The organism is Streptomyces sp. NPDC057743, from assembly GCF_042798755.1.
Classification (GTDB): domain Bacteria; phylum Actinomycetota; class Actinomycetes; order Streptomycetales; family Streptomycetaceae; genus Streptomyces.
In genome coordinates this window covers 114415-169742 of sequence record NZ_JBHVJX010000003.1, presented here as the reverse complement: position 1 = coordinate 169742, position 55328 = coordinate 114415, and the positions used below count along the sequence as shown (strand labels likewise).

Genomic DNA, 55328 nt, shown 5'->3' with positions numbered 1-55328 from the left:
TGACTGCTCGTCTCCCTCGGATCTCTCGTATCTCTCGGATCTCTCGGATCACGCTCGATGGGACGGCTCTTGCCTGGTCCCGTCAGCCCAGCAACGCCGCGGTGTTGTCGCGCAGTTCGCGCAGGTGTTGTCTGGTGAGTTCTTCGGCGGTGGTGGGATTCTGGTCCCGCACCGCTTCGAAGATCGCCCGGTGTTGGTTGCGGTCGCGGGGGCGGTCCTGGATGAGTTGCCGCAGGGATCGCTGTTCTCGGCTTCGTACCGCGAGCAGTGAGTCGACCACTTCGAACAGCAGGGGATTTCCGGAGCAACTGGCCAGCTCGCGGTGGAAGTTTCGCGGGCCGGTCCGAGGTACGCGCGGCCGCGTGGCGATCTCCACGGCGGTCTCCAGCCGCGCCAACTGCTCGTCGGTGCGGTGCTGGGCGGCGAGCGCGGCGATGCCGGGTTCGATCGCCAGCCGTGCCTCGACGAGTTGGAGGATCTGCTCGTCGCGGAGGGGCATGGAGTTCGGATTGCGCATCAACGTCCGGTGCAGGCCGGGGCCGACGAAGATGCCGGAGCCGTGCCGGAGTTGGACGGCGTCGGTTGCCTGGAGCCCGCGGAGAGCTTCCCGGATGGTCGGCGGTGTCACGCCGAACTGGTCGGCCAGGGTCCGCACGGTCGGCAGGCTGTCGCCCGGAGCGAGCCCCCGCTCCGCGATCAGGTCGAGCAAACCGCCCGCCAGACGCTCGGAGAGGCCGCCGGACGGCCGCGACCGATCCTCGCCGTTCACCACGCCAGATGGCATAAATCGGCCTCCTGCCAACGCAATTGACCAATTGACCATATCAATTTCGGCGATGGCGAGAACGGTGTTCGGGCAGGAGGAGCTGAGGCCGGAGGAGCTGAGGCCGGAGAAGTTGAGGCCGGACGGTGGTTGCCCGGTCGCGTGCACTGGCTGGGGATTCCTGACGCCTCCTCGCGCGTGCACCGGCCGGCAGCGCGCTGACGAGCCGGACGCCCGGCGAAGGCCATCCACCCACTCAGAGGACGTACCGGATCGACCGACCCTAGGGCTGGCGGGTCGACGGGGCGGAGCCGCGGACCTGGAGGCCGTTGAGGAGTTCCTGGGTGGCTGCCGCGACGGCGTCGACAGCGCGGTCGAACACCTCGCGGTTGTGGGCCGCCGGGGCGCGGAATCCGGAGACCTTGCGGACGTACTGCAAGGCCGCGGCGCGGATGTCCTCGTCGCTGACTTCCGGCGTAACGGGCGGGCGGAGCGTCTTAATGCTGCGGCACATGCGTTCAGTGTGCTCTCTGTGGCCGGCCCCTGGGTAGGGAAGATCAGACGAGGCCGGTGACCCGCATGGTGATGTTGAGACGGCCGGCGGTGATACCGGTGGCGGGGTCACCAGACCCCGGATACACCTTGGGCACCCCGTGGTACACGAACCGCGACGGCCCGCCGAAGACGAACAGATCTCCCGACACCAACTCGATGTCGGTGTAGGGCTTGGTGCGGGTCTCCGTGTTGCCGAACCGGAAGACGCAGGTGTCGCCGATGCTGAGGGAGACCACCGGCGCGCCGGAGCGCTCTTCCTTGTCCTGGTGCATGCCCAACTTGGCCGCACCGTCATAGAAGTTGATCAACGCGGTGTCCGGGGTGTACTCGTTGCCGGCCGAGGGGTCCTGATACGCGTCGACCAGCGCCCGCCGGCCCAACGCGACCATCCAGTCCGGGAATTCGGCGACCTGGGCGCCGTTCACGTCGTCGGCGGTGCGGCTGTACGCATACGGTTGCCAGTGCCACCCGATGCACACCGTCTGCACCGACATCACGCCGCCTCGCGGGAGTTTGGTGTGCCGGATGGGTACCGGACCGCGCGCCCAGCCGCGGCAGGCGGTGACCAGTTCACGCTGCTCCGCGAGCGAGAGCCAACCGGGGACGTGGACCGCCCCGGGAGCCAACTCCCGACGGGCACGCTCTTCGGACCCGGCCGGCGTTCCGGACCGACGGAGTCCACCGGGGCTGCTCGGCCCGGCGGGTCCACGGAGTTGCCCGACATCCTCAAAGCCGGGGAGTGGGGTGGTCATGACGGTGGTGACCTGCCTTGACGTGGGTGGGGAGGTGGAGGGCGGCCTGCCTGCGGTCTCAGGGCGACGGGCTGTTCACCCATCCACTTTCAGGTATCCGCGTGTGTCCGCTTCCAGGTATCCGCTTTCAGGTATCCGCGTGCGTTCCAGGTATCCGCATGCATGCGTTATCCGTACCTTCAGCGTGCCACGGGGCGGATGGGACGGGTGCCGCCGGGCGGGGCGGGCTGCTGTGGAGCGGCGCCCGCGGGCCCCGGGCGCCGTCCGGCGCTGGTCCGTGAACATGCGACGACGTGGCGTGCCTATCGCTCAGACGTGGCGTGTCTATGGCTCGTATGACCCATGGGGCGCGCCGGCTCCCATTCTCCGGCCGACGGTCGGCGGCCGACGGCGGGAAGGTCCGCGGCGGACGCGACGGTCAGATGAGGGTGGGCTGGAGGGCGCCTTCGTGGGTGAGCAGCGCGGTCTTGCGCTCCACGCCGGCCGCGTAACCCCGCATGGTGCCGTCGGCGCCGACCACCCGGTGGCAGGGACGTACGAGCAGCAGCGGATTCGCCCCGATCGCGGTCCCCAGTGCGCGGACGTCGGCGCGTGGCACGCCGAGGGCTTCGGCGAGACGACCGTAGGTGGTCGTGGTCCCGTACGGGATGTCGTCGAGGGCCCGCCAGATGCGCTCCTGGAAGTCCGTACCGGTGGTGTGGAACTCCAGCTCGAACTTGGTGAGTCGGCCGGCGAAGTAGGCCCGGAGCTGCCGAATGACCTCGGCGAACGGGGCCGCGTCGCGCCGCCAGTGCGATGCCACGGTCGGGGCCGTGCGCTGCTCGGGCATGGAGAGCGAGGTGAGGGCGATGCCGCCGGGCGCGGTGGGGGAGTCGATGCCGACGAGCAGCAGCTCGCCGACAGGGCTGTCGAGGGTCGTGTAGGAGGTCGGGGTGGGGGCAACGGGCGTGCTGGTGGCGGTGTCGTGAGTGTTCATGGTGCGTCCTCGGGCGTGCTGTTACCTGGGCTTTCTTTGAGTCTGCCGGTTTTCCGACGCGAAGACTGGCGGAAATCGGACGTGGTGATCCGACGGTGAGGAGAGAAGGACGTTGAGGCGGGTGGTCACCTACGCGGGGCGTGCGCGACGCGAGTAATGAGGAACGGCGGGCGCCAGAAGCCCGGACCGTTGCGCGGAGTGCGGGAGGCATACGGTGCGAGAGGCATGCACAGAGACGAACCGGAAGCCAGTAGCTGAGTTGAAGCCAGCAGCTGAGTTGGAGCCGGACCATCCAAGCGGCTACGGATGCGGCTCCGAGGGTGGCCCTGGCGCGGCCCGCTGGAGGTGAGCGGCGCCAGGGCCCTCGCACGTGCCTCGTATCCGTGTGGGCGTTCGGCTAGGCGGCCTCGACGACCTCCGTGACCTCAGCGCGCACCGCTAGCGTCCAGATCTCCAGCAGCACCGCGTACTCCGCCATGTCCTGTGCCGTCCAGGCCAGACCGTGCCGGGCGCGCACAAAACGCCGGATCGAGTCATTGGCCTCGGACGCAGGAACGGGCGCAGCCGTATGGGCAGAAGGAGTTGGGGACATGTGAGACATGCTAGGGGCAGCCACTGACAGCGCATTCCCGCGCGGTTCAGCCATGGGGCCCCCGAGTCCGCTCCATTGATCGCCCTGACTCCACCTCAACTCGCTGACCAGTAAGGACCGTCAGCACCTCGCCCTCCCCTCGCTGCCTGCATGTGTCCATTCCCACACGCTCCGCGCTCGCCCCACCCTGTCCGCCGGCTCGCGAACCGTCAACAGGGCGTCATGCGATCCGGCCTACGGAAGGCCGTGGTCTCTCTGCCCGGTGCTAACGGACCCGCGGGGCAGGGCGGATGAGCGCCCCCGCTGCGGCCAGCGGACGCGTGGGTCGTTCTCGGCTGGATTTCTCGGGCGCGGCCACGACGCCGGCGGTCGTGGCGCGTTCCCCGGATCGGGTGGTGTTTGCGGGATGTGTGTGGAGCGGGGTTGCGGCTTTGCAGGGGGAGACGCGAGCGGACAGAGGGGCGTTGACGGTCGCTGTCGGGCTGGTCAGGGCGTGCGGGCGCGCGGATGTGGTGTTCGCGTAGGCGGGCGTCGCACGGTCGCTTGACGGTGCGACGGCGCGGCGGTGTCAGTGGTCGCCCGTACGGTAGCCCTCGTAACTATCCGAGCTGCTGGCGCTTCTCGGACCCGCCCCGCTCTCGTGGCAACGCCCGGGAGCGGGGCACTTTGCCGTTTCCGGTCCGGTCCGGTCAGCTTCCGCTCGGGGGCGTGAGGCGTCGGGTGTCGGCCCCGAAGGCCAGGTGTGTGGTCCGGGTGGCGAGGAGCCATATGCCGTCGACCTTGCGGAAGGTGTCCTCGTAGTGGCCCACGTTGGTGGGGAGTTGGGGAGGGACCATACCGTCGACGAAGCCGTCCACCCGGTAAGTGGTGAGGTAGGAGGTGGCGGTCGCCGTCGCGGGAGAAGTGACGGAGACCAGGATGTTCGTCATCAGGCGGCGGGACAGCCGGTCCCCGGGGCGGGATCCGAAGTACTCGCGCAGCGCCTCGCGGCCGGCAACCCGGCGATCGGCATGGGGCCATTCCCAGACGCCGTCGTCGGTGAACAGTTCGGCGACGGAGCCCGGGTCGCCAAGGTCGAGACGGTGGACGAAGTCGATGATCAGGCGTTCGCAGGCTCGCTCGGCGAGCAGCCGGTCCATCGGATCGATCGATCTATTAGGCATGGGAAGTCCTCTTCGGGTGGTCCGCGGTGGGAAGTCCTGAGGTAGGCGCAGCGCGATGGGGGCGCTTGCGGAGTTGATGAGGGAGCCGTTGACGAGTGGGTTACCGGCTCTGCTGGGGCGGGATGGAGCCCAGTTGGGCGGCCAAGGACGACGGTGCGGGGGCTTGGTGGTTGGTGCGGGGGCCGGCTCCGGTGCTGCATACCGCCTGGGCGAGATGGTCGTTCATGGCGGTGTCGATGGGGCTCGGTATCGGCTGACCGGTGCCGTCGAGCTTCTGGTAGCGGGTGAGGTTGAAGCCGAGGGAGACCTGGCGGCGGCCGTCCGTGCTGTGGAGGGACCAGGTCATGGCGCCCAGTACCAGGCCGTTGTGGCCCCAGAGCTCTCCGCAGGAGGGCGAGGTCATGCGGAGCAGGCCGAGGCCGTACCGTGCGGTGGAGCCCTCGATCGGCACGGTCGTCTTCATCTGGCGCAGCTGCGCCGGGGGCAGCAACTCGCCGCCCAGAAGGGCGCGGTAGAAGCGGTTGAGGTCGGGCATCGTCGAGACGAGGGAGCCGGCGGTCGAGGCCCAGGACATGTTGTAGACGCTGAAGTCACGCGGCGGATTGAAGCCTCCGTAGAGGGCCTCGTACATCTTCGCGTGCGGCCCGGAGAGGGTGGGGGACTTGGGGAAATAGGTGTGCCGCAGGCCGGCTTTGCGGATGACGTGCTCGGTGATGTAACTCTCGGGGGATTGGCCGGTGACCTTGCGCAGCATGAGGCCGGCGAGGACGTAGTTGGTGTTGGAGTAGTGGTGGGCCTCGCCGGGCTTGCCCAAGGCCGGTGCCGCGACGCCCAGGCGGGCCAGCTCCTCCGGAGGGAACGTGTGGAAGCGGTAGCCCTCCAGGCTGTCCGCGGTCGTGAAGATGCTCCCGGCGTAATCACCGATTCCGCTGGTGTGGTTGAGCAACATCCGGACCGTTATCGCGCGGCCCCGCTCGCCCGTGACGAGGTCGGGCAGATAGCGGTCGATGGGCGCGTCGAGGTCGATGTGGCCCTTGCCGACCTCCTGGAGCACGGCGACCGCAGTGAAGGTCTTGGTGATGCTGCCGATGCGGTGCTCCATCTGCGGAGTGGTGGGGCGCTTGGCATCGACGTCGGCGACCCCGGCCGCGCCGTGCCAGTCATCGGAGCCGTCCCGCACGGCCGAGTACGCGCCGTACATCCCCGCGTCGTGGAAAGCCTGGAGGGATCTCTGGAGGGCGAGGCGGTCCAGTGTGGCGTGCGCGGCAGGGACCGGCGCCGTTGGCGGTGCGGTCAGGGCGCCTGTGCTGGTGGTCGACGAAGGGGCGGGGGAGGTGGTGGTGGAGGCCGAGGCGGCAGTGGGAACGGCGAGGAGGCAAAGCGCGGCGGTTGTCGCGGTAAGGGCCAGTCGGGGGCGCCAGGGGGCGCGGCGGTCAATTGTCATGGAATCTCCTGGAGTTGGGGCTGAGGGCTACTCAGATGTTGGCGTGCGGAGTCGAGTTCATCAGTGAGCGGTCATCGGCGTGGATCACCATCGGTCTTCATCGGCGTTTCGTTGTATTGATTCTCGCGGCAGGACAGGCACGAGACATCAACCTACGGGTCTACCTTGATCGAGAATTTCGGCGGTAAGAGTCGGAGCGTGGTGTGACTGGCGGCGAGACCACGGACATTTGCTTGAATGGTTAACGAGATGCCTCTGATGTGAGGCAGGTGGCGGTGAGGCGTGGCGGGTCGACTTGGGCGACGATGGAAGGGCCGGGGTTGCGGTGTCGTGCAGCAGTGGCGGGGCGGCACGGCGAGCGCGGCGGCAGCACCCGCAGAGCAGTATCGGGAGGCCCCGATGGATTACCCGGAACGCTATGAGCTGGTATTTCAGGCCCCCGCGGTCGAGGACGACGTCGTGATCGTCCGGCGGACCGACCAGGCGGGAGCGGGCGGGTATCCGGTCTACGAGGACGAATCGGGGATCGTGCGCGCGGAGATCAGCGATCGGGGTGAGGTCCGCATGCTGGCCAGCGGAGGACACCAGGCGCCCCGGACGCCCGTGCTGGCACGGGCGCTGAGCCTGTAGGGGCTGCCGAGCCCGTAGGACTGCGTCGGCGGCGCCGCGTCGGCGGGAGTGCCACGCGTCGCCAATGAGGCCGACGAGGAGCTACCCGGACCTCACCGCAGCTATCCGGACGTCACACGCTGCGCAGATGCCGGCGACGGGGCGGCGGTGACTGGCGCTGAGGATCGGTGTCTGCGTCATGGGCGGGCGGCGTGGCGGCTGCTGCGGGTGCAGGCCCGGAGTCGGGGACGGCCCGCAGGACGGGGGTGGTCGTGGCCTCGACCTCGGTGGTGTCTCCGCGTAGAACGGCCAGGGCGCGTTCGAGGGTTTCTCCGGTGACCTGTATCCGGATGCGCGCCAAGCGTTCTAACTCGGTATGAGACACCACGTCAGCGTACCTGTCTTCGCGCCAAACCCGAGGCGACAGTCCCGGAACCGAACGAACTGAACGCTCCTACGGAACGGTCGAGTTGGCGGATGGTTTCGTGCGGGGCGCGAGCGGTCACGAGGCGGACAGCGCGCGGGTCAGCGCCGCCTCGGCGTGCAGCCGGGTCGTCGGGAAAACGGGCACCGGACTGTCCTGCGGGCGGATGAGGAGCTCGATCTCGGTGCAACCGAGGACGATGCCTTCGGCACCGACGGCGACCAGTTCCTCGATGACGGTGACGAAGGCGGCCCGGGACTCCTCCCTGACGATGCCCAGGCACAACTCCTCGTAGATCACGCGGTGGACGGTCTCGCGCCCGGCGGCCTCCGGGACCAGCACCTCAAGGCCGTGGTCCGCCAGGCGACCGCGGTAGAAGTCCTGCTCCATGGTGAACGCGGTACCCAGCAGTCCGACGCGGCGAAGTCCCCTGCCGCGCACGGCTTCCGCGGTGGTGTCGGCGAGATGCAGGAGGGGGACGCCGACGGCCGACGACACCTGGTCGGCGACCTTGTGCATGGTGTTGGTGCAGATCAGCAGCAACTCGGCCCCCGCCGCCTCCAGAGCCTTGGCGGCCTCGGCCAGGACGGCGCCTGCCTCGTCCCAGCGCCCCTCGACCTGGAGGCGTTCGATCTCCGCGAAGTCCACTGAATACAGCACGCACTTGGCCGAGTGCAGCCCGCCCAGCCGCTCCCGCGTCAGCCCGTTCAGCAGGCGGTAGTACTCAGCCGAGGACTCCCAACTCATGCCGCCAATCAGCCCGATGGTCTTCATGGACACACTGTCGCACACGGCGGTGACAGTGCCCGCGCCGACCGGTCGGCCGACCGGCCGGCGGGCGTGTTGTGCCGCGGTGTGACGCCGACGCATGGCCGGACGGGTCACGCGTCCCAGAGGATCGGAAGGTGGTGCATTCCGCGCATGAGGAGGCCGGGGCGCCAGGTTGGGGTGGCCGCGGTGGTGTCCAGGGCGAGGTCGGGGCAGCGGTCCAGAAGAGAGCGCAGGGCGATCCGACCCTCCAGACGGGCCAACGGTGCGCCGAGGCAGAAGTGGATGCCGTGGCCGAAGGCGACGTGACCGCGCGGGTCACGGGTGATGTCGAAGTCGTCGGCGGCGTCGAACCGTTCGGGATCCCGGGAGGCCGAGGCGAGCGAGACCAGCACGGGGGAGCCGGCGGGAATCACGGTGCCACCGACCTCCACAGGCTCGGCCGCGAATCGCCAAGTGGCGGTCTCCACCGGCCCGTCGTAGCGCAGCATCTCCTCCACGGCGTTGTCCAGCAGGCCACCGTCGGCCCGTAGGGCGGCCAGTTGGGCGGGGTGTTCCAGTAGGGCCCGGACGCCGTTGGAGATCAGGTTGACCGTGGTCTCGTGGCCGGCGACGAGCAGCAGGAACGCCGTACCGATCAGCTCTGTGTGGGAGAGTCGGTCGCCGTCCTCGTCGCTGGTCTGGATCAGGGCGCTGAGCAACCCGTCCACGGGCGCGTGGCGTTGGCGCTCAATCAGCGCGGTGAGGTACTCGGACATCGCCAGGACGGCGTTCTGTACCGCTTCCTGACCGGTCGGCGAGACGATCTCCTGCGACCAGGTGCGGAAGGCGTCGCGGTCCATGGACGGCACGCCCAGCAGCTCGCAGATGACGGTCATCGGCAGCGGGAAGGCCAGCGCCTCGATGAGGTCGGCACGGCGGTCCGGTGCGGTCAGCATCGCGTCGAGGAGCGCGTCCGTGATGTGCTGCACACGGGGGCGGAGCGCCTCGACCCGGCGGGAAGTGAACTCCTTCGCCACCAGTTTCCGCAGGCGGGTGTGGTGCGGTGGATCCGCGTCCAGCATGTTGGTGAACAGGGGAACGTCGTTGCCGACCACGCGTTGCAGGTTGGCACTGCTCCAGTCCTTGCCCAGGCGCGGATCGGCGAGCGCGGAGCGGACCGCCTCATGGCCGACGATCAGCCATGCCTCCTGGCCGTGCGGCGTACGCACCCGGTGTACGGCCCCCTGGGCGCGCAGCTTGGCGTAGTACGGATACGGGTCGGCGACGAAGTCCTCGCCGTAGGCGGCCAGATCGAGCAACGGGAGCGTCTCGGGAGGCTGTGTGGGGCCGGCGGACGGGGGTCGCGACGAGGCGGGTATCTCGGGGTCCTCAGGGCCCGAGGAGGTCCGAGGGGTCTGTGTGGCCTGCGGGGATTGCGGATATTCCGGCATCTGCCGTCCCGCCTCTCTCGACTCGCGACATGTTTCGATGCTCCACAAAGCTCGGCACAGCGCTGCGTCTTGGACGCCGGCTGCACACTGCTCACCGTACGCAGACCGGGCGCGCGCCTCGTCGTTCCAGCGGAGGAGCCGCGGGGAGTGACGTCCTCCATCCGCAGTGCAGCGGGGTACTCGGCGTGGTGGACATCCCGTAGGCCCAGGGGCGGTCGAGGCCGCCCAACGGGGCACGCGTCGATCACCAGGGGACGGACGGACCGGCTCCCGCACCGCCCACGACCCGCCCGCCGCACAGCTACGTTCCGTGCGCATCACGCACGCCCCGCGCACGCCCGAGCGGGCTCACCCCCCCCGCCCCCGCCTCCCCAAGAATCCGCTGGCTGTCACCGCCCGCCCGATGCCATGCTGTGCGACGTGAACGGTCCCGAGATCGACCTCAGTTTCGCCCCTGAACTGCACCTCTTCGTCGGTGCGGAGCGCAGCGCGGGCCGTACGCCCCTGGTCACCGACGGCGCCTCGACGCTGGGCCATGTCGTCGAGTCGCTGGGCGTCCCGCTCACCGAGGTCGGCCGACTGGTCGTGGACGGCGTCGAGGCGCCCGTCTCCCACGTTCCGCAGCAGGGCGAGCGCATCGAGGTCCACGCCGTCGAGCGGCCACAGCGCATCCCCGGCGCGCCGCTGCGGTTCCTCCTCGACGTGCACCTCGGCACCCTGGCCCGCCGGCTGCGGCTGCTGGGCGTCGACGCGGCCTACACCAACGAGGACCCGGGCGACGCGGCACTGGCCGCGCTCTCCGCGAAGGAGCGACGGGTGCTGCTCTCCCGGGACCGCGGACTGCTCCAACGGCGCGAGCTGTGGGCAGGGGCCTACATCTACAGCGACCGCCCGGACGACCAACTCCGCGACGTGCTCGGCCGGTTCGCGCCCACCCTGGATCCCTGGACGCGCTGCACCGCCTGCAACGGCCGCCTGTCCGCCGCCGACAAGGACTCCGTCCAGGAGCAGCTCCAACACGGCACGCAGCGCACCTACGACGTCTTCGCGCAGTGCACCTCGTGCGGACGGGTCTACTGGCGCGGAGCCCATCACGCCCGCCTGGAGGCGATCGTCCAGGAGGCGCTGCGGGCCGGCACCGCCTGAACGGCGCGACGGCCTCCCACCTGAGGCCGAGAGCCTCCCAGTCACTGCCGGCGATGCCCCACCAGGCTTCCCGGCCGCTCCGGCCGACCAATGCCCGATCGTCGCTGCCTTCGAACAAGCCTGCCAGAAAGGCGCGTTGGGAAGCCCCCGGCCGATCATCCCACTCCCCGGCGGCCGCCGGAAGACGATCCAGCGAAAACCCCCGGCCGGCGTCGATGGGGATCGGGGGCGACCCTGGATCTTCGATGGTCAACCGCTGGCACGTGCTCTCCGCCGCCCCATCGCGTGCCCGACCGGCCCCGGACTCCACGCACGCAGCACACCAATTGCGCACGCAGGACACGAACTGACGTCACGTCATGAGAGCGCGCCAGGTAGTCGGCAGCAGCTGTCTGTTCTTCACGTCATTGCCAGGCACCCAGAACTCCGGCCGCTGACCCGTGCCGATTCCAACGATGCCTGCCTGACGTGCCTTGGCGCGGACTGTCTGTTGGCCTCGTCCCGGTTGCCGATGCCCCGTCAGTCCCCGGGCCCGTGGCATCGGGACCGGCGCGTGCCGAGGCCACCCTCGTCGGCCCCTTTAGCCGCTCCCTAGCCCACCTTGATGACGACACGCCGGAGCCGCGCACCGTCCAACGGGTGAATACCTCGCCCCCCGCCACCCGAAGAGCCGACGTTGTCCCCCGAATGCGACGTTCTCCGGTGGTGCCGAGTCGGATTCGGACTGACGGTGATCACGTCGCTACTGCGATCCGATGTGCAGACGAAGTGTCAGCCTTCGCAGTCGCGCCGAAAGGAACATGTCTCCATGCGCACTGCCCGCACCCTGTTCGCTTCCGCCGCCATCACGGCGGCACTCACCATCTCCGCCCCCGCTGCGAGCGCCATGGGCCTGGTCGAGGACTTCACCTCGGGCAGCGCCACCTCGGTCAGCGGCAACGACCACGACAACGACCACGGCAGAGGCGGCCGTGACCACGGCCGCGGCGACCGTGACCGTGACCACGGCCGAGGTGACCGCGACCGTGACCACGGTCGGGGTGACCGTGACGACAATGGCCGCGGTGACCGCGACGACCACGGCCGCGACAACGACAACGACCACGACCACGGCTGGGGCCACCACCGCAAGCCGCACGGCGGCGTGCACACCGGTGGCGGTGCCCTGGCCATGCGCGTGATCGGTGACTGGGGCAGCGGCTACGGCGACGACCACGGTCGTGGCGACCGTGACCGTGACCATGGCCGAGGTGACCGCGACCGTGACCACGGTCGGGGTGACCGTGACGACAATGGCCGCGGTGACCGCGACGACCACGGTCGTGGCGACCGTGACGACCACGGCCGCGGTGACCACGACCACGGCCGCGGCGACCACGACCACTGGGGCCGTCGTCCGCACGGCGGCGTCCACACCGGTGGTGGCGGGATGGCGATGTCCGGCAGCGGTCTGGCCGCCGGCTCCGTCCTGATGCTCGGTGGTCTGGGCGCCGGTGCCTACATGCTGCGTCGCCGCAACACGTCGGGCACCGCGGCCTGATAGAAGGCTGCCCCCTCCGGAGGTCGATGTGCAGTCGCGGCCACCGTCCTCGTCGGACGGTGGCCGCGGCGATTGCCGGGCCGCCGCACCAGCGCCGCGCGGCGCACAACGACGACCCGCGTGCCGTGCGACGGCGCCGCACGCGCCCTCCCCGCACCTCGCTCCGGCCGTTTCACGAAAGGGCCCCTCATGACCGCCCAGCAGTCGTCCCAGCCGAATCCGAACCCCGACCCGCCCGAGGAAGCCGCCGCCCCCCGCACAGTGGGACGCGGCCTGATCTGGGCCGCGGGAGCTTTTCTGCTGGGTTCCTTCCTCGTCTACAACTCCGTGGACGACTCGGCGGATGCCACACCGCAGTCCCGTCCCGCGGTCGCCGCCTCCGCGCACCACCGGGCCGCCGCGCCCCACTCCGACCTGGCACTGTCCCGCTCCGCCCCGAAGCGGCTGACGATCCCGGAGCTCGGTGTGGACGCGCCCTTCACCCGGCTCACCCTCGGCCCCACCGGGCAGCTCAACCCGCCCCCGGCCAACGACAAGAACCTCGTCGGCTGGTACCAGGACGGTGCCGCGCCGGGGGAGCGCGGCGCCGCGATCGTCGCCGGGCACGTGGACACCAAGACCGGCCCGGCGGTCTTCCTGCAACTGGAAATCCTCAAGCCCGGAGCCACCGTCGAGATCACCCGGGAAGACGGGATCGTCGCCACGTTCAAGATCGACTCCGTGGAGACCTTCAGCAAGGCGAACTTCCCCAACGACCGGGTCTACGCCGACACCCCGGACGCCCAGCTCCGCCTGATCACCTGCGGCGGCTCGTACGACCGCAAGGCCAAGGACTACGTGGCCAACGTGGTGGCCTTCGCCCACCTCGCCTCGTCGAAGCGCGCCTAGGCCGACGCGCCGCCGGTCCGCGTCCGGGCCGGTTGCCGGAGCCCGGGTCGGCCGACCGCCGGCCCGGGCTCCCGGCTGCCGGGCACTTCGGAAAGAACCACGCGGAGCGCGGCGTTCGACACGCGGTCCGGCGGGGCTGCCCCCGCCGCGGAACGCACGGAGAAAGAATGCCGAATATGAGGCACGGAATTCAGCTCCGGGACGGGATGAAATGAGCGCCGAACGCGACAAACCGACCGGTCGCCGCCCGGTCCGGAAAAAGTCCGGTGGTGGCAGCGCCGACACCGACCGGCTTTTGCGCATTCTGCTGCGCCGCCGCAAACGACCGCTGAGCGTCGCGGACGTGACGGTGACCGACCGGCCGGCGGTGCGCCGGGCGGTTTCGGCGGCCGCGCTCGGCAATACGATGGAGTGGTTCGACTTCGGCGTCTACGCCTATCTGGCGGGCACCCTGGGAAAGGTGTTCTTCCCGGCCAGTTCGCCGGGTGCGCAGGTCGTCGCGTCGTTCGCGACCTTCGCCGCGGCGTTCGTCGTACGGCCCCTGGGCGGCTTGGTGTTCGGGCCGCTCGGCGACCGCATCGGCCGCCAACGGGTGCTGGCCGCGACCATGATCATGATGGCGGTCAGTACCTTCGCCGTCGGATTCCTGCCCGGATATCGCGCCATCGGCTTTGCCGCGCCGATTCTGCTGCTGATCTGCCGGTTGGTGCAGGGATTCTCGACCGGTGGCGAATACGCCGGAGCCACCACCTATATCGCCGAATACGCCCCCGACAAGCGGCGTGGTTTCCTCGGTAGCTGGCTCGACTTCGGCACGTTCGTCGGCTATTCGCTCGGCTCCGGCCTGGTCACCGTGCTCACCGCGGTGCTCGGTGAGCCCGGACTGGTGTCCTGGGGCTGGCGGCTGCCGTTCCTCGTCGCGGGACCGCTCGGGCTGATCGGCCTCTACATGCGGCTGCGACTGGAGGAGACCCCGGCCTTCCAGCGCGAGGCCGAACAGGCCCACCGGGAGGTCGAGGAAACCGTCGCCGCCGGCGGCGAGGACCCGGTCGAGGTCGCCCGCCAGTCCGGGCGCGGCAGGCTGAAGGAGATCTTCACCCGGCACTGGCAGGCGGTGCTGATCTGCATGGGCCTAGTGCTGCTCTACAACGTCACCAACTACATGGTCACGTCCTACCTGCCGACCTTCATGACCGAGACTCTCGGCGAGGACCCGCTCACCGCCCAACTGCTGATCCTGGGCACCATGATCGTGGTGGTGCTCACCATCACCACCGTCGGCCGCACCTCCGACCGTTGGGGCCGCCGCCCCGTCTTCATGGCCGGCAGCATCGCCCTGATCGCGCTCGCCACCCCCGCGATCCTGCTCATCCGGGCCGGCGGCATCCTGCTGCCCGCCCTCGGCTGCCTGATCCTCGGCCTGCTCCTGGTCTGCTTCGCCGGCACCTCCGCCGCCACCCTCCCCGCGCTCTTCCCGACCCGGCTGCGGTACGGCGCGCTGTCCATCGCCTTCAACATCTCGGTGTCGCTGTTCGGCGGCACCACGCCGCTGTTCGCCTCCGGGCTGGTGCAGTTGACCAAGAGCGAGATGATTCCCGCGTACTACCTGATGGCCGCCGGCGTGGTCGGCTTCGTCTCGACGCTCTTCCTGCACGAGACGGCGGGCATGCCGCTGCGGGGCTCCGGCCCGATGGTGGAGACCAAGGAACAGGCCCACAGGCTGGTCGCCCACAGCCGCACCGAGGCCGGGCGGCGGGCCCGCGACATCTGGATCCGGCTGCGGCATCCCTGGGCCAGGCACTGACCGCACGACACCCCGTTGGTGGTGCCGATGCCTGGGATGGTTGGGCAACCGGAGACGGCTGCCTGCGCGTCCCAACGGGTAGAGGGAACAGGGGAGTTGGGTGGCCTTGGACGGCGGTGCCGGTCGGCCGTCCGGATAGCGGTGCGGGGGTGACGTGACGCACTCCAACTCCGACGCACTGTCGGTAACTGTCCGCATTTGACGGTCTATCATCGGCGCCATGTCCGCCCCAGAACTGATCCGCATCGTTTCCCGAGACTCGCCGATGGCCCTGGCCCAGGTGGAGCGCGTCCGCGCCGAACTGGCCGCGTTGCACCCCGGCATCACCACGGAGGTCGTCCCCGTCAAGACGACCGGAGACCGGTGGATGGGGGCGCTCTCCCAGGTGGAGGGCAAGGGGGCGTTCACCAAGGAGGTCGACGCCGCCCTCCTGGCCGGTGCGGCGGACCTCGCGGTGCACTGCGTCAAGGACATCCCCGGCGACCGCCCGCTGCCGGCCGGGACGACGTTCGCCGCCTTCCTCAAGCGGGACGACGTCCGCGACGCGCTGATCCACCCCGGCGGCCGCACCCTCGACGAGCTGCCCGCGGGCACCCGCATCGGCACGTCCTCGGTACGCCGGATCGCCCAACTTGCCGCCTCCTACCCGCACTTGGAGTACGTTCCGATGCGCGGCAACGCCAACCGCCGGATGGCGAAGCTGGCCGCCGGCGACGCCGACGCCCTGCTACTGGCGGTCTCCGGCCTGGAACGGATCGGGCGCACCGACGCGATCACCGAGATCCTGCCGGTGGACCTGATGTGCCCGCCGATCGGCGCGGGCGTGCTGGCGCTCCAGTGCCGCGAGGACGACGCGGAGACCATCGACGCGGTGAGCGGCCTCGGCGACCCGGGGACGCACCGGGAGACCACGGCGGAGCGGATGCTGCTGCACGTCCTCCAGGGGCACTGCAACAGCCCGATCGCCGGGTTCGCCACCACCGATCGGCGCGGCGAGCTCTCGCTGCGGGCCAGCGTCTTCACCCCGGACGGCAAGACCGTGCTGAACGCGCACGAGTGGGCCGGTCCGCTGACCCCTGAGACACTGGGGACGTCCGTTGCCGTGGCGCTGCTGCGCCAGGGCGCCCGCGAGCTGATTGACAGCATCGCGCACTGATCCCGTCGACGGTCCGCACACGAGCAGGGAGCCCGGTTCATGCGTCCTCGGATGCCCGCCGAATGGGCCGAGCACGAGCTCTGTCTGATGGCCTGGCCGAGCCGGGAATCCCTGTGGGGAGCGGCGTTTGGGGCCGCTCGGCGGGAGTATGCCGAAGTGGCCCGCGCGATCTCCGCGTTCGAGCCGGTGCTGATGGTGGCCGCGCCGGGGCAGGGCGCCCAGGCCCGTGCGCAGTGCGGCGCGGGCATCGAGGTCGTCGAACTGCCCCTGGACGACTCCTGGATGCGGGACGCGGGCCCGATCTTCGCGTTCACCGAGGACGGGCGCCGGGTCGGCGTGGACTTCCGCTTCAATGCCTGGGGCGGCAAGCACCGTCCCTGGGATGACGACGACCGGCTGGCCGCGCGGCTGTTGGACCGGTTGCGCATCGACCGGGTGCACTCCGAGATGGTGCTGGAGGGCGGGGCGATCACCGTCGACGGCGAGGGCACGCTGATCACCACCGAGCAGTGTCTGCTGCACCCCAACCGCAACCCGGGCATGGGGCGGGCGGAGATGGAGGCCGAGCTCGGCCGGCGCCTGGGGATCGACAAGGTGATCTGGCTGCCGTACGGCGGGCTGGAGGACGCCGAGACCGACGGTCATGTGGACGGGGTCTGCGCCTTCGTGGCGCCCGGGAAGGTCGTCGCCTTCGTACCCGATGACGAGCGGCACCCCGATCACGCCCGGATGCGGGCCAACCGTGCGGTCCTGGAGGCGGCCACCGACGCCCGGGGCCGGGAGCTGGAGATCGTCGAACTACCGCAGACCGCCTACGGCACGGTCGACGGCGAGGAGGTCGAGGTCGGGTACCTCAACTTCTACCTCGCCAACGGCGGGGCGGTGGTGCCGGTCGGCGGCGGCGACCGGGACGAGGAGGCGCTCGCGGTGCTCGCCGCCGCGCTGCCCGGCCGCCGGGTGGTGGGTGTGCCGGCCCCGACACTCGCCTTCGGTGGCGGCGGGGTCCACTGCATCACCCAGCAGCTTCCCGAGGCGCCCAGCCCCGGTTAGCCGCGGGCCCGCTCAGGACTGCGGGCGCTTGCCGTGATTGGCCGCATGGTTGCGGCGCGCCTTCTTCTTGCGGCGACGCTTCGACGACATGACTTCTCCCTTCCGGTCGGGGGCGGTCGAGTATTGCCGGCATATCTACCACCTTGGCGGGACTTTTCCGTGGGGGAGTGGTGGGTGGTGTCGGGGGTGCCCGATTGACGCTCCGGCGTCCGTGCCGCGGCAGGTCGGCCCTTGGTCAGCGGGAGCTGCTTCCACCCGCTATGCTTGCTGGATACAAGCAATGTATCCAGTGGACCGGCTGGATCGCGCTTTCACGCATGCGCCCATTGAGTGCGAAGGATCACGAGGATGAGCAACGGCACGGTCCATGCCTCCGACGGAGCGGGGGTCCCGGAGATCACCGCCGCGTCGAGTCTGGACGAGGCGGCCGCGGGACTGGGGACCGAGATGGTCCGCTTCACCCGCCTGATCGCGGCCTGGAAGCAACGGGTCAAGCACGACGCCGGCGCCGCCGACCGGGTGCTGCTGGCCCGGCTGGTGTGCGGCGGCGACCAACGGGCGACCGACCTCGCCGCCGACGCCTTCCTGGACCTGTCCACCGTCAGCAGGCAGGTCCGCTCGCTGGTCGAGCGCGGTCTGGTCGCCCGACGCCCGGACCCGGAGGACCGGCGCGGTTCGCTGCTGACCGCCACCGAGGCGGGGCGGGCACGCTTCGAGGACTACCGGCGTCAGCGGGACGACGAGTTGGCCGGGATCCTCGAACCCTGGTCGCCGCAGGACCGGGCCGACCTGATCCGGCTGATGAGCCGGCTCAACCACGACCTGGCAGAACGTCAACACTCACGACCGTGCTCAGGGGGAGACCAGGGCACCGCCGTGGAGCAGGGAGAGATACGTAGATGAGCACAGCCACCTCTCCGCCGGGGGCGCAAGCCAAGGCGATACCGGGGGCGGGGGCGCTCAGCCACCGCCAGATCCTCACCATCCTCAGCGGTCTGATGCTGGGGATGTTCCTTGCCGCGCTCGACCAGACCATCGTCTCCACGTCCATCAGGACCATCGCCGACGACCTGCACGGCCTGAGCCAGCAAGCCTGGGCGACCACCGCCTACCTGATCACCTCGACGATCGCCACCCCGCTGTACGGCAAGCTGTCCGACCTGCACGGTCGCAAGCCGTACTACCTGGCGGCGATCAGCATCTTCGTCATCGGCTCGGTGCTGTGCACCTTCTCCACCTCGATGACCGAACTCGCCGCGTTCCGCGCCATCCAGGGCCTCGGCGCCGGTGGTCTGATGTCGCTGGCACTGGCGATCATCGGTGACATCGTCCCGCCCCGGGAGCGCGCCCGGTACCAGGGCTACATGCTCGGGACGTTCGCCACCTCCAGCGTCGCCGGTCCGCTGATCGGCGGCGCGCTGGCCGGCCAGGCCCACCTGCTCGGCATCACAGGCTGGCGCTGGGTCTTCCTGGTCAACGTGCCGATCGGCATCATCGCGCTGTTCGTGGTGGCCAAGGTCCTCAACATCCCGCACACCCGGCGCAACCACCGCATCGACTGGTGGGGCGCGCTGACCATCAGCATCGGCGTCGTCCCGCTGCTGCTCGTCGCCGAGCAGGGGCGGGAGTGGGGCTGGACCTCCTCCAACTCCCTTGCCTGTTACGTCATCGGCGTCGTCGGCATCATCGCCTGGATCTTCGTCGAGCGACGGATGGGCGACGACGCGCTGATCCCGATGCGGCTGTTCCGCAACGGCACCTTCAGCAAGACCAGCCTGCTGTCCGTGCTGATCGGCATGGGCATGTTCGGCGGGATGCTGATGATCCCGCAGTACCTCCAGATCGTGAAGGGCGCCAGCCCCACCAAGTCCGGCCTGGAAATGCTGCCGTTGATGGCGGGCATGATGATCGCCTCGATCGTCTCCGGCCAGATCACCGCCAAGACCGGCCGCTACAAGGTCTTCCCGATCATCGGCACCGCGCTGATGGTCGGCGCGATGCTGCTCTTCCACTTCCGCGTCCAGTGGGACACCCCGCTGTGGGAAACCATGGTCTACATGCTCGTCTTCGGCCTCGGCCTGGGCGGCTGCATGCAGACCCTGGTGCTGGCCGTGCAGAACGCGGTGCCGCCGAAGGACATGGGCGTGGCGACCGCCTCGTCCACCTTCTTCCGGCAGATGGGCGCCACCGCCGGTACCGCGATCTTCCTGTCGGTGCTGTTCAGCACCGTCGGCGACAAGATCGGCGACGCGTTCAAGAAGGCGGCCTCCACCCTGCGCTTCCAGGAAGCGCTCAAGGACCCCTCGGTGCTTCAGGACCCGGCCAACAAGCCGGTGCTCGACATGCTCAAGCACCCCGGCAACGGCGGCTCTTCGGGCGTGCTGAGCGACTCCTCGTTCATCCAGCACCTCGACCCGCGGCTGGCCGAGCCGTTCAAGCGCGGCTTCGCCGACTCCATGCACACCGTCTTCCTGATGGGCGCGATCGTCGTCGCGGTCGCCTTCCTGCTGATGTGGTTCATCAAGGAGATGCCGCTGCGGCAGATGTCCGGCCTCCAGGCACGCGCCCAGGCCGAGGCCGAGGCCAACGGCGAGACCCCGCCGGCGGCGGAGGCCGCCGCGCCCGCCCCGGAGCAGGCGGCCCCGGTCGCCGCGGCCGTCGAGAGCGCCCCGGACCCCGGGCCGACGGCGTCCGGACCGGCGGTCCACGGCACGGTGCGGGACAGCGACGGACGACCGGTACCGCAGGCCGCGGTCACCCTGATCAGCGTCGGCGGCCGCCAGCTCGGCCGCGCCACCACCGACGCCGACGGCGGCTACGCGCTGCCGACCACCGGCCCCGGCACCTACGTCCTGATCGGCTCCGCAGGCGCCCGCAAGCCGCAGGCGCTGACGGTCGTGGTGGGCGCCGAACCGGCCGCCTTCGACCTGACGTTGAGCGGCGCGGCCGGACTCTCCGGCGAGGTCCGCGAGGAGAAGAACGACGACCCGGTACCCGGTGCGCTGGTCGTCGCCACCGACGTGCGCGGCGAGGTCGTGGCCTCCGGCGTGGTCGGCCAGGACGGCGGCTTCGCGTTCAATGAGCTGACGCCCGGCAGCTACACGCTGGCCGTCAGCGCGGAGCGGCACCGCCCGTCGGCCCTCCAGGTGGAGGTCGCCGCCGGCAACCGCAACTGGTACGAGATCCGGCTGACGTTGGGCGCCCAGGTGCGCGGCACCGTCCGCACCGCACAGGGCGGCGCGGTCAACGACGCCCGGGTCACCCTGCTGGACCCCACGGGCAACGTCGTGGGCAGCGCCACCAGCGGCCACGACGGTGAGTACGTCTTCACCGACCTCGACAGCGGCGAGTACACGCTGATCGCCAGCGGCTACCCGCCGGCCGCCACCTCGCTGCGGTTGGACGCCTCCGGGCAGACCGAGTGCGACATCGAGCTCAGCCACGACACGGTGAACTGACACCCACCACGAACGGCACGGGCCAGGGCCCGGCGACCTCGGTCGCCGGGCCCTTCGCCGTACCGGGCCCCCGGCGCTACGCCGGTGGCCGGATCAGCTCACCGTCCGCGTCATCGGCACCGAGGGCCGTGGCCTCGTCGTGGCGGGAGGTGAACGGGCACGACCACGCCCGCTCCGTGTACCGGCCCGAGAAGTGCCGGGCCGGCTGCTCGTACTCGTACGTCACGAAACTCGGGTTCACGGAAGCGTTGTTGCGCACCTCGCGCCGCCGGATCGCATCCTGCATCGAGGAGAACTTCTCGCCGAGCAGCACGAACTGCGTCAGGGAGTTGAACGCGACGGCCGGCACCGGGAAGCGGCGACTGGCCCGGGACGCGCCCGGGTGCATCCCGACCAGGAAGAACGACATCCCGCCCACGTGGAATCCGAACTCGGGCCGGGTGGGGTCGGAGGTGTAGCCCGTCTCGGTGCCGTGGTCGCGGCTGTCGAGGTCGTGGATGTGCTGAAGGTGCCGCCACAGCGCCTGCTCGTAGCCGAGTTCGTCGAGGTCGCCGGGGCCGTCGAAGGTCGCCACGAAGGTGCAGAAGCTCTGGGACGACAGGTGCGGCCGGACCTCCGCGGCGTACACCAGCACATCGCGGTGGTTCTGCTCGGCGGACCGCGGATCGCCCAGCTCCCCGTAGTGGCGGTGGGTGAGGGTGTCGCGTTTGAGGGCGGCCCGCGCGCCCAGGCAGCTGAACTCGCGGGTCTGTATGAAGCGTTCGAGGGCGGCGCGGTGCGCCGCGGTATGGGATTCGGTCATGGTGGGCCTTGTGGGGTTTGTGGGACGGGAGAAGCGCTAAGGGGCAATCCGGGAAGATCGCGACTGTCGCGATCGACAGTGCGGTGCGTCGATCACCACGGCAAGGACCTAACCGGACAAAATCTCCCCACGACGGGCTCCAAAGGCGCCGAACCCCGGGCGCATCGCCGCCCCCCGCCTGGACCGTGACGCGCTGCGGCCCTGTCCGCCCCGACCTAGGCTGCCGAACATGAACGAGCGTAGCGAGCGCAGCACGGGCGGCCGCACGCCCGGCACGGGCACCGGAGGCGGGCTCCCGACATGAACACACAGTTCGACGTGGTGGTCCTGGGCGCCGGTCCCGGGGGGTATGTCGCCGCGATCCGGGCCGCCCAGCTCGGCCTGCGCACCGCGATCGTCGAGGCCAAGTACTGGGGCGGCGTCTGCCTCAACATCGGCTGCGTACCGTCGAAGGCGCTGCTCCGCAACGCCGAGATCGCCCACATCGTCGGCCGCGAGGCGAAGACCTTCGGCATGCGGATCGACGGGCAGGTCACCTTCGACTACCGGGAGGCGTTCCTGCGCAGCCGCCGGGTGGCCGAAGGCCGCGCCAAGGGCGTGCACTTCCTGATGAAGAAGAACAAGATCGAGCAGTTCGAGGGCGTCGGCGCCTTCATCGACCCGCACACCCTCCACGTCACACTGGGCGACGGCCGCACCGAGACCCTCACCTTCGGCCACGCGATCATCGCCACTGGTTCGGTCACCCGCCTGCTGCCCGGCACGGCACTGAGCCGCCGGGTCGTGACCTACGAGGAGCAGATCCTCTCCGACGAACTGCCGGGCAGCATCGTGATCGCCGGGGCGGGCGCCATCGGCGTCGAGTTCGCCTACATCCTTGCCAACTACGGCGTCGAGGTCACCCTCGTGGAGTTCCTCGACCGCGTCGTACCGTTGGAGGACGAGGAGGTGTCCGCCGAACTCGCGCGTCGGTACCGCAAGTTGGGCATCAACGTGCTGCCCTCCACCCGCGTCGAGGGCATCGACGACTCCGGGGAGAAGGTGCGCGTCACGGTCACCACCGGCGGCCAGCGTCAGACCCTGGAGGCCGACCAGGTCCTCCAGGCCATCGGCTTCCAACCACGCACCACCGGCTTCGGGTTGGAGAACACCGGCGTCCGGCTGACCGAGCGCGGCGCCATCGACATCGACGGCCGCTGCCGGACGAACGTGCCGCATATCTTCGCCATCGGCGACGTCACCGCCAAGCTGATGCTGGCGCACGCCGCCGAGGCGATGGGGGTCGTCGCCGCCGAAACCATCGGCGGCACCGAGACGATGGAACTGGACTACCTGATGATCCCGCGGGTGACGTTCTGTCAGCCGCAGATCGCCAGCTTCGGCTGGACCGAGGCCCAGGCCCGCGAGCAGGGCTTCGACGTGCGGGTGGCCAAGTTCCCGTTCACCGCCAACGCCAAGGCCCACGGCCTCGGGGACACCGCCGGGTTTGCCAAGCTCATCAGCGACGCCCGCTACGGGGAGATCATCGGCGCCCATCTCATCGGCCCCGAAGTCACCGAACTGCTCCCGGAGTTGACGCTGGCACAGAAGTGGGATCTGACGGTCCATGAGGTGGCCCGCAACGTGCATGGCCACCCCACCCTCGGCGAGGCCATCCAGGAAGCGGTGCACGGTCTCGCGGGGCACATGATCAATATGTGACCGGGGCGCACCTCCGACACGCACACTCTGAACTCGCGCACGGCTGAGTTGGCAATCAACGTGGCTCCACGGTCCCGTCATGCTGTAGTTGAGGGCTGATGTGTCGAACGCCCCACGTGGGCGTCCGTTGCCGGGAGGGCCGCAGGAGTCGCCCGGCGCCACAGCGTCAGGCTTACCCCGGTGAACCAGGCGAAGCCCCCATAGCGGCCGAACGGGATCAGTACCGTGGCCGGCTCGGCGACCAGTGACAGCAGCGACAGCACGCTGGCCGCGGCCAGGACGAGGCCGGACCAGCCCGCCCAGACAGGCAGTGTTCGGCTGGTCAGTGCGGTGCGGGAGACCACCCACAGGGCCAGGCCGAGAGTGCCGATCGCGGGAGCGGCACCAGTGATGAAGGCCAGGTCCATCAAGGCGCGGGCCACGGACAGTTCGGCCGACGAGCCCAGCATCGACAACAGCCAGCCCCCACTCGCGGAGAGCACCAGCAGAACCGCGGAGGTGGTTCCCATGGCCCGTACCACGCCCGCCCGTACGGAGGTGCCGTGGCGTGCCACGAAGTCGGTGAGCCACGGGATGAAGGCCAGCAGCGCCAGCGCCGACAGCATCTGGAGCAACGACGAGAGCTGTAGCGAGCGGTGCAGCGCGGCGGGGTCGGTGCGCAGGTACTGCCGGACCACCGCATCGCTGGAATACGGGGTGGCGAACGGGCCGTTCGGCGCGGTGACGCTACTGATCACGATGCTGGCCACGAAGAACAGCACGTACAGGACACCGCTGAGTGCTCCTGCGGGTCGACGGCGGGGTGAGGCGGAAGGTGGCATCGTCGACAACTCCAGGTGTTGAGGCCGGTGCCGGCGCGAAGTCGCTTCCGGCGCACCCCAGTTCACCGGACGGCACTCGCCGGGGCGTCCCCTGGCCGGAGGCGCTTGCCGTACTCCTGTGGACGTACCGGCGACGGCTCGGCTCCGCCGAGTGGGACTCGGGCCCGTTGGGCGGTGGGTGGCTCGCCGCGTCTCTATGGCTGGTACGAGGTGGTGGTGAGGAAGTCCAGGACCAGGGGGCTGGCGTGGGTGCGGGCTTCCTCGAAGTAGGCGTGACGGGTGCCGGGGATCAGGTGGAGTCGGGCATCGGGGATGCGGCGGGCGAGCAGGTGGGCGTTGGCGGTGGGGTTGAGCAGGTCGTCGGTTCCGTGGAGGACCAGGGTGGGTGCGCTGATGCGGGGCAGGAGGTCCCAGGCGTTGTGTTGGTTGCTGGCTGCGAGGTGGTGGCGCCGGGAGTGGGCGGGCATGTCGGGGTCGCCGAGGGTGTGGTGCGGGCCGGGGTGTTCGGCGAGCCAGCGGGGTGTGTACATGAGCTGCAGCAGGGCTTGCCGCGCGGCTCCGGGGTGCGGCTGGGCCAGGGCCCGGCGGACGTCGTTGCCGCGTTCGATGCTGTGCGGGCCGCCGGGGGAGGTGCAGCCCAGGACCAGGGCGCCGACTCGGTGTGGGTGGCGGGCGGCGAGTTGCTGGGCAACACGGCCGCCCATGGACGTGCCGTAGACGTCGGCCCGGTCGATGCCGAGGTCGTCGAGGATGGCGATGACGTCCTGGGCGAACAGCTCGGTGCTGTGGGGGGTGTTGGGCTTGTCGCTGTCGCCGGTGCCGCGGTAGTCGAGGGTGAGGGTGCTGCGGGCGGGGTGGAAGTCGGCGCGGACCGGGTCCCACCAGTGGTGGTTGTTGGCCTGGCCCGCCAGCAGGATGAGTGGTGCTCCGCTGCCTTGGAGCTGGTAGGCGATGCGGGTCCCGTCGGGTGTCGTCACGTACGTCATTGGCTGAGTTTCTCAACTCCGGTGTGGGCGGCCACGGTACTCCGCTACGGCTCGTCTGCGAGAGGGGGGTTGGGGCTTGGTGGTCTGTGTGGTTGGGGTCGCCGTCGGAGATCGGGACATGGACGGTCGTGGTCGTGTACGTCATGGCGTGCGGGCCCTCCTCGACGTCGGTGGTGCCGGCCGAACTCACTCCCCCAGGCCCCCGTGAGGACGATCACACGGGAAAGGGGTGTCCGCCGCGCAACCTTCCGGTCAACCCCGCGGTCACGTATACGCACTTGTACGGCCTTGCCTGGCTTGCCCGATCGGGAGCCGTGCGGGCCGACTTCCATGGAAAGGTCTCAATGAAGCAGCTTCACCGCGCTCTGGCGACCGCCGTCGTGACGACGGTCATCGGCCCCGTGGCACTGCTCGCGGCCCCGGCCGCGCAGGCGGCGGGAGAGGCGCCCACGCCCGGTCCCACGCACTCCGTGCCGGACCGGCCCGCCGCCTCCCCAACTCCGCCTCCGCCCACCGCAGATGGCGGCCACAACGGTGGCAGCTCCACCGGCGGCCACGGCGGCGGCGAGGACGTCACCCAGGGGCCGACCGCGGCGCCGGTCCCCACCACCGCCGCCAAGCCCACCCCGAACGCCTCGGGTTCGACCGGGCCGGACGCCACGCCGTCCCCCACCTACACCCGCCCCACCTTCTGTCAGCCGATCTTCGACGAGGACCGCGGCAAGACGGGACTGGTCGGGCTGCCGAGCAAGATCGTCGCGGGTTCCGGCTGGCACGAGTTCACCTACCGCGTGACCAACGTCTCCAAGATCACGGTGATGGAGACCGACGTCTCCCTCTACCTCGGCACCGCCGATCCGCACCTTGACGACGTGGCCGAACTGGACGTCACGGTCGAGTGGTTCAACCCGAAGACCGGCCGCTGGAAGCCCGTCGAGGGCGAGGGCGCCGAGTTCCGGGACAACGACGGTTTCGCCACCATCAAGCGGCTGGAGCCCGGCGAGTACGCGGACGCCAAGATGCGCATCAAGATCGGCGGGAAGGCCCGCGCCGGCTCGGGCTACTTCTTCACGATCGGGCATGCCTACGGCGCGGACGGCACCTGCGGCTTCGACAAGATCAGCCAGTTCGACTTCGCCGTCCTCACCCCCGGCAGCAAGCCGGGCAAGGTGGACGACGCCACGGGCAAGCCCGCCGGGCCCGGGGAGGGCCACGGCGCGGCCGGCAACCACGGGCGGCCAGGCACTGTCGGGAACAAGCCAGGCAACAAGCCGTCGCCGCACGGCGGAAACGGCCTCGACGAGCTCCCGGTCAGCGGCAGGCTGGCCGACACCGGTTCCTCGGACCTGCTCCCGACGCTTGCCGCCGTCGGTGGCGCCGTGACCCTCGCGGGCGCCGGAACCGTGCTCGTCGCGCGCCGCCGCAAGGCCGGACCTTCGGCGTAAGCCCGGCGAGGCGTCAGCGTCAGGGGCAGCGTTAGTACGTGGTGTATGGGGGTGTCGTCAACGCGCCCAGACCGCCCAGACGTTGACGGGCTCCCGTGCCTGGGCCAACCAGGCACGGGAGCCCGCCAACCCGCCAACCCACCCACTTAACCAAGCAATCGAGCAATCAGGTAAGGGTGCTCACGATGTGTCGCGTGGCTGCGGCGAGCAGGGCGTCGCTGGGTGGGGTGGAGTAGCCGGGGCGGTCGGACATGAGGGCCAGTACGAGCGGGGCGGCCTGGGGCGGTCGGACGACGGCGATGTCGTTGGCCCTGCCGTAGTCGCCGGTGCCGGTCTTGTTGGCGACGGTCCACGACCGGGGCAGCCCCGCCCGGATGCGGTCGGCCCCGGTGGTGCTGCGCCCGAGCCAGTCTTCGAGCAGCGCACGCCGGTCCGCGGTCAGTGCGTCGCCGAGGACCAATTCGCGGTAGTCGGCGGCGATCGCACGGGGCGTGGTGGTGTCGCGCGGGTCGTGCGGGCGGTTCCGGTTCAGTTCGGGTTCGTAGGTGTCCATGCGGCCGGTGGAGTCGCCCAGTTCGCGCAGGTAGGCGGTCAGCCGCGCGGGGCCGCCGAGGTCCCGCATCAGGAGGTTGCCGGCGGTGCCGTCGCTGTAGCGGATGGCGGCGTCGCACAGCTGCCTGAGGGTCATGCCGGTGGCGATGTGGTCCTTGGTGATGGGTGAGATGGAGTTGACGTCGGCTGCTGTGTAGTGGAGGCGTTCGTCGAGGTGGCGCAGCGGGTTGTGGTGCAGGACGGCCGCGGCGGCGAGCGTCTTGAAGGTGGAGCAGAACGCGAAGCGCTCGTCCGCGCGGTGGGTCACCGTGGCGCCCGTGCCGGTGGCCACGGCGAAGACGCCCAGGCGGGCGCCGTGTTGGCGTTCCAGCGCCGCGAACGGTGCGGTGTCCGCGGGGGCGCCGTCGCGGCGGGACGCGTGCGGTGGTGCGGGGGCGGCCGGGCCGCCGCCCCCGCACCCGGCCAGGGGGAGGAGGGCGGCGGCCGTCAGCAGGGCGCGACGGGACGGGCCGGGCCGCTCGGGTGGCATGACTGGTACCTGCTTCCGTTCGTCGGCCGTGCCTGGGAGCGGCGGGCGGGTCGTTGGGTGTCGGCCTGGGGTCACTCGCCCGGGGCGAGGGTTCGCGCGAGGATGCGCGCGGTGTCGGAGATCAGCCCGTTGTCCACCGGGGCGTCCGGGGTGGGCTTGGACGTCAGCACGATCAGTACGAGGGGGCTCCGCCGGGTCGTCCAGGCGACGCCGATGTCGTTGGCGGAGGCGTAGTCGCCGGTGCCTGTCTTGTCGGCGACGACCCAGTCGTGCGGCAGTCCCTTGCGGAGCCGTTCGCCGCCGGTGGTGTTGCCCTTCAACCAGTCGATGAGCTGGTCGCGTTGGGCGTCGCCCAGGGCCCGGCCCACGGTCAGTCGCGCGAAGCCGTTGCCGAACGCCTCCGGTGTGGTGGTGTCGCGCAGGTCTCCGGGGACGGCGGAGTTCAGGTCGGTTTCCCAACGGTCCAGGCGGCTCACCGGGTCTCCGAGCGAGCGGAAGAACCGGGTGAGGCCGGGCGGCCCGCCGAGCTGGCGCAGCAGGAGGTTGCCCGCCGCGTTGTCGCTGTACTGGATCGCCGCCGCGCACAGCTCGCCCATGGTCATGCCGGTGTCGACGTGTTTCGAGGTGATCGGGGAGTTCGGCACGATGTCGGCCGGCGGATAGTGGATCACCTTGTCCAGCGGGGCGCAGCGGCCGTGATCGCGCAGGATCGCCGCGGAGGCGAACGCCTTGAACGTCGAGCACATGGCGAACCGCTCCTGCGCCCGGTGGGTCACCACTCGTCCACTGCGAACGTTGCGGGCGTACACGCCCAGGCGGGCACCGTACTTCCGTTCCAGGGCCGACAACTCCCGTTCCGCATCACGTAGTTCAGTGTCCGAGGCGGCGGATGCGGTGGTTGCCGAGGTGGCCGTTGCGGAGGCGGCGGTGGCGAATGCGACGGTGGAGGCGGCGAGGCCGGCCCTGAGCAGGCGGCGGCGCGGCATGGGTGTGGCGTGGGACATGTGCGGAGTTCTCCCGTGCTCGTCAGGCGTCCGGCCCGACGGTCGTGCCTGGGCCGCTGTGACTGGGAACAGCGAAACAGCAGGGCACCACTCATGTCCAAGAGTGAATAGTGAACGCACCAGAACTAATTGGTATGAGCGCTGGATGGGTCTGCTCGCACACCTTGAGGCGCATGCGGCGGTCGTCGACGAGGCCGGCGCGTGCGGGCCCGGGCCCGGCGGTGCCGCACGTGGGGCGTGCGGCACCCGTTCAGCGTGGGGTGTGCTGCCTGTTCAGTGGGCGAAGCCCCAGTCGAGCATCTTGGTGGCGTCGTCGAAGCGGCCCTGGTTGTCCTTGAGGATCACGCCGATCAGGGTGCGGTTGTCCCGCTTGGCGGCGAAGACCAGGCAGTAGCCGTCCTCCGGGCCGCTGCCGGTCTTGACGCCCAGGGCGCCGTCGTAAGTGCCCAGCAACTGGTTGGTGTTGTTCCAGGTGTAATACCGGGTGTGGCCGTTGGCCGCCGGGGCCTCGGTCTTGAACTGCTTGGTCTTCACGATGTCGGCGAACACCGGTTGCAGCATCGCGCGCTGGCCCAGCCTGGCCAGGTCGCGGGCGGTGCTGTGGTTGTTGCCGTGCGAGAAGCCGTCGACGCCGTCGAAGTGCGTGCCGGTCATGCCCAGTTGCTGCGCCTCGGCGTTCATCTGGTTCACGAAGTCGGCGATCCGCGCGTCCTCGGTGTCCCCGTGGCCGAAGTTGTCGGCCAGGGCCCGCGCGGCGTCCGCGCCGGACGGGAGCAGCATGGCGTGCAGCAGCTGTCTGACGGTCAGCCTGTCGCCGGTCTGGAGGTCGGCGGTGCTGGCGCCGACCTTCTGGACGTAGTCCCGGTACTCCTGCTTCACCGTGATCTGCCGGTCCAGCCACTCCGGGTGCTTGAGCACCACCACGGCGGTCATGATCTTGGTGGTGCTGGCCATCGGCACGCTCTCGTCCGCCTTGGCCCCGGCCCACAACTCCCGCTCCTGGCTACCGTCACGCGCGTCGAGCAGGAAGGCGTGGTCGGTGTGGATCTGGGGAGCGGCCTGGTCCTGGGCGGCGTGCTGCCCGGCCTGGGAGGACCGGGACTGATGCGACGTGTCGTGGTTCCGGTCGGCCGTGGTGGTGGCCTTGGTGCTCTTCTTGCCGTTCTCGTCCGCGGAGTGCGTGGCGCCGGGCGTGGCTGCCTCGGCCAGGCCACCGGCGGTGATCGGCAGGGCGGCACCGACGAGTGCCACCATCGCGATCCGGACTCCGGTGCGGTGTATTCGGTTGGGGCGGGCGTGGGAACCCATGGGGCGTGCCTCCTGCCGGCAAAGGGAGCACCGGCGCGTAGTGCGAATTCGGTTCACAGTGAACCTACTTGGGTGATGACAGTGACTGTCAAGCCGGCCATGTCATGGTCAGGCAACAGTGCGCGTCCATGTGGATGTGTTGTGTAGGTGGCTGGTGTTTCTTGTGAGGTTGCTCGCGCATGGCGCCCGGCCGGCTCCCTTGGGTCACTGGCCCACCCGTGTCACTGACCCACGCGTCCGTCGATGCACTCGCGCAACAGGTCGGCGTGCCCGCAGTGCCGGGCGTACTCGTCGAGCCGGTGCACCAGCAACTCCCGAACGGCGATCCCGTCCCTCCCCAAACGCTCGCCCAGGTCCGGGTGTTGGGCCAGCGCGGCGTCGGTCGCGGCCTGCTCGCGCTCCAGATCGTCGTACGCGGCGTCGACCACGGACTGCTCGGCGACGGCCCCGTCGAAATCCGCTTCCCGCCCGCCGTACAGCTTCGGCAGCGGGTCGCCGTCGCTGATCCAGTTGCGCCAGTCCCGCTCCACCCTGGCGAGGTGCCGGACCAGGCCGAGCAGTGACATCGTCGACGGCGGAACCGAACGCCGGGCCAACTGCTCGGGGTTGAGGCCCTCGCACTTCATCCGCAGGGTCAGGCGGTAGTTGGTCAGGGCCTCCTGCAGCGTCGCCAGCTCGCCGTCCGGACTCGGACCTTCGTTGTTGCGGGGGTCGTCGTCCGGATCGACCCACATGTCGATGTAGCGGGTTGCCTGGCTCCAGCGCGCGAGTTGGTCGGTCATGCGGACATGTTCGTCCGTGAGGGCCCGAAATCGCTACTGGGTTATGGCCGTTGCCGCCGCCGCGAGTGGTGTCTCATGCCGTGCGTTGGTGCGTCAGTTGCTCCCGGAGGCCGGCCGTGATGGTTCGGAGGCCGAAGGCGAACCTGGTGTCGAAGTCGAGCAGGGCCGGCAGCTGGCTGCGGGCCAGGTGCGGGTAATCCTCGCCGGAGAGCGAGGCTTTGACGTCGTCCAGGTCCACATCGGTGCGTCCCTGTTGCTCCAGCGTTTCGCCCAGGACGTAGGAGAAGACCGTGGTGATGGCGCACATCGCCGCCTCGCCGGTGAAGCCCCCTTCCTCCATGGCGGCCAGCAGGGAGTCGGCGAGCGCCAGGGTGGGGTGTCGGGTGGTGTAGGCGCCGCCGACGATGCGGGCGCCGTCCCGTTGGGCGAGGAGGGCCGCCCGTAGGCGCTCGGCCAGCGTGGTCACGCGGGTCTCCCAGTCGGTCCCGGGGAGCGGACCGAGCGCGGAGGCCAGTACGGCGTCGGCCATCGCGTCGACCAGGGCGTCCTTGTCGTGGAACAGCCGGTACAGGGTGGGCGGTTGGGTTCCCAGGGCGTCGGACAGACGGCGCATGGTCAGGGACTCCAGGCCCCCGTGGTTGACCAGGGCCAGCGCGGTGTCCACCACGGTGGCGGGTCGGAGCGATGCCTTGCGCGTACCCGCGCCACTGCTTTCCCGCATTGACATGTTAACGATGTTATCAGTAGCTTCGTTTGGCGTTGTTAACGATGTTATCGATCGCTGGTTCTCGGTGCGGTGCGGTGCAGTGTGAGCAAGCTCGGCGCAGCGAGAAGGAGTGCGGAGAAGGAGCAGGGATGGCAGTCAAGACCGCGCCGGTCGCCGCGGGGGCGTCGACTTCGGAAGGTGGGCCGCGGGAAATCCCGGTGATCGTGCGGCAGTTACGTTGGGAGGCCGCGGGAGTGGTTTCGGTGGTGTTGGCCCGGCCGGACGGCGAAGGGCTGCCTGTCTGGGAGCCCGGGGCCCATGTGGAGTTGGTGCTGCCGACGGGCATCGTGCGGCAGTACTCGCTCTGCGGCGCCCCGGACGACCCGTCCAGTTACCGTGTGGCGGTGCGACGGGATCCCGCCAGCCGCGGCGGATCGGAGTACGTCCACTCCTTCCTGCGGCCCGGCCAGTTGCTGCGGATCCGCGGCCCCCGCAACCACTTCCGCTTCGAGCCGGCCGACTCCTACCTCTTCCTCGCCGGCGGCATCGGCATCACCCCGATCCTGCCGATGGTGCGTCAGGCCGCCGCCTCGGGAGCCCGGTGGCGGCTCGCCTACGGTGGGCGGTCCGCCGCCACCATGGCCTTCCGCGACGAACTCGCGCCCCACCGCGACGCCGTACGCCTCTACCCCGGGGACGCGGCCGGGCGCATGCCCCTGGACGCGCTGCTGGGGGAGGCCCCTGTGGGGACCGCCGTCTATGCCTGTGGCCCGGAATCGCTGCTGGAGGCCGTCACCAACGGGGCCGAGCAACTGCCCCAGGGGACCGTGCACATGGAGCGTTTCCGGCCGCGGGAGCGGAAGCCGGCGCGCAACACCCCGGTGGAGGTGGTCTGCGCCCGTTCCGGCCGCACCGTGGGCGTACCGGCGGAGCGGAGCGTTCTTGACGCGCTCGCCGACGCGGGCCTGCCGGTGACCGGCTCGTGTCGTCAGGGCGTCTGCGGCACCTGCGAGACGCGGGTGCTCGACGGCGTTCCCGACCACCGCGACGACATCCTCTCGGAGGAGGAGCGGGAGCGGGGCGACCGGATGTACCTCTGTGTCTCGCGGGCACGCACTCCCCGGCTGGTGCTCGATGTCTGAGGCCACGGCCGCCGGCCGTTCATCCGTAGCGGAGCGCCCCGTGGATCCGGCCGCGGCCGCTGAGGTGTGGGACGCCCGCGGCCCCGCGCCCGAGCACACCGCCGCCGACGCCTACCGTGCCATCGACATGGGCCGGGTCCGGGAGGTCATCGGCTATCCCGAGCCCTTCGTCGCGGAGAAGAAGGAGCCGTGCATCGGCGAGTTCATGCGGCGCTTCATCGCGCACAGCACGTTCTTCTGTCTGGCCACCGCGGACGACAGCGGGGGCGTGGACGCCAGCCCCAAGGGCGATCCACCGGGCGCGGTACGGGTGTTGGACCCGTGGACGCTGGCCGTACCCGACCGGCCGGGCAACCGCACCGCCGACACCTTCGAGAACATCACCCGCAACCCGGCCGTGGGCATGGTCTTCTTCGTCCCCGGCGTACGGGAGACGGTTCGGGTCAACGGGGACGCGTTCCTCACCGACGACCCCGGTCTGTTGGAGCGGCTCGGTGCCGAGGGCAAACCCGCCGTCCTCGCCACGATCGTGCGGGTGCGCGAGGCGTTCTTCCAGTGCGGCAAGGCCGTGATCCGCGCCGGGCTCTGGGCGGACGACCGCCGGGGCCTGGCCGACGCGCTCACCCTCGGCACCAACTTCTACGCCCAGGTCACCGCGCAGATGGCGGAGAAGATGGCCGCCAACCTCGGCAGCGGGCTCGGCTCCCTGGGCGCGATCATTGAGGACCACTACCGCAACGACCTCTATTGATCTGCCGTGCTCCGTCGCTGATGTGCCGTCACCCGGTCTTTGACCGCGGGCCGCTTCGGCCGGTTCCGGCGAGTTTCGGGACGAAGGCGGAGGCGTCGACCGTGCCGAGGCCCGAAGCCAGGTCGTAGCCCCGTTTCGCGGGGAAGCCGTCGGGGCCGTTGTTCCCCTCGGTGATGTCGATGACGCCGCCGTGCGGATCGCGGGCGAGGGCGTAGAGCGCTTCGTGGATGTCGCCGAGTTGGTGGCCGGCCTTCTGGTTGGCGAGCGCGACCAGCGCCGCGAACATGGGGGCCGCCTCGCTGGTGCCGCCCACCGGGAGCCAGCCCGCGCCCGTGGGGAGGAAGCCCTCGTAGACGAGGGTGCCACCGGTGGACGAGCCGTCCATGGCGATGTCGGGGAGACCGCGGCGCCCGCCCACCACGTGTGCCACCCGGTCCTGGTAGCCGGGGCGGGCGAAGGTCTGGGAAGGGCCGCCCCCGGTGGCGCCGGAGCGGTCGTTCCAGACGGTGTCCGGGGCGGTGCGCCGGCCCGCGTCGTCGAGGTGCAGACGGGAGCCGCCCACGGCGAGCACGTGGGGATCGGCGGCCGGCCAGGGAACGGACCTGACGCGCCGGCCGCCCGGACCGATGGGCGGGGCGGCGCCGAGGTCGCCCGTACTGGCCGTCAGGGTGGTGCCGCCCGCCACGACCTGGGCCAGCGCGCTGCTGAACCCGGCCAGGTCGCGGGCGGGTGCGTGGCTGTTCCCGGCGGCGGCGTATTCCTCGACGCCGAAGCTGATCGAGATCGCGTCGGGGCGGTGTCTGAGCAGGCTCTGCGCGATGCCGTCGAGCATCAGCGCCGCGCCGACCTTCGCGGACTGCCTGGCCTCCTGCGGGGTTTCCGCATCGGGTAGCGCGCGGGAGGCGTCGGACGTGGGGGAGGGAGAGGTGAACGCGCGCTGGGGCAGGCCGATCTGGGTGACGACGATCTTCGCCTCCGGCGCCAGCATGTGCACCATCTGGGTATCGAGGGTGGCCTCCATGGCCGGGCCCACCATCTGCTTGTTCTTCGGATCGAACGGTGCGATGTGCCCGATGGGGGCGTAGCGGTCGACGGTCAGCTCCGGTACGGGCAGTTTCATGGTCCGGCTGAACGTTGCCAGGTCCCGTTTGAGGGTGTTGGGCACGACCTGTTCGTAGACCACGACGGTCCGGCCCTTGCCGGTGATCCCGGTGGAGTTGAGCCTGTCGACGCCGTATGCCCTGCGTACCAAGTCGGCGGGGTAGCAGGGGAAACCGAGGCGCCGACGGCAGTCGGCCTGCGACGGGAGGTGCCTGAACGGCCGGAGCATGGTCGGCGGTGAGGCGGACGGTGACGGAGCGGCCGCTGCCGCCGCCGACGACCCCGCCCGCTCCGTACCGGGAGCGGAACGGCCCGCGCAGCCCGGGACGGTGACGAGCAGGGCGATGGCCGAGACCGCGGCGAGGCAACGTCGCAGACCGGGACGCAGGCAATGACGCATGGTCAGCAGGCTGAGGAAGATCACCCTCCGATCATGACCACAGCCCGGGAGCGGCGCCCCTCGCACTGGTCCGTCGGATGGTTGTGGGCCGGGGGCGACGCCGTCGGGGCCCGCCAGCCAGGCGACCCTGGCGCCCGCGGTGCCGCGGGCGGCCGGGCGTACGCTGGCGGATATGACGGGAACTCACGATGACACGGTTCGCGAGCAGTTCCGCATCCAGGCGACGACCTTCACCGACGAGGGCTTCGCCGCACGGGGGTTGGACTGGATCCTCGAACGCCTCGCGCCCGCGGCCGACGAACAGGTACTGGACGTGGCCGCCGGCGCCGCTCACCTGGGCCGCGCGCTGGCGCCCCGGGTGCACCACGTCAGCGCCCTCGACCTGACGTGGGAGATGCTCCAGCAGGGGCAGCGGCTCGCCCTCGCCGCCGACCTGCGCAACATCACCTTCACCCTCGGCAATGCGGCCGAACTCCCCTATCTGGACGGGCAGTTCGACCTCGTCGTATGCAGACTGGCGCTGCATCAGGTCGCCGATCCGGCGGCGATGGTACGGGAGATGGTTCGGGTCACCCGGCCCGGTGGCCGCATCGGGCTCATCGACATGATCGCCGATGAGGACCCGGCGCTGGCCGAGGAGACCAACCGGCTCGAATGCCTGCGCGACCCAAGTCATCACCGGACCCTGCCGCTCACCGAGCTGCACGCCCTGTTGGACGCTGCCGGCGCCGTGGTGGTCTCGACCGCCATCCGGGACCACGCTCTCGACCTGGCGGACTGGCTGGCGCGCAGCAAGACCTCGGAACCGGTGGGCGCCCGGATCCGGGCCAGGCTCGAAGCGGAGCTCGCCGGCGGCCCACCGACCGGTCTGCGCCCGGCCCGCCACGACGACGGCTCTCTCACCTTCACCCATCCCTGGGCGGCAGTGACGGGCACCCCGCGCCACTGACGCGGGAGTGCTGCGCACGACAGATGTGCGCCGGGCGCCCCCTGGCCCTAGCGGCGCAGGTGCATACCGGGCGTGTGCCCGAAGGCGCGACGGAAGACGTCGATGAAGGCGCTGGTCGAGGACCAGCCGCAGCGGCGGGCCACCGCGGTGACCGGGACGCCCTCGCTGAGCAGCACCACCGCGTGGTAGAGCCGTAGTTGGGTTCGCCACTGGGGGAACGTCATCCCGAGCTCGGCGCGGAACAGCCTGCTGAGGGTGCGTTCGCTGGCGCCGACCTCGGTGCCGAAGGCGGCCAGCGTGCGGTCGTCCGCGGGGTCGCGGTGCAGCAGGGCGCAGACCGCGGCGAGCCGGGGGTCGGTGGGGGTGGGCAGGTGCATCGGCTGCTGCGGAGAGGCGCGGAGCTGGTCGAGGAGCACGGTGCGCAGGCGGAGCCGCTCGGGTTCGCGCTCGGGTGCGGCGGCCGTCCCGGCGGAGTGCGCCGCCTCGCGGGTGTACGTCACGATCAGCTCGCGCAGCAGCGGACTCACCGTCAGGGCGGTCGGAGCCCGCAGGCCGAGCGGGTTGACGGGCGGTGGCAGGCCGATGGTGTGCAGGTCGAGGTCGCCGTGCGCGCGGGGGGAGTGGGCGGTGCCGGCCGGCACCCACAGGGCGCGGTTCCCGGGGGCGATCCAGGTGCCGGCCTCGGTGGTGACGGCGAGCACCCCGCGGCCCGCGTAGATGATCTGGTGCTCGTCGTGCCGATGGGCGTCGATGCCCTGGCCGGCGGTCAGCGGCCGGATTGTTGTGGTGGCCTTCGGTGTGTGGCGGATTTTTGACACACTGCGGCATTTTATCGGAAGCGCGTTGACGTCTCGGGCGATGAGGATCGATCCATGCCGTCACCCATGCGTCCCCCGCAAGCGACCGAACACCCGCCGCTGCGCCCCGTCGATCCGGTCACGCCCGCGCCCCGGGCCCGGAGTCCGATCGCCGCCCTCTCCGTCGGCCATGCCTGCGTGGACGTGTACCAAGGGGCGGTCTCCGCCCTGGTGCCGTTCTTCGTGGCGGAACGCCAGTATTCCTACGCGGCGGCCTCGGGCGTGGTGCTCGCCGCCTCGCTGCTCTCGTCGGTCGTCCAGCCCCTCTTCGGATTCCTGACGGATCGTCAACACATGTCGTGGCTGCTGCCGTTGGGCACGGCAGTGGCCGGAGTCGGCATCGCGCTGAGCGGAGTGAGCCACTCCTATGCGCTGACCCTGGTGTTCGTCGCTCTCGCCGGAGTGGGCGTCGCCGCGTACCACCCGGAGTCCGCGCGGGTCGCGCGCATCGCCAGCCGCGGCAGCCACACCGCGATGGGCTGGTTCTCGCTCGGCGGCAACGTCGGCTTCGCCCTGGCCCCGGTGTTGGTCACCCCGGTGATCGCGGCGGGCGGTCTGCGCGCCACACCCGTCCTCGTCGTCCCGGCGGCACTGGGCACGGTGTTGGCCCTGCTCGCCCTCCGGCGGGGCGCGTCCGACCCGGCCGGCGCCCGCAAGGCAACGCACTCCGCCGGGCAGGACGACCGCCGTTCCTTCGCCCGGCTGACACTGGCCATCGTCTGCCGCTCGATCGTCTTCGTCGTGCTGGGCGGCTTCATCTCGCTCTACGCCCGCCAACGGACCGGAGGCGGCGCGACCGTGGGAGCGGTGGCGCTGTTCGTCCTCTACCTCGGTGGCGCGGTCGGCACTGTGCTGGGTAGCTGGCTGGCGGCGCGCTGGGACCGGGTGCGCGTCGTGCGCTGGTCGTACGCGGCGACGGTGTTCGCGGTCGCGGGCGTGGCCCTCGTCCCCGGCCCGGCCCTCTATCTGTTCGTGGCGCTGACCTCGGCGGGCCTCTATATCCCGTTCTCGCTCCAGGTCACGCTGGGCCAGGACTACCTTCCCTCGCGCGTTGGCACGGCCAGCGGGGTCACCCTCGGGCTCGCGGTCAGCGTCGGCGGCGTCGCCAGCCCCCTCGTCGGCGCCCTCGCCGACGCCACCTCGCTCCACACCGCCCTCCTGCCCCTGATCGCCCTCCCCGCCGTGGGCTGGCTCCTCACTCGGCGCCTTCCGGAACCTCCTGCCCCGTCGGCGATATGACGAGACATCAATTCTCTGACGAGAGGCATCAGTTCGCTACAGAGCGCCAGGGGCGCTGCGTGAGTCCGCGTTCTCCGCGGTCCGCAGCGCCCCTGGCGCGTCCCGATCCTCCTCCTCGTCACCCGTGGTCGGTCACGGGTTCCGCTCGTAGGCGGTCACCTGGCGTCCCCCGGCGGCGCCGGACGCGGTGGGGGTGAAGTGCTGGGCGAGGGTGGCGAGTTTGGCCCGGTCCTGGGCGGTGGCGGCCGCGGGGGCGGAGCCGCTGTCGCTGAGGACGATGATGCGTCGGTGGGTCAGCATCGCGGCCCGGATGTCCGCGGGCGCGGCCTCGGTGCCGTAGAGGGTGCCCGAGGGGGCCGCGGCCTCGGCCAGGGCGAGGTCATCGAGGCCGCGGAACGAAGCGGGGGTGAGGAGGGCGGCGTCGCGCCGATGGGCGGGTATGAAGACGATGCCGTCGCCCGGGTGGGCAACCGTCGCGACCTGCGCCGCGGCCGCCCGCACGTCGTCGGTCCGGCTCTCCGGGGTGCGCAGGCTCAACTCCAAGGGCAGCAGCGCCAGGAGCGCGACCGCCACGATGCCGGCGAGCAGGGCCCCCGCGCGGGGCCGGCCAGGGCGCCGGTGTCGGGTCCGGATGCGCGAGGCGAGTGTCTGTGCCACCCAGGCAAGGGCGGGGCCGGCGAGGAGCGACAGCCCTATGGACGCGAAGAGCACATAGCGGTCGACGTAGAGCGGCTTGACGAGCCAGGACGCCAGCAGCAGGCCGAGGTGCGGGACGGCCAGGAGCGGCAAACCCACCGCGGCCGGCGAGCGGGGTGCGCGTGCCTGGCCCGGCGCCCTGGTGCAGGCCAGGGCGACGATCAGCATGGCCGCCACCCCCAACAGGCTCCCCGCGGAGGGGGGTTGTATCCAGGCCACCTGTCGCGCCTGTCTGCTGCTGGCCACGATGAGGGGAAGCGTCCCGGCGAATATCACGGCCGCGGCCACCAACCACCGTGCGAGGAGGGGGCGTTGGCCGCGTCGTCTGGCGATCAGGACGGTCACGCCGTGGGCCGCCAGAGCGAAGAGCGAGAGCCAGTTGAGCAGTGTGGTGGCGAGCATCACCGCTGCATAGGCGGTCCACCGCAGGAGCTCCGCGGGCCGGCGTCGCCGCTCGGAGCGCGGGGTGGCGGATTCGGCCGGTCCCGTCAGGCCCAACGCGCCGGTCAGCAGCCAGGTCGCCACCGCCACGCCCGCGGCCACCAACGTGAACGAGCGCCCTTCCTGGCCGTAGCGCTGCATCACCGGCAGCACGGCCAGCGCCAGTCCCGCCGCGACGCCCGCCAACGGGCCGGCGAGCCTGCGCGCCGTCGCCGCGGTGACCGCCACGGCAACCACGGCGCCGAGTACCGAGGGCAGTCGCAACGCCATCAGGTGCGGTCCGAAGACCTCGAATATGGCATGTATGAGGAGGTAGTAGAGGCCGTGGACGAGGTCCACGTGGCCGGTCATGTGCCAGATCTCGGATAGGGACCGCTCGGCCACCTCCCAAGTCGCGGCCTCGTCCCGCCATATGGCGCCCTGGCGGGAGAGTCCCCACAGCCCTAGTGCGAGGGCCAGCGCGGCGGGCAGGCCGGGAACCAACCAGGCCGGCCAGTGGCGTGCACCGGTGGGGGGTGGGGCGGTGGCGCGCCCTTTGCCCACAAGTGCCGTGGAGGCAAGATCGAGAGACATGACGCGAACTATACTGCCCGTGTATACTCCCGATTTCATCGCCATATCTCATGGCATTTTTCGCCAGTGTAGACGTACGGTGCATGCTGCCGTCGAGGGGTCTTCGCGCCCAATTCGGATGATCTTGGGCGGTGGGTCGATGTGACGCCCAGGAGCGTCAACTCGGCGCGTAGTTAGGAAAGTTTCCCACCAACTCCTGGACGGCTGGCGGTCGGAGCGCTAACTTCGCCGTTGATTGGTCATGTACCTGCCCTGTGTTCGGCTGTGTGAACGCGGGGCGGAATCGGCGAGGGCCGACCTTCGCCCGGCCCGCGACTCCGAGGAGTGGCATGTCCCCGCTACCCCGTTCTCCGCTGCCCCGTCTCTCCGCCTCCTGGCGCTGTCTGTTGGCGGCGGGCGCCGCCCTCGCCGCGACCGTGTGCACCGGCGCAGTGCTGCCGCCGGCCGCGGCCCTCCCCGGCCGGGCCCCCGCGGTCCACGCAGGGGCCTGGTCCGGGCAGTTCAGCGGCTACGGCTCGGCGTCCTGGAAGCGAGCCTGGGGAGTCGCGTCGAAGGGTGCCTGGGGCCAGTCCGACCTCAAGGGAATCAGTGACTCGACGGCGCCGGGTGACGGCTCCGCGCTCCAAGTCACCTACGGCGCCGGCTCGTCGGCCAACTCCTGCTCGAACTGTCCCAACCCCGGAGGCGGCCAGTTCTACACCCGGCTCGACGCGATAGGTCGGTCCGATCTGGCGCGCTCGACCACGTTGGACCTCAAGTACAGCCTCAAGCTCCCCCGCGGCTTCGACTTCGGCAAGGGCGGCAAGCTGCCCGGCCTCTACGGCGGCGCCATCGGCCAGGAATCCGGCGGCAACCACGGCAACGGCTGGTCCACCCGCTATATGTTCCGCGCCAAGTCCCACCCCAACGAGGGCGAGGTCTACCTCTACACCCCCACCAACTCCGGTCCCACCGGCTACGGCGTGGACGTGGGCCTCGGAGCCTGGAAGTGGCTCGCCGACGGTGGTTGGCACACCGTGGAACAACTCGTCGACCGCGCCAGCGGCAACGTCACCGTCTGGTACGACGGCAAGCAGGCGCTCCAGTCCAAGGCGACCGCCACCGGCATCGCGGACATCCCGTTCAGCGGGGTGTTCTTCTCCACCTTCTTCGGTGGCCACGACACCAGTTGGGGCCCGAAGACGACGGAACGGGCCGAGTTCGCGGACTTCTCCCTGTCGGCGACGGCCCAGCACTGAGCCAGGGGCTGGGCGTCACACGAAGAAGGCGTTCATGCCCTGCACGTCGGAGAGATAGGTCTCGATCCGGGCGATCTTGCCGTCGCGCAAGGTGCACACCGTGGACAGGTACTCGTCCAGCACGGCGTCGTCGCGCTGGGCGGTGTTGTGCAGGGAGAGCGCCATGTTGGTCGGGCTGATAAGGATGTGCAGGAGCTCGAAGTTGAGCCCGTAGCCCCCGATCTTCCTGGCCCGTGCGACCACGGCGTCCGCTCCCTCGACCGTGCCGGAGACGGTGTTGTCGCCCGGCAGGGACCAGGTGGCGTCGTCGTGGAGCAGGGAGCGGATGCGGTCCCAGTCGGCGGTCGACAGTGCGGCGTGGAACTGCCGCCCGAGCTCGTACTTTTCCTCGTCGGAGAGGGACATGGGGTCTCCCATTTTGTGGTTGGCCTTCGTTGTTCGGTGCGCCCTGTCTGGGCTCTGCACCTCTGTGTCTGCGCGCCTGAGTGGAGCGGGGCAGGGGATTGCTGCCCCGTGCGGCGCGTCGATAGTTCGACTGTACTGGAACTGACGGATTGAGGGTAGAGGGGGTCTTGTCGATAGGGGCTCTGGCGGAGAGGGCAGGCAGGTTGGGCTCTTCTTGTAGGGTCGAACCATGTCCGCTGCGCTGTTCCACCCCACCCGAGAGCAGATGCGCCTGGAGCACGTACTGGAGGCGCTGGCCAACCCCATTCGGCTCCGTGTCGTCCGCACGCTCGCGGAGCAGGCGGAGTCGACGTGCGGGGCGATCCTTCCGGACGTCTCCAAGTCGACGGCCAGTCACCACTGGCGGGTGCTGCGCGAGAGCGGGCTGGTGGACCAGCGGCGCGAGGGGCGCCACCTCCATATGCGCCTGCGGCGCGAGGACTTGGACAGTCGATTCCCCGGCCTGCTCGACTCCGTGCTCAGGAGCTTGGAGCAGCAGGAGGGTGACGGGCGCGACGCGTCGTAGGGGTGCCTGGCCCCGTCGCTGCGGGCTACGGTGGCGACTTGACGTCGGGTGGCTCGGATAGCGGGGGTGGGAGCGGTGGCGGTTGGGGCGCGCTTGGACGAGGCCGAGGGCGGCGATGCCTGGGCAGGGGTGGACGACGATGCCTTGGCGCGGGCCGTCCGGCGGCAGGCGGATCGGCCGGTTCCGGGCGTCGAGGACATGGCCACCTACCTCGCGGCGCAGGTGGCCGACGCTTCCCACCGCGAGGTGCTCGGGCCGCTGTTGAACGGGGGCGGGCCCAGCGGGGTGATCGCGCGGCGGGGGCGGGTCGTGGCGTCCTGGGGCGATCCGCACCGCGTGGAGATGGCGTTCAGCGCGACCAAGAGCGTGCTCTCGTTGGTGGCCGGTGTTGGGTTCGACGACGGGTTGTTGGGGCTGGACGAGCCGGTCCACGAGTCTGTACGGCTGCCGCAGTTTGCGGACGGGCACGGGCGCGGCATCACATGGCGACACCTGCTGGACCAGACCAGTCAGTGGGAGGGGGTGCTGTGGTCCAAGCCGACCAGCGTGGACGCCCAGAGCACGCGCGAGGGCACCGAGTCCCCGGGCGGGCCGCCGGGCGAGGGGTGGGCCTACAACGACGTCCGCGTCAACCTCTCCGCGCTGGCACTCACCACGCTGCTCGGACGCCCGCTGCCCGAGGTCCTGCGCACCCGCGTGATGCAGCCGATCGGGGCCTCCGCGTCCTGGGAGTGGCACGGCTATCGCGAGGCATACGTTGACCTCGACGACGGCACCCGGGCGCCGGTCGTCTCCGGCGGGGCGCACTGGGGCGGGGGGCTGTGGATCAACGCCCTCGACCTCGCCCGCATCGGGCACCTGTGTCTGCGGGGCGGACGCCATGCCAACGACCAAATCTTCTCCCGTAGTTGGATCGATGCCTTGTGGACGCCCTGTCGCGTCAAGCCCAACTACGGACTGTCCTGGTGGCTGAACGACGAGGGGACGGTGTGGCCCAAGGCGCCGACGACCGGTCGGTGCGCCCGGGGCAACGGCGGCGCGCATCTGTTGTGGGTCGATCCGGCGCGCGACCTTGTCATCAGTTCCCGTTGGGGAGCCGACGTGGAGAGCCTGATCGCCGAGGTGTCGGAGGCGGTACGGCCGGGGTGAGCGGGCCGGAAGTGGCGTTGCTGGGTGGGAGATTGGCGGTGGTGCGGGGGCATTGTGGGGCGCAGACGCCGGAGTGCGCTCGGTGAGCGCGCCGGGATGCCTCCACGGGGGGCGCCGGGTCCGGAGAATCCCCGCGTGGCGCACCTGGCGCGGGCCGATACTGACGGCTGTTCGCTGACTGGCCGTTCGGCCCCGCCGACGGGCAGTCGTCCCCTTCCCGTCTCCCTGGAGGAGCATCGCCATGCGTCGTATGCGTTCGCTCGCCCTCGCCTCGGCGGCCCTGGCAGCCACGTTCGGCCTCGCGCCCAACGTGGTCGCCGCACCCGTGAAGCCCGCCCACCGCGCGGCCTACAACTGCACGGCCGGTTACTTCTGCCTCTACGACAACTGGAACGGCGGGGGCACCCGTTGCCAGTGGTCGCAAAAGAGCAAGGCGAACACCGCCGATGACTGTTCCTTCATCCAACGGGGACGGAACGTCCGCTCCGTGTGGAACGGGACCGGCCACCGAGTGCAGTTCTACACCCAGACCAACTACCACAGTCGCGTCGGATCCACCGGGGCCGGATCAGGCGGCAACCTGCAGGGCAGCTATCAGATCCGGTCCTTCAGGCCGCAGTAGCCAGGCACATAGCGGCTGTTGGCAACGGGGCTGTGGGGGGTGCTGCGAAGTGCCCGCGCGGCCCCGTTCGCCGTGGCCGACGGCGGTTCCTTGGCGACGAGAGGGTCGCGCCGGGCCGGTGCGCCCGGCCATGATGGACGTGAGGACGGAGGAGACGGCAGTAAACGGGGGAGACGGAGGGGACGACCATGACCAAGCTCACCGTTTTCCGGTCGACGCAGCCAACGCCCGGTGAGCGCGGGCGCGCGCTCGGCCGGGCCTTTCCGGACCGCATGCGTCGCACCAGCGCCTTCTACGACCGGCTGTTCACCGCCGTCGGCATCGACCAGCGGGACGTCGTCGCCTGGAGTCGGGAAGCCTTCGCGCACGTCGGCGCCCGGGCCCCCGAACTGGCCGAGGAAATGGAGGGCATGGCACGCGGCGCGGACCTGCCCCTGTGGCGGATCGCCGCGCTCAACGCGCGCACGGAGATCCTCGGACGGTTCGGCGCGCTGCCCGAACCGGAGTGCTCGACGCTGGTCCATGCCCCGTCCGACGGCCGACCGCCGGTCACCGCGCAGACCTGGGACTGGCACGACGGCATGCGGGACGGCTGGTTCGTCTGGAACATCGAGCACCCCGACGGCCGCGTGGTCCGCACCGTGACCGAGTACGGCATCGTCGGCAAGATCGGGGTCAACGCGGCCGGGCTGGGGGTGCACTTCAACATCCTCGGCCACGCGTCCGACAAGTCGGTCTCGGATGAGGGGAGTTGGGTGCCGGTGCACGTGCTGTCCCGTGCGGTGCTCGACACCTGCGAGACCGTCGGCGAGGCCGCCGAACTGGCCGTGACGACGCCGGTCGCGGCGTCCAGTTCGCTCACCCTGGCCGGGTACGCGCAGGGCCGCGCCACCGCGGCAGCCATCGAACTCAGCCCGGCCGGCTCGGCCTGCCTGCCTGCCGGAGCCGACGGCTATGTGGTGCGGACCAACCACTTCGTCGCCCCCGCCCTTGCCGAGGGCGAGGCGAGGGGAACCGCCGATGCGGGGACCTACCACCGCCGCACCGCCCTCCAACAACGGGCCGCGAAACTGGGCGACGCACCCGACCGGGCGGCGCTCCTCTCCGCCCTCGCCTGCCATGTCGAGGACGGCGCGGAGGTGTGCTGCCACCCGCAGCCGGACGCGGCGTTCGGCACGCGGTGGGAGACCCTGGCCACCGTCTCCCTGGATGTCGCCGCAGGCTCCCTCGCGGTCCATCCGGGCTGGCCGTGCTCGCTGACGGATGGTGATGCCAGGCCAGTGGTGGGCTGAAGTTCCGGGCAGGTAGGGCTGGTTGACGCCGGCGTCGTCCCAGACAGGCGCGTCAGGGTGCATGGGGTTTCCGGGGCGCGGGGGCCGGGTCCGACTGCGCTGCCGGGCACCGATACGGTGCGATCATGACCGAATCCGCGTGGGACATCCTCCTCCTCGGCGGCGCTTCCGGCGTGGGCAAGAGTCGCGCCGCCGCCCAACTCGCCCGCGAGCGAGGTGCGTTCGTGGTCGAGTTCGACGACGTGGTGAGTGCGCTGCAACGCTCCACGGACGCCGGGAGCCACCCCGCACTGCACCACTTCGTCGGCCTCCCCGACACCTCGGTGCTCGACGTCGACCACGTGGTGGAACTCCAGATCGCCACCGCCGAGGCACTGGCGCCCGCCCTCCTCGGCGTCGTGGACAACCGCCGCACCGTCGACGTCCCCGCCGTCATCGAGGGCGACTACCTGGACCCGGCCACCGTCGCCCGGGCCGTGGCGGAGGGTTCGGCGGGCGGCCGCCGGGTGCGTGCGGTGTTCCTGCACGAGGGCGACCCCGCGCGGATCGTCGCCAACTACGCGGCCCGCGAGCCGGATGGCGGTCGGCAGACCCACCGCGCGCAGGTCAGCGCCCGGTACGCGGAGCGGCTCGCCGAACAGGCCGCGCGGCACGGGCTGCCGGTGGTGCCGGCCCGGCCCTGGCACGAGGTGTCGACGCGCATCGAGCGGGCCCTCGCCGGCTGACCTCGCCCGTCACCGCCCCCGCGTTCGGGATCGCTCTTGCCCTCGCTACCGCCGTCGCCAGGCTCACCGATACCGCCACCGGTACCGCTTACGCGTTGCTCGGGTCAACTCGTCGAACCCGGCCCCGGCCGGCCCGTTCTATGGTGGAGGAACAGCCCACGGGGGAGAGCCCGGGGCGGCCCGTTGGTTGGCCGCGCCCGACGGCCGACGGTGGGACGAGGGCACAACCGACATAGAGGTGACCGGACTTGACGCATACGCAGCGGACGGCGGCGACGGCCCAAGGGGGCGCTGGGGGAGAGGGGAGCGCCGGCCGCCGGCGGGTCTTCCTGCTCCTGTTGGTGGCGGGTCTGGTCTACGCGGTGGACCTGGTCAGCAAGTTCGTCGTGGTCAAGAAGTTGGAGTACCACGATCCCGTTCCGGTGATCGGGAACTGGCTGGAGATCCGGGTGATCCGCAACTCCGGCGCGGCGTTCGGACTCGGCGGGGCGATGACCCTGGTGTTCACGCTCATCGCGGCGGCCGTGGCCGTCGCGATCATCCGGTTGGCGCGCAGGCTCTACAGCGTTCCCTGGGCGATCGCGCTGGGCCTGTTGCTCGGCGGCGCGCTGGGCAACCTCACGGACCGGCTCTTCCGTGCCCCGGGCGGCCTGCAGGGCGCGGTCGTGGACTTCCTCTCCGTCCGCGGCTTCAGCGTGATGAACTTCGCCGACTGGGCCATTGTCTGTGGGGGAGCGCTGATCGTGTTCTTCTCCTTCCGGGGTTGGGAGTTGAGCCACGGCGGGGCCGGTGTCGCTGCCAAGGCAACCGGTGGGTAATGTCGCGGTTCAGCACACCGGGTCGCAGGCGCCGGGCGCCCTCGGGCGGACGGTGCCCGCCGGCCCGTCCCGAGCCGTCATCGATCACAAAACGGTGGTGTTCCATGGCAGATCATGACCTGTCCGGCTTCGACCGCGAGACCTTCACCCACGACGGCGTGCGGCGTCGCATCCTTCGACGCGGTACGGGACCGGCGGTGATCGTGATGGCGGAGGTCCCAGGGATCACGCCCAAGGTGCTGGAGTTCGCGGAGCGGGTGGCCGACATCGGCTGCACCGTCGTGCTGCCGGTGCTGTTCGGCACGCCCGGCCGCGACGCCGATCCCCACCGCGTCGGTCGGCTGAACGCCGCGCGGTATGTGGGCTCGACGATACGGAAGTTGTGTGTGCGCAAGGAGTTCACCGCGCTGGCCACCGGGAAGTCCTCTCCCGTGGTGACCTGGTTGCGGGCCCTGGCCGCGCACGAACACGAGCGCTGCGGAGGGCCGGGGGTCGGGGCCGTCGGCATGTGCTTCACCGGCGGGTTCGCGCTGGCCATGGCCGTGGACGACCGGTTGTTGGCCCCGGTGCTGTCCCAGCCGTCGCTGCCGCTGCCGATCACCAAGCGCCGGGCCGCCGGCATCGACATCTCGGCCGACGAACTCGCCGTCGTGCGAGGCCGTTGCGAGCGGGACGGCCTTCAGGTGATGGGGTTGCGGTTCCGCAGCGACCGGCTGGTGCCGGACGACCGGTTCGCCTTCCTCCGCCGGGAGTTGGGCGACGCGTTCACCGCCGTCGAGCTGTCGGACGAGGACGCCAACCCTCAGGCCGCGATGGCGCCGCACTCCGTGCTGACCGAGCACCTCATCGACGAGCCCGGCCAGCCGACGCGCGCGGCGCTGGACGAGGTGCTCGACCTGTTCCGCCGGCGCCTGCTCGTGACGGACCAGGCAACGGGCCGGGCGGCGGGGCAGGCAGCGGACGCGTAGGCGGCGCCGGTTCCGCACGGTGGGAGTGAGAGAAGGGGCGGGGCGCGGGTGCGCCCCGCCCCGCTCCGTTGGTCAGCTGCTCCACATTTCTGAACGCCAATTCCCCTTAGCAGGCGAGGTGTTGGGAGACCTCGCCGAGCACCGGTCGGGTTGGGGCTCTCACGTGCGGTAACGTCGGCTCCGGCGTGGGGTGCGCCCGATGCCTGAACGGCCAGAGCCGCCCGCCTGGCACCTTTCGGCCGGGAACGAGCGCCTGATCGAGTGCCTGGATCCCGGACCCCAGGAATCCCGGGCGCCTCGGAAGAGGAAACGCGGCAATGACGGAGAGAAACAGATGACCCAGGCACCGCCCCCGAACACCCCGACGTACGGCCCCGGCTACGCCGTGCCGGCCCCGCTGCCCAGCGGCCAGGCAACGGCCTCGATGGTGCTCGGCATCCTCGGCCTGCTGATGATCCCCATCGTGCTGCCGATCATCGCGCTGTGCCTGGGCATTTCCGCTCGGCGCAAGGCCGACCGAGGTGAGGCGGGCGGCCGCAACATGGCGGTCGCCGGCATCGTGTTGGGCGGCGTCGGCTGTGCCCTCGCCCTGCTCGGCGTCGTCGTCGCGGTGGTGCAATTCGTGAGCTCCGGCAGCCTCTGAGGGGCAGACGGGCCCAGGGCGTGTCCGACGGGATGGGCGCAATACCGGTGTGGTCCAAGCTCCGTGGGATCACGCGACGCCGATCCGTATCCAGGAGTGCGAGGTGACGGCGCAGCCGGCCACGGCAAACGGCCCCCTCGGTAGCGGCCTTACGCGCACCTGCCGGCCGCCGGCCCGGAGGCATCGGACAGGGCGGTGAGCGACCAGGCGGCGCGGGGTGACGGTGAGGCGGCGTCCGGGCGGCGGGTTACCGGGGAGGAGCGTATCCGGGGACGCCGTAGTGGTAGTTGGGGCGGCCGGGGCAGGTGAGGTCGCCGGGTGGCGGTTCGCGGGTGACGATCCGGTTGCGGTGGGGTGCGGTGCCGGTTCCTCACCGGAAGTGGCTTCGTTGGCCGGGCATGGGGTCTTTCGTTTCCTGGCCGGAGAATGCCGGTACACCGCGGCTACGCGGGGCCTATTGGCTGGATCAGCCGCGCATCAGGGCGGACCGGTGTTGTTCGTGGTGCGTGCCGCGGGAGGTGCCGTCGGTGCCGGGCGCGAATCGCCGGGTGATCGCCGTCGCGGCCGCGGTGGTGGCCGGCCTGCTCGTGCTGACCGTCGCGGTGGCGCTGGTCTACTTACCGTGAGTGCGGTATTTCCGTCGCGGTCCGGGCAGGGGATACACGTCGTCGGCCGCGGTGACCGGCCGTTGACGCAGGTCCAGGTAGGCCCGGACGGAGACGCCGGGGCGGCCCGGCGTGTGCCAAGGGGCGGACGGGCCGCTGGAACGCCACAAGCGCCCCAGCTCGGCGGCGGCAAGAGTGGCGGTGGCTTCGTCGGCTGCGGTGACGTCGATGACGACCATGCCGGGCTCGCTGACATGTTCCTCGTGGATATGCACAGTTCTGTATGACGTATTTCGCATCGCCATGTGAGAAGAAGGCGCCGGGTTTCATCCGAACGTGGCTTGCCGCGGGCGGGAGTTGACGGGTGAGCGTGGCCCTGCGCTTGACCTTGGCCCAAGCTGGCGGGCGGGGAGCGTGGACGGCAGGGGGGAACGCCCCGGGCCTCACCCGAAACCTCGGCCGGTCGGCTCCGCCTCCTCCTCGTCCCACAACGCCAGCGGCGTCGCCCCCACCCGGTAGCCCTCCTCGTCGAGGAGGTGGCCGCTGTGCTTCATGCTCCACAGCGCGACCGCGCGGTCGGTCACGGTCAGGTCCGGGGCCCGTTCGGCGAGTCGGACCTCGAAGCGCTGGGCGTCGTCGAGCGAGCGCACCCAGGCGACCAGATGCAGGTTGTGGCGGCTGATGACGCTGGCGCACAGGCGGACCTCGCGCATGCCGGTGACCCGGTGGGTCACCTCCCGCAGCTTGGCCGCCGGCACCTGACCCCACAGGGACACCGTCACCGGCCACTCCGACAGCGGGCGGGCGACCTCGCACCGGGCGTGCAGCATGTCCGCCGCGAACAGCCGGTTGACATGGCGTCGCACGGTGTCGGGACTGGCACCGCACTGCTCCGCCAGCGCGCGGTAGGTGGCCCGGCCGTCCACCGACAGCGCGGTGACCAGCCGTTGGTCGAGGCCGTCGAGGGTGAAGGCGGGGGTGTCGGTGCGCGTGCGGGGCGCGGCCGCGGCGAGTTGGGCGACCTGCCGCCGGTCGAGGGCCCGCAGCCGCCAGCGGCTGCCCTCGGTGTGCACCGGACCGGCCAGGTGGGTGTGGACGCCCAGGACCCCGTCCAACGGGGCCAGTCCGCGGGTCACCCAGCGCGAGAGCGCGGCCAGATCGCGGGCCATCACGTTCAGATGCAGGCTCCGGTCGCCACTGACGTGGGAGAGCGCGGCGACGTGCGGGGCGGCGGCCAGCGCCCGGGCGATGGGGTGGAGCCGGTCGGGGGCGCAGTCGACCTCGACGAACGCCAGACATCCCTGGCCCGAGGCGGCCAGCACCGGCGCCGGATGGCAACTGATCCAGGCGGCGCCGGACTCGGTCAGCCGGTGCCAACGCCTGGCCACCGTCACGGCGTCCAGCCCGAGGACGGACCCGATCCGGGCCCAGCTGGCCCGCGGCGCGATCTGCAGCGCGTGCACCAGGGCCTGGTCGACATGATCCAGGGTCCGGGGTGCCCGCCCGGAATCCTGCACGATGAGCGCCTCCTTGCGTTTTTCCGGCGAATTGCGGCCAGGGGTCGGAAAAAGCCACAGCCTGGACTGGGTACGGCCGGACCGTACCAGGCACCCCCCCGAGCAACAGGAATGGAAATGGGCATGTCGGCAGTGGAACGCGCCAAGGAACTGCAACCCGAACTGGAGCGGCTGCGCCGGTCGTTGCACCGGGAGCCGGAGTTGGGGCTCACACTGCCGCGTACCCAGGAGAAGGTGCTCGCGGCCCTCGACGGCCTGCCGTTGGAGGTCAGCCTGGGCAAGGACCTCACCTCGGTGACCGCGGTCCTCCGGGGCGGCCGGCCCGGAGGCGCGGTGTTGCTGCGCGCCGACATGGACGCCCTGCCGGTCACCGAGGAGAGCGGGGTGTCCTACGCCTCCGAGGCCCCCGGCCGGATGCACGCCTGCGGACACGACCTGCACACCGCCGGACTCGTCGGCGCGGCCACGCTGCTGGCCGAGCGCCGCGAACGCCTGCACGGCGACGTGGTGTTCATGTTCCAGCCCGGCGAGGAGGGCCACAACGGGGCCGGCGCGATGATCGAGGAGGGCGTCCTGGAGGCGGCGGGCAAGCCGCTCGACGCCGCGTACGCGCTGCACGTGGCGTCCAACCAGGTGCCCGGCGGCGTGGTCATCACCCGCGCCGGCACCATCACCTCCGCCTCCGACCTGCTGACGGTGACGGTGCGCGGCAAGGGAGGCCACGCCTCCACCCCGGCCGCGGCCCAGGACCCCGTCCCGGCGGCCTGCGAGATGGTCACCGCGGTGCAGAGCTGGGTGACCCGCACCTTCGACATCTTCGACCCGGTCGTCGTCACCATCGGCAGCTTCCACGCCGGGACCCAGGCCAACGTCATCCCCGACACCGCCGAGTTCCAGGCCACGGTGCGCAGTTACTCCGAGCGCGCCCAGGAACAGCTCGCCGCGGGGCTGCCCCGTCTGGTCCGCTCGATCTCCGCCGCCCACGGCCTGGACGCGGAGGTGGAGTACCAGCGCCACTACCCGGTCACCGTCAACGACACCGACGAGACCGCCTTCTCCCTGACCACTGCCCGCGACCTCTTTCCGCCGCACGAGGTGTGGGAGTCCCCGCAACCCACCAACGGCTCCGAGGACTTCGCCCACGTCCTGCGGCGCGTCCCCGGCGCGATGCTGCTGGTGGGCGCCGCCCCCGAGGGGGCCGACTGGCAGCGGGCTCCGATGAACCACTCGCCGCGGGCCGTCTTCGACGACCGGGTCCTGCACCGCCAGGCGGCCCTGCTGACCGAACTCGCCGACCGCCGCCTGGCGACCACGGCGGCGGCCGAGGGGCCGGCCGCGGGCCAGTAGCCGCCGCCCTCCGCATCGGGGCCCGCACGCCACAGCGTACGGGCCCCCGGCCTACGGCGATCCGGCCAACTCGCTGCGGATGAACGCTACTTCGACGCCGGGCACTTCTTCCACGCGAAGTGGTACAGGGTGTTGATGCTGCCGTCGGTGGAGTCCATCGTCATGTAGCTGGTGCTCTTGGGGTCCGCCGCGGACCCGTCCAGTCGTAGTTCGGTGTTGATGTTGAGGTAGCGCTCCTCGCCACAGGGCGCGTAGACCAGGGCGTCGAGGTCGGTCTCGTCCGAGGTCTGCCAGTTGTCGCTGTACGGGCCGGCGAACGAGTGTGCCTTGTGCGCCGTCTCCGGCTGGCCCTGGAAGTAGTAGTTCGCCTGCTCAAGACCCTTCGCCCCCTGGGCGAGCGAGGCGTAGCCGCGGTAGTCGGCCCGGGCGATGGCGTAGGTGAAGCCCTGGGGGACGTGCACGTTGAGGGCGATCTGACAGTTCTTGCGGGCGTCGGTCGGCTTGCTGGCGCCGCCCACCTGGGCGAGGTACTCGCTGTAGGTGACGGTGAAGGCGGTGTTGTCAGGGGCGACCGCCACGGCGGCGCTGCCGGGTCTGCATCCCGAGCCGTTGACCGTGGCCACGTCGATGGTGATGTTGCCGGTCGGCGGGTCGTCGCCGAACCGCAGGGGTGTGGTGGGGGATGCCGATCCGAGGAGCAGGACTGCCGCTGCGGCACCGGTGCTGAGGGCGCTGAGCATGGCTCTTCCTTCCGGTCGTCCTGGACCCGCGGCGCGGGCACACCAGGAGTGGATGACGACCGCATGCCAGCACGGGAACCTCGGCTTGCACAGCTCCGCTCCCGAGGATTGGGGCGAAACTACGCCTTGATTCAGACGCCCGGCAGGGGAGCGCGGGCGCGGCGGGTGTGGGGTTGCCGGCCAGGTGACCGCGGTGCGCCCGTCGACCCGCGCTCACCCGCGCCGGGGCGTTAGGTTGAGGGCGCAAGCCGCCCCCGCGCCCTAGGACGGTTCTGGTGAGTGACGTGCCCGTCGACTACAGCAACGGCATCGACCCCGAACGTGCCCTGAAATACGCCATCCAGCACCTCAAGGACGACCGGGCGGAGATCATCGAGGGGGTCATCGACGCCGCGCCGCCCGACTGGGACCACGAGGCCGTCGCCGACGCCCTCCGCGAGCAGATCCGCGCCCGGGCGCGGGAACTGGGCTGCGTGATCGGCTCCGGCGACCTCGACCTCCCCGGCTCGGCGAACTGGTATGTCCCCGACCTCGCCGTCGTCCCCGCCGCCGCGGCGAAGGGCGGCGCGGCGCTGCTGCCGTCCGACACCCTGCTCGTCGTCGAGGTCACCTCGGGGGCGGACGAGGACACCGACCGGGTCGTCAAGCGCCAGCGCTATGCGGAGTACGGGGCGCCGCTCTACCTCCTGGTCGACCGTCAACAACGGTCCCTGACGCTCTACTCGGACCCGGGCCGTCTCGGCTACGCCCGGACCGACGGCCCGCACCCCTACGGGGCGCCGGTCCGCATCCCGGCCCCCTTCGACATCGACCTCGACACCGGGGGCCTCTGAGCCCGTCCGGGGGAGAGGCGAGAGGGCGTCGGCGGCACTACCTTCCCAGGCCCGCCGTCTTGCTGGCCCGTAGGGCGAGGACCTCCGCCCTACGGGTCGTCATCTGCCGCAGCGCGTCCTTGCGTTCGCGCGCGGAGAGCCGGTCGAGATAGGTGTGCCCCATGAGGTGGTCCGTCTCGTGCTGGAGACAGCGGGCGAAGTAGCCCGTGCCCTCGATCACCAGGGGCCGCCCGTCTTGGTCGACACCGCGGGCCACGGCCCGGTCGGTGCGCGGGACGTCCATGGTGGCGCCGGGGACGGACAGGCACCCCTCGGCGTCGTCGATGAGCCGGCGTTGGCCGGCCTCGGGGAGTTCGAGGACCGGGTTGATGAGGTGGCCGACGTGTCGGGTGCCGTGGTCGTCGGGGCAGTCGTAGACGAAGAGCTGGAGGTCGACCCCGACCTGGTTGGCGGCCAGGCCGGCGCCGTCGGCGATGTGCATGGTCAGGAACAAGTCGTCGATGAGCGCGGCGAGTTCGGGGGTGCCGAACTCGGTCACCTCGCGGCACGGACGGCTCAGGACCTCCTCGCCCACCTCCGTGATCCGGCGCACCGACCCGCGCTCGGCCTCCGGCGGCAGCGCGGGGTAGGAGTTGGCCGGAGCGCCCTGGACGCGCACGGGGGCAGGCCGGAGGGCAGTGGATGGGCGATCGAGGGCGGTGGGTCGGTGGTCGTGGTGCGGCATGGCTGTCCCCCTGGTGTTGGGCGTGCGGAGCTCGCGTGAGGCGTTCCGCGGTGTCGCGCGGGTGTTGAACGACCGGGCTTGCGCGGCGCTTTGCAAAGTAGCAGACTTTGCAAAGTGACCGAAGAAGACCTCAATGCCCCGCCCAGCACGACCTCGCCGACCGAGGCGGGGCTGCCCCAACACGAGGTCCGCACGGCCCTGTTGGAGCTGCTCGCCGAGGTGGGCACCGTCACGGCCACCGAGGCGGCCGCCCGGCTCGGCTACAGCTCCGGCCTCTGCTCCTTTCACCTGCGCCAACTCGCCCGCCACGGCCGGATCGAGGAGGCCCCGCAGCACGGCGGCCGCGCCCGCCCCTGGCGACTGCGGCGGCCCACCCCCGAGGCCGGCCCGGCCGCGGAGGACTTCGGTGAACTCGCCCGCGGGCTGGAGGACGAGAGCTGGCGGCGCTGGCTGGAGCGGCGGGACGAGGCGCCCGCCGCATGGCGTCGGGACGAAGCCTTCAGCGCCATCGCCTATCTGACGCCCGAGGAGATGAGCCGGGTCGCCGATGCGGTCCGCAAGGCGCTCGCCCCGTACCGCGAGCGCGAACAGCGGCCGCTGGCCCGGCCCGACGGCGCCCGCCCGGTGGCGCTGATCACCCGGCTGTTCCCGCTGTTCGACGAGGCGGCCGGGCGGCCGACGAGCGACGCGGACGAGGACCGGTGACCGGTGACCGGTGACCGGGCCGACCGTCACGCGCCGCGGGCGGCTTGGGGCCTGTCCGATGGTCAGGGCCGGACAGACCCTATGAGTTGAGGTCCTCCAACGTCCGCCCCTTGGTCTCGACGGCGAACAGTGCGATGACCGCACCCACTGCCGCCACGCCCGCCAGCTGGGCGAAGACCGCCGCCAGGCTGCCGCCCGCCGCCAGGATCGCCCCGACGACGATGGGCCCGAGGATGACGCCCGCCCGGTTCCACAGCCCGCCGAAGGCCGCACCCCGGGCGCGGTTGCGCGTTGGGTACAGCTCGGGGGAGTAGAGGTAGAGCGCGGCGTTGATCGCGAACACGAAGAAGGTGGTCCCGGACGCGAAGACCGCGACCTGCCCGCCAGAGACGGCCCCGCTCAGCGCGAGGGTCGCCAACGCCAGCGCCGCCCCCGCGAACCCGACGATCAGCGCCGGCCGGCGGCCGACCCGGTCGATCGTCAACGCCACCACCAACGTGCCGAGCAGACCGGTGACATTGCCGAGCAGCGTGTAGCGCAGCGCGGTGGTGAGGTCCAGGCCGAAACTCTTGGTGTAGAGGGACGGCAGCCAGGTGGCGATGCCGTAGTTGACGTAGTAGCCGACGAACCACAGGCCGGAGACGACCGCCGTGCGCCGCAGCGAGCGCCCGACGAACAACTCCCGCAGGCTGCCTGGCGCGCTCTCCTCGACCGTGGTCGTCGGCGCCGGCTCGGGCAGCGGTGCGCGGGTGGCCCGTGTCACCTCCAACTCGATGCGGTCCAGCGCGCGTTCGGCCTCCTCGATCCGGCCGCGCGCCAGCAACCAGCGCGGCGACTCGACGACGTGCCGGGGGAGTGCGGCGGCGAGCAGCACGGGGAGTGCGCCGGCCACGAACATCGCCCGCCAGCCGAGGTGCGGGACGACCCAGACGGCGACCAGGCTCGCGGCGGTAAGCCCGGCCGGGAAGATCATCTCGTAGAGGAGCACAAAGCGGCCGCGGCGGTCCGAGCGCGCGATCTCGCTGATGTAGGTGGCGGCGACCGGGACCACGCCGCCGATGCCCAGGCCCTGGACGAACCGGAAGAGCGCGAAGAGTTCGATGTTCCCGGCGAGGGCGACGGCCAG

The 55328-nt window shown here is 70.9% G+C and carries 54 protein-coding genes (1 of these 54 running past the window's edge); 27 read left to right on the top strand and 27 right to left on the bottom strand.

What is annotated here, in order from left to right; genetic code table 11:
* Positions 1 to 82 precede the first annotated feature (82 nt).
* From ACFVFQ_RS04445 to ACFVFQ_RS04415, 7 genes are all read right to left on the bottom strand, one after another.
* Positions 83 to 784 carry a FadR/GntR family transcriptional regulator gene (locus ACFVFQ_RS04445; protein WP_383408469.1) on the bottom strand — a complete coding sequence of 234 codons (702 nt, stop codon included), beginning with the start codon at positions 782 to 784 and terminating at the stop codon, positions 83 to 85.
* A gap of 262 nt (positions 785 to 1046) precedes the next feature.
* A complete protein-coding gene (locus tag ACFVFQ_RS04440; RefSeq protein ID WP_383408464.1) occupies positions 1047 to 1277 on the bottom strand; it encodes a DUF2277 domain-containing protein in 231 nt (76 codons plus the stop codon).
* A 43-nt stretch (positions 1278 to 1320) separates the two neighbouring features.
* A complete protein-coding gene (locus ACFVFQ_RS04435; RefSeq protein ID WP_383408461.1) occupies positions 1321 to 2070 on the bottom strand; it encodes an alpha-ketoglutarate-dependent dioxygenase AlkB family protein in 750 nt (249 codons plus the stop codon).
* Between the two features lie 418 nt (positions 2071 to 2488).
* Positions 2489 to 3046, bottom strand: a complete 558-nt coding sequence (locus ACFVFQ_RS04430) for a methylated-DNA--[protein]-cysteine S-methyltransferase (protein ID WP_383408458.1) — start codon at positions 3044 to 3046, stop codon at positions 2489 to 2491.
* A 397-nt stretch (positions 3047 to 3443) separates the two neighbouring features.
* Positions 3444 to 3638, bottom strand: a complete 195-nt coding sequence (locus tag ACFVFQ_RS04425) for a hypothetical protein (protein WP_383408455.1) — start codon at positions 3636 to 3638, stop codon at positions 3444 to 3446.
* Between the two features lie 689 nt (positions 3639 to 4327).
* Entirely contained in the window at positions 4328 to 4801 is a 474-nt protein-coding gene (locus ACFVFQ_RS04420; RefSeq protein ID WP_383408450.1) for a nuclear transport factor 2 family protein, read from the bottom strand.
* Positions 4802 to 4901: 100 nt separating this feature from the next.
* A complete protein-coding gene (locus tag ACFVFQ_RS04415) occupies positions 4902 to 6245 on the bottom strand; it encodes a serine hydrolase domain-containing protein (RefSeq protein WP_383408445.1) in 1344 nt (447 codons plus the stop codon).
* 399 nt (positions 6246 to 6644) lie between these two features.
* Between ACFVFQ_RS04415 and ACFVFQ_RS04410 the strand changes: the two genes are divergently transcribed.
* Positions 6645 to 6875 (top strand): DUF6296 family protein, encoded by a 231-nt coding sequence (locus tag ACFVFQ_RS04410; protein WP_383408442.1) that lies wholly within the window; start codon positions 6645 to 6647, stop codon positions 6873 to 6875.
* Positions 6876 to 6987: 112 nt separating this feature from the next.
* On the opposite strand, the gene ACFVFQ_RS04405 is transcribed toward ACFVFQ_RS04410, so the two are convergent.
* The 3 genes from ACFVFQ_RS04405 to ACFVFQ_RS04395 all read right to left on the bottom strand — a co-directional run bounded on the left by ACFVFQ_RS04405 (position 6988) and on the right by ACFVFQ_RS04395 (position 9347).
* On the bottom strand, positions 6988 to 7215 hold the full coding sequence (locus ACFVFQ_RS04405) for a hypothetical protein (RefSeq protein WP_383408439.1): 228 nt from the start codon (positions 7213 to 7215) through the stop codon (positions 6988 to 6990).
* Positions 7216 to 7356: 141 nt separating this feature from the next.
* On the bottom strand, positions 7357 to 8052 hold the full coding sequence (locus ACFVFQ_RS04400; protein ID WP_383408437.1) for an aspartate/glutamate racemase family protein: 696 nt from the start codon (positions 8050 to 8052) through the stop codon (positions 7357 to 7359).
* A gap of 107 nt (positions 8053 to 8159) precedes the next feature.
* On the bottom strand, positions 8160 to 9347 hold the full coding sequence (locus ACFVFQ_RS04395; RefSeq protein WP_383408434.1) for a cytochrome P450: 1188 nt from the start codon (positions 9345 to 9347) through the stop codon (positions 8160 to 8162).
* Positions 9348 to 9899: 552 nt separating this feature from the next.
* On the opposite strand from ACFVFQ_RS04395, the gene ACFVFQ_RS04390 reads away from it, so the two are divergent.
* The 8 genes from ACFVFQ_RS04390 to ACFVFQ_RS04355 all read left to right on the top strand — a co-directional run bounded on the left by ACFVFQ_RS04390 (position 9900) and on the right by ACFVFQ_RS04355 (position 20521).
* Complete coding sequence (locus tag ACFVFQ_RS04390) at positions 9900 to 10625, top strand: Mut7-C RNAse domain-containing protein (RefSeq protein WP_383408431.1); 726 nt, start codon at positions 9900 to 9902, stop codon at positions 10623 to 10625.
* Between the two features lie 808 nt (positions 10626 to 11433).
* Positions 11434 to 12165 (top strand): hypothetical protein, encoded by a 732-nt coding sequence (locus ACFVFQ_RS04385; RefSeq protein WP_383408428.1) that lies wholly within the window; start codon positions 11434 to 11436, stop codon positions 12163 to 12165.
* A 189-nt stretch (positions 12166 to 12354) separates the two neighbouring features.
* On the top strand, positions 12355 to 13053 hold the full coding sequence (locus ACFVFQ_RS04380; RefSeq protein WP_383408423.1) for a class F sortase: 699 nt from the start codon (positions 12355 to 12357) through the stop codon (positions 13051 to 13053).
* Between the two features lie 211 nt (positions 13054 to 13264).
* A complete protein-coding gene (gene proP / locus ACFVFQ_RS04375) occupies positions 13265 to 14857 on the top strand; it encodes a glycine betaine/L-proline transporter ProP (protein ID WP_383408420.1) in 1593 nt (530 codons plus the stop codon).
* Positions 14858 to 15077: 220 nt separating this feature from the next.
* Positions 15078 to 16013, top strand: coding sequence for a hydroxymethylbilane synthase (gene hemC, locus ACFVFQ_RS04370; protein ID WP_383408417.1), 936 nt, complete (start codon positions 15078 to 15080; stop codon positions 16011 to 16013).
* A gap of 39 nt (positions 16014 to 16052) precedes the next feature.
* Complete coding sequence (locus ACFVFQ_RS04365; RefSeq protein WP_383408414.1) at positions 16053 to 17063, top strand: agmatine/peptidylarginine deiminase; 1011 nt, start codon at positions 16053 to 16055, stop codon at positions 17061 to 17063.
* Between the two features lie 348 nt (positions 17064 to 17411).
* Positions 17412 to 17966, top strand: coding sequence for a MarR family winged helix-turn-helix transcriptional regulator (locus ACFVFQ_RS04360; protein ID WP_383408411.1), 555 nt, complete (start codon positions 17412 to 17414; stop codon positions 17964 to 17966).
* Entirely contained in the window at positions 17963 to 20521 is a 2559-nt protein-coding gene (locus tag ACFVFQ_RS04355) for an MFS transporter (RefSeq protein ID WP_383408408.1), read from the top strand. The genes ACFVFQ_RS04360 and ACFVFQ_RS04355 overlap by 4 nt, the downstream gene beginning before the upstream one ends.
* Before the next feature lie 76 nt (positions 20522 to 20597).
* On the opposite strand, the gene gntA is transcribed toward ACFVFQ_RS04355, so the two are convergent.
* Entirely contained in the window at positions 20598 to 21323 is a 726-nt protein-coding gene (gene gntA, locus ACFVFQ_RS04350; protein ID WP_383408405.1) for a guanitoxin biosynthesis heme-dependent pre-guanitoxin N-hydroxylase GntA, read from the bottom strand.
* A gap of 300 nt (positions 21324 to 21623) precedes the next feature.
* Between gntA and lpdA the strand changes: the two genes are divergently transcribed.
* On the top strand, positions 21624 to 23024 hold the full coding sequence (gene lpdA, locus ACFVFQ_RS04345; protein ID WP_383408402.1) for a dihydrolipoyl dehydrogenase: 1401 nt from the start codon (positions 21624 to 21626) through the stop codon (positions 23022 to 23024).
* A 77-nt stretch (positions 23025 to 23101) separates the two neighbouring features.
* On the opposite strand, the gene ACFVFQ_RS04340 is transcribed toward lpdA, so the two are convergent.
* Together ACFVFQ_RS04340 and ACFVFQ_RS04335 are read right to left on the bottom strand one after the other, a co-directional pair.
* A complete protein-coding gene (locus tag ACFVFQ_RS04340) occupies positions 23102 to 23785 on the bottom strand; it encodes a hypothetical protein (RefSeq protein WP_383408399.1) in 684 nt (227 codons plus the stop codon).
* Between the two features lie 254 nt (positions 23786 to 24039).
* On the bottom strand, positions 24040 to 24831 hold the full coding sequence (locus tag ACFVFQ_RS04335; RefSeq protein WP_383408396.1) for an alpha/beta fold hydrolase: 792 nt from the start codon (positions 24829 to 24831) through the stop codon (positions 24040 to 24042).
* Positions 24832 to 25175: 344 nt separating this feature from the next.
* On the opposite strand from ACFVFQ_RS04335, the gene ACFVFQ_RS04330 reads away from it, so the two are divergent.
* On the top strand, positions 25176 to 26276 hold the full coding sequence (locus ACFVFQ_RS04330; RefSeq protein WP_383408393.1) for a hypothetical protein: 1101 nt from the start codon (positions 25176 to 25178) through the stop codon (positions 26274 to 26276).
* A gap of 166 nt (positions 26277 to 26442) precedes the next feature.
* Here ACFVFQ_RS04330 and bla (ACFVFQ_RS04325) read toward each other — a convergent pair whose 3' ends face one another.
* The 5 genes from bla (ACFVFQ_RS04325) to ACFVFQ_RS04305 all read right to left on the bottom strand — a co-directional run bounded on the left by bla (ACFVFQ_RS04325) (position 26443) and on the right by ACFVFQ_RS04305 (position 31178).
* Positions 26443 to 27357, bottom strand: a complete 915-nt coding sequence (gene bla / locus ACFVFQ_RS04325; RefSeq protein WP_383408391.1) for a class A beta-lactamase — start codon at positions 27355 to 27357, stop codon at positions 26443 to 26445.
* A gap of 71 nt (positions 27358 to 27428) precedes the next feature.
* Entirely contained in the window at positions 27429 to 28343 is a 915-nt protein-coding gene (bla, locus tag ACFVFQ_RS04320) for a class A beta-lactamase (RefSeq protein WP_383408951.1), read from the bottom strand.
* Between the two features lie 291 nt (positions 28344 to 28634).
* On the bottom strand, positions 28635 to 29669 hold the full coding sequence (locus tag ACFVFQ_RS04315; protein WP_383408388.1) for a D-alanyl-D-alanine carboxypeptidase family protein: 1035 nt from the start codon (positions 29667 to 29669) through the stop codon (positions 28635 to 28637).
* Positions 29670 to 29890: 221 nt separating this feature from the next.
* Positions 29891 to 30451, bottom strand: a complete 561-nt coding sequence (locus tag ACFVFQ_RS04310; protein ID WP_383408384.1) for a DinB family protein — start codon at positions 30449 to 30451, stop codon at positions 29891 to 29893.
* A 73-nt stretch (positions 30452 to 30524) separates the two neighbouring features.
* Positions 30525 to 31178, bottom strand: a complete 654-nt coding sequence (locus ACFVFQ_RS04305; RefSeq protein ID WP_383408381.1) for a TetR/AcrR family transcriptional regulator C-terminal domain-containing protein — start codon at positions 31176 to 31178, stop codon at positions 30525 to 30527.
* A gap of 128 nt (positions 31179 to 31306) precedes the next feature.
* Here ACFVFQ_RS04305 and ACFVFQ_RS04300 point away from each other — a divergent pair, with 128 nt between their 5' ends.
* Together ACFVFQ_RS04300 and ACFVFQ_RS04295 are read left to right on the top strand one after the other, a co-directional pair.
* Complete coding sequence (locus ACFVFQ_RS04300; RefSeq protein ID WP_383408378.1) at positions 31307 to 32299, top strand: PDR/VanB family oxidoreductase; 993 nt, start codon at positions 31307 to 31309, stop codon at positions 32297 to 32299.
* A gap of 40 nt (positions 32300 to 32339) precedes the next feature.
* Entirely contained in the window at positions 32340 to 33050 is a 711-nt protein-coding gene (locus ACFVFQ_RS04295; RefSeq protein ID WP_383408375.1) for an MSMEG_1061 family FMN-dependent PPOX-type flavoprotein, read from the top strand.
* Positions 33051 to 33078: 28 nt separating this feature from the next.
* On the opposite strand, the gene ACFVFQ_RS04290 is transcribed toward ACFVFQ_RS04295, so the two are convergent.
* A complete protein-coding gene (locus tag ACFVFQ_RS04290; RefSeq protein WP_383408372.1) occupies positions 33079 to 34575 on the bottom strand; it encodes a S8 family serine peptidase in 1497 nt (498 codons plus the stop codon).
* A 148-nt stretch (positions 34576 to 34723) separates the two neighbouring features.
* Here ACFVFQ_RS04290 and ACFVFQ_RS04285 point away from each other — a divergent pair, with 148 nt between their 5' ends.
* On the top strand, positions 34724 to 35500 hold the full coding sequence (locus ACFVFQ_RS04285; RefSeq protein WP_383408369.1) for a class I SAM-dependent methyltransferase: 777 nt from the start codon (positions 34724 to 34726) through the stop codon (positions 35498 to 35500).
* A gap of 47 nt (positions 35501 to 35547) precedes the next feature.
* Here the strand turns inward: ACFVFQ_RS04285 and ACFVFQ_RS04280 are convergent, their stop codons facing one another.
* Positions 35548 to 36318: an AraC family transcriptional regulator gene (locus ACFVFQ_RS04280; RefSeq protein ID WP_383408366.1), complete on the bottom strand. Its 771-nt coding sequence runs from the start codon at positions 36316 to 36318 to the stop codon at positions 35548 to 35550.
* Positions 36319 to 36384: 66 nt separating this feature from the next.
* Between ACFVFQ_RS04280 and ACFVFQ_RS04275 the strand changes: the two genes are divergently transcribed.
* Positions 36385 to 37596 carry an MFS transporter gene (locus ACFVFQ_RS04275; RefSeq protein WP_383408360.1) on the top strand — a complete coding sequence of 404 codons (1212 nt, stop codon included), beginning with the start codon at positions 36385 to 36387 and terminating at the stop codon, positions 37594 to 37596.
* A gap of 132 nt (positions 37597 to 37728) precedes the next feature.
* Here the strand turns inward: ACFVFQ_RS04275 and ACFVFQ_RS04270 are convergent, their stop codons facing one another.
* On the bottom strand, positions 37729 to 39306 hold the full coding sequence (locus ACFVFQ_RS04270; RefSeq protein ID WP_383408357.1) for a glycosyltransferase family 39 protein: 1578 nt from the start codon (positions 39304 to 39306) through the stop codon (positions 37729 to 37731).
* 329 nt (positions 39307 to 39635) lie between these two features.
* On the opposite strand from ACFVFQ_RS04270, the gene ACFVFQ_RS04265 reads away from it, so the two are divergent.
* Positions 39636 to 40544, top strand: coding sequence for a polysaccharide lyase (locus ACFVFQ_RS04265; RefSeq protein WP_383408354.1), 909 nt, complete (start codon positions 39636 to 39638; stop codon positions 40542 to 40544).
* A gap of 15 nt (positions 40545 to 40559) precedes the next feature.
* On the opposite strand, the gene ACFVFQ_RS04260 is transcribed toward ACFVFQ_RS04265, so the two are convergent.
* Positions 40560 to 40949, bottom strand: coding sequence for a nuclear transport factor 2 family protein (locus ACFVFQ_RS04260; RefSeq protein WP_383408351.1), 390 nt, complete (start codon positions 40947 to 40949; stop codon positions 40560 to 40562).
* Between the two features lie 229 nt (positions 40950 to 41178).
* Between ACFVFQ_RS04260 and ACFVFQ_RS04255 the strand changes: the two genes are divergently transcribed.
* The 8 genes from ACFVFQ_RS04255 (at position 41179) to ACFVFQ_RS04220 (ending at position 47731) form a co-directional block, all read left to right on the top strand.
* The gene (locus ACFVFQ_RS04255; RefSeq protein ID WP_383408348.1) at positions 41179 to 41514 is read left to right on the top strand and encodes an ArsR/SmtB family transcription factor; all 336 of its coding nucleotides are present in this window, start codon (positions 41179 to 41181) and stop codon (positions 41512 to 41514) included.
* Positions 41515 to 41607: 93 nt separating this feature from the next.
* On the top strand, positions 41608 to 42663 hold the full coding sequence (locus ACFVFQ_RS04250; protein WP_383408345.1) for a serine hydrolase domain-containing protein: 1056 nt from the start codon (positions 41608 to 41610) through the stop codon (positions 42661 to 42663).
* 241 nt (positions 42664 to 42904) lie between these two features.
* Positions 42905 to 43285 (top strand): peptidase inhibitor family I36 protein, encoded by a 381-nt coding sequence (locus tag ACFVFQ_RS04245; RefSeq protein WP_383408341.1) that lies wholly within the window; start codon positions 42905 to 42907, stop codon positions 43283 to 43285.
* 188 nt (positions 43286 to 43473) lie between these two features.
* The gene (locus ACFVFQ_RS04240; RefSeq protein WP_383408338.1) at positions 43474 to 44577 is read left to right on the top strand and encodes a C45 family autoproteolytic acyltransferase/hydolase; all 1104 of its coding nucleotides are present in this window, start codon (positions 43474 to 43476) and stop codon (positions 44575 to 44577) included.
* Positions 44578 to 44702: 125 nt separating this feature from the next.
* Positions 44703 to 45302 carry an AAA family ATPase gene (locus ACFVFQ_RS04235; RefSeq protein WP_383408335.1) on the top strand — a complete coding sequence of 200 codons (600 nt, stop codon included), beginning with the start codon at positions 44703 to 44705 and terminating at the stop codon, positions 45300 to 45302.
* 248 nt (positions 45303 to 45550) lie between these two features.
* The gene (gene lspA, locus ACFVFQ_RS04230) at positions 45551 to 46120 is read left to right on the top strand and encodes a signal peptidase II (protein ID WP_383408332.1); all 570 of its coding nucleotides are present in this window, start codon (positions 45551 to 45553) and stop codon (positions 46118 to 46120) included.
* A gap of 104 nt (positions 46121 to 46224) precedes the next feature.
* A complete protein-coding gene (locus ACFVFQ_RS04225; RefSeq protein ID WP_383408329.1) occupies positions 46225 to 47088 on the top strand; it encodes a dienelactone hydrolase family protein in 864 nt (287 codons plus the stop codon).
* 334 nt (positions 47089 to 47422) lie between these two features.
* Positions 47423 to 47731 (top strand): DUF4190 domain-containing protein, encoded by a 309-nt coding sequence (locus tag ACFVFQ_RS04220; RefSeq protein ID WP_383408327.1) that lies wholly within the window; start codon positions 47423 to 47425, stop codon positions 47729 to 47731.
* 613 nt (positions 47732 to 48344) lie between these two features.
* Here the strand turns inward: ACFVFQ_RS04220 and ACFVFQ_RS04215 are convergent.
* Entirely contained in the window at positions 48345 to 48635 is a 291-nt protein-coding gene (locus ACFVFQ_RS04215; RefSeq protein WP_383408948.1) for a DUF6207 family protein, read from the bottom strand.
* A gap of 144 nt (positions 48636 to 48779) precedes the next feature.
* Positions 48780 to 49853, bottom strand: coding sequence for an Lrp/AsnC family transcriptional regulator (locus ACFVFQ_RS04210; RefSeq protein WP_383408324.1), 1074 nt, complete (start codon positions 49851 to 49853; stop codon positions 48780 to 48782).
* 123 nt (positions 49854 to 49976) lie between these two features.
* Between ACFVFQ_RS04210 and ACFVFQ_RS04205 the strand changes: the two genes are divergently transcribed.
* The gene (locus tag ACFVFQ_RS04205) at positions 49977 to 51200 is read left to right on the top strand and encodes a M20 family metallopeptidase (RefSeq protein WP_383408321.1); all 1224 of its coding nucleotides are present in this window, start codon (positions 49977 to 49979) and stop codon (positions 51198 to 51200) included.
* 86 nt (positions 51201 to 51286) lie between these two features.
* Here ACFVFQ_RS04205 and ACFVFQ_RS04200 read toward each other — a convergent pair whose 3' ends face one another.
* Positions 51287 to 51940: a DUF4360 domain-containing protein gene (locus ACFVFQ_RS04200; RefSeq protein ID WP_383408318.1), complete on the bottom strand. Its 654-nt coding sequence runs from the start codon at positions 51938 to 51940 to the stop codon at positions 51287 to 51289.
* A gap of 275 nt (positions 51941 to 52215) precedes the next feature.
* On the opposite strand from ACFVFQ_RS04200, the gene ACFVFQ_RS04195 reads away from it, so the two are divergent.
* On the top strand, positions 52216 to 52773 hold the full coding sequence (locus ACFVFQ_RS04195; RefSeq protein ID WP_383408315.1) for a Uma2 family endonuclease: 558 nt from the start codon (positions 52216 to 52218) through the stop codon (positions 52771 to 52773).
* Between the two features lie 37 nt (positions 52774 to 52810).
* On the opposite strand, the gene def is transcribed toward ACFVFQ_RS04195, so the two are convergent.
* A complete protein-coding gene (def, locus tag ACFVFQ_RS04190) occupies positions 52811 to 53431 on the bottom strand; it encodes a peptide deformylase (protein WP_383408311.1) in 621 nt (206 codons plus the stop codon).
* Positions 53432 to 53611: 180 nt separating this feature from the next.
* Between def and ACFVFQ_RS04185 the strand changes: the two genes are divergently transcribed.
* Positions 53612 to 54202 (top strand): helix-turn-helix domain-containing protein, encoded by a 591-nt coding sequence (locus ACFVFQ_RS04185; protein ID WP_383408307.1) that lies wholly within the window; start codon positions 53612 to 53614, stop codon positions 54200 to 54202.
* 79 nt (positions 54203 to 54281) lie between these two features.
* On the opposite strand, the gene ACFVFQ_RS04180 is transcribed toward ACFVFQ_RS04185, so the two are convergent.
* Positions 54282 to 55328, bottom strand: the 3' portion of a protein-coding gene (locus tag ACFVFQ_RS04180; RefSeq protein WP_383408304.1) for an MFS transporter. Its footprint extends 330 nt past the window's final position; the window shows 1047 of its 1377 coding nt (coding positions 331-1377); its start codon lies off the right edge, out of view — the gene reads right to left on this strand; its stop codon occupies positions 54282 to 54284.

What these genes read in the sequence shown, in the direction of transcription:
- ACFVFQ_RS04445 (WP_383408469.1), bottom strand. Translation starts at nt 784, where the DNA reads ATGCCATCTGGCGTGGTGAACGGCGAGGATCGGTCGCGGCCGTCCGGC.
- ACFVFQ_RS04440 (WP_383408464.1), bottom strand. Translation starts at nt 1,277, where the DNA reads ATGTGCCGCAGCATTAAGACGCTCCGCCCGCCCGTTACGCCGGAAGTC.
- ACFVFQ_RS04435 (WP_383408461.1), bottom strand. Translation starts at nt 2,070, where the DNA reads ATGACCACCCCACTCCCCGGCTTTGAGGATGTCGGGCAACTCCGTGGA.
- ACFVFQ_RS04430 (WP_383408458.1), bottom strand. Translation starts at nt 3,046, where the DNA reads ATGAACACTCACGACACCGCCACCAGCACGCCCGTTGCCCCCACCCCG.
- ACFVFQ_RS04425 (WP_383408455.1), bottom strand. Translation starts at nt 3,638, where the DNA reads ATGTCCCCAACTCCTTCTGCCCATACGGCTGCGCCCGTTCCTGCGTCC.
- ACFVFQ_RS04420 (WP_383408450.1), bottom strand. Translation starts at nt 4,801, where the DNA reads ATGCCTAATAGATCGATCGATCCGATGGACCGGCTGCTCGCCGAGCGA.
- ACFVFQ_RS04415 (WP_383408445.1), bottom strand. Translation starts at nt 6,245, where the DNA reads ATGACAATTGACCGCCGCGCCCCCTGGCGCCCCCGACTGGCCCTTACC.
- ACFVFQ_RS04410 (WP_383408442.1), top strand. Translation starts at nt 6,645, where the DNA reads ATGGATTACCCGGAACGCTATGAGCTGGTATTTCAGGCCCCCGCGGTC.
- ACFVFQ_RS04400 (WP_383408437.1), bottom strand. Translation starts at nt 8,052, where the DNA reads ATGAAGACCATCGGGCTGATTGGCGGCATGAGTTGGGAGTCCTCGGCT.
- ACFVFQ_RS04385 (WP_383408428.1), top strand. Translation starts at nt 11,434, where the DNA reads ATGCGCACTGCCCGCACCCTGTTCGCTTCCGCCGCCATCACGGCGGCA.
- ACFVFQ_RS04380 (WP_383408423.1), top strand. Translation starts at nt 12,355, where the DNA reads ATGACCGCCCAGCAGTCGTCCCAGCCGAATCCGAACCCCGACCCGCCC.
- proP (WP_383408420.1), top strand. Translation starts at nt 13,265, where the DNA reads ATGAGCGCCGAACGCGACAAACCGACCGGTCGCCGCCCGGTCCGGAAA.
- hemC (WP_383408417.1), top strand. Translation starts at nt 15,078, where the DNA reads ATGTCCGCCCCAGAACTGATCCGCATCGTTTCCCGAGACTCGCCGATG.
- ACFVFQ_RS04365 (WP_383408414.1), top strand. Translation starts at nt 16,053, where the DNA reads ATGCGTCCTCGGATGCCCGCCGAATGGGCCGAGCACGAGCTCTGTCTG.
- ACFVFQ_RS04360 (WP_383408411.1), top strand. Translation starts at nt 17,412, where the DNA reads ATGAGCAACGGCACGGTCCATGCCTCCGACGGAGCGGGGGTCCCGGAG.
- ACFVFQ_RS04355 (WP_383408408.1), top strand. Translation starts at nt 17,963, where the DNA reads ATGAGCACAGCCACCTCTCCGCCGGGGGCGCAAGCCAAGGCGATACCG.
- gntA (WP_383408405.1), bottom strand. Translation starts at nt 21,323, where the DNA reads ATGACCGAATCCCATACCGCGGCGCACCGCGCCGCCCTCGAACGCTTC.
- lpdA (WP_383408402.1), top strand. Translation starts at nt 21,624, where the DNA reads ATGAACACACAGTTCGACGTGGTGGTCCTGGGCGCCGGTCCCGGGGGG.
- ACFVFQ_RS04335 (WP_383408396.1), bottom strand. Translation starts at nt 24,831, where the DNA reads ATGACGTACGTGACGACACCCGACGGGACCCGCATCGCCTACCAGCTC.
- ACFVFQ_RS04330 (WP_383408393.1), top strand. Translation starts at nt 25,176, where the DNA reads ATGAAGCAGCTTCACCGCGCTCTGGCGACCGCCGTCGTGACGACGGTC.
- bla (WP_383408391.1), bottom strand. Translation starts at nt 27,357, where the DNA reads ATGCCACCCGAGCGGCCCGGCCCGTCCCGTCGCGCCCTGCTGACGGCC.
- bla (WP_383408951.1), bottom strand. Translation starts at nt 28,343, where the DNA reads ATGCCGCGCCGCCGCCTGCTCAGGGCCGGCCTCGCCGCCTCCACCGTC.
- ACFVFQ_RS04315 (WP_383408388.1), bottom strand. Translation starts at nt 29,669, where the DNA reads ATGGGTTCCCACGCCCGCCCCAACCGAATACACCGCACCGGAGTCCGG.
- ACFVFQ_RS04310 (WP_383408384.1), bottom strand. Translation starts at nt 30,451, where the DNA reads ATGACCGACCAACTCGCGCGCTGGAGCCAGGCAACCCGCTACATCGAC.
- ACFVFQ_RS04305 (WP_383408381.1), bottom strand. Translation starts at nt 31,178, where the DNA reads ATGTCAATGCGGGAAAGCAGTGGCGCGGGTACGCGCAAGGCATCGCTC.
- ACFVFQ_RS04300 (WP_383408378.1), top strand. Translation starts at nt 31,307, where the DNA reads ATGGCAGTCAAGACCGCGCCGGTCGCCGCGGGGGCGTCGACTTCGGAA.
- ACFVFQ_RS04285 (WP_383408369.1), top strand. Translation starts at nt 34,724, where the DNA reads ATGACGGGAACTCACGATGACACGGTTCGCGAGCAGTTCCGCATCCAG.
- ACFVFQ_RS04275 (WP_383408360.1), top strand. Translation starts at nt 36,385, where the DNA reads ATGCGTCCCCCGCAAGCGACCGAACACCCGCCGCTGCGCCCCGTCGAT.
- ACFVFQ_RS04270 (WP_383408357.1), bottom strand. Translation starts at nt 39,306, where the DNA reads ATGTCTCTCGATCTTGCCTCCACGGCACTTGTGGGCAAAGGGCGCGCC.
- ACFVFQ_RS04265 (WP_383408354.1), top strand. Translation starts at nt 39,636, where the DNA reads ATGTCCCCGCTACCCCGTTCTCCGCTGCCCCGTCTCTCCGCCTCCTGG.
- ACFVFQ_RS04260 (WP_383408351.1), bottom strand. Translation starts at nt 40,949, where the DNA reads ATGTCCCTCTCCGACGAGGAAAAGTACGAGCTCGGGCGGCAGTTCCAC.
- ACFVFQ_RS04255 (WP_383408348.1), top strand. Translation starts at nt 41,179, where the DNA reads ATGTCCGCTGCGCTGTTCCACCCCACCCGAGAGCAGATGCGCCTGGAG.
- ACFVFQ_RS04245 (WP_383408341.1), top strand. Translation starts at nt 42,905, where the DNA reads ATGCGTCGTATGCGTTCGCTCGCCCTCGCCTCGGCGGCCCTGGCAGCC.
- ACFVFQ_RS04240 (WP_383408338.1), top strand. Translation starts at nt 43,474, where the DNA reads ATGACCAAGCTCACCGTTTTCCGGTCGACGCAGCCAACGCCCGGTGAG.
- ACFVFQ_RS04235 (WP_383408335.1), top strand. Translation starts at nt 44,703, where the DNA reads ATGACCGAATCCGCGTGGGACATCCTCCTCCTCGGCGGCGCTTCCGGC.
- ACFVFQ_RS04225 (WP_383408329.1), top strand. Translation starts at nt 46,225, where the DNA reads ATGGCAGATCATGACCTGTCCGGCTTCGACCGCGAGACCTTCACCCAC.
- ACFVFQ_RS04220 (WP_383408327.1), top strand. Translation starts at nt 47,423, where the DNA reads ATGACCCAGGCACCGCCCCCGAACACCCCGACGTACGGCCCCGGCTAC.
- ACFVFQ_RS04215 (WP_383408948.1), bottom strand. Translation starts at nt 48,635, where the DNA reads ATGCGAAATACGTCATACAGAACTGTGCATATCCACGAGGAACATGTC.
- ACFVFQ_RS04205 (WP_383408321.1), top strand. Translation starts at nt 49,977, where the DNA reads ATGTCGGCAGTGGAACGCGCCAAGGAACTGCAACCCGAACTGGAGCGG.
- ACFVFQ_RS04200 (WP_383408318.1), bottom strand. Translation starts at nt 51,940, where the DNA reads ATGCTCAGCGCCCTCAGCACCGGTGCCGCAGCGGCAGTCCTGCTCCTC.